This window comes from Streptomyces echinoruber (genome assembly GCF_014651135.1).
GTDB lineage: Bacteria > Actinomycetota > Actinomycetes > Streptomycetales > Streptomycetaceae > Streptomyces > Streptomyces echinoruber.
On sequence record NZ_BMWH01000003.1, the window covers coordinates 370,723 to 428,393 of the forward strand.

At 73.1% G+C, this 57,671-nt stretch carries 49 protein-coding genes, 1 pseudogene and 2 riboswitches (1 of these 52 running past the window's edge); of the genes and pseudogenes, 38 read left to right on the top strand and 12 right to left on the bottom strand.

The window, feature by feature from the left end; all coding sequences use genetic code 11:
- Positions 1-47 precede the first annotated feature (47 nt).
- The 3 genes from glyA to gcvT form a co-directional block, all read right to left on the bottom strand.
- Positions 48-1,310, bottom strand: coding sequence for a serine hydroxymethyltransferase (gene glyA / locus IE225_RS06685; protein WP_190056396.1), 1,263 nt, complete (start codon positions 1,308-1,310; stop codon positions 48-50).
- A 14-nt stretch (positions 1,311-1,324) separates the two neighbouring features.
- Positions 1,325-1,705, bottom strand: a complete 381-nt coding sequence (gene gcvH, locus IE225_RS06690) for a glycine cleavage system protein GcvH (RefSeq protein WP_190056397.1) — start codon at positions 1,703-1,705, stop codon at positions 1,325-1,327.
- A 181-nt stretch (positions 1,706-1,886) separates the two neighbouring features.
- Entirely contained in the window at positions 1,887-3,098 is a 1,212-nt protein-coding gene (gene gcvT, locus IE225_RS06695; RefSeq protein ID WP_190056398.1) for a glycine cleavage system aminomethyltransferase GcvT, read from the bottom strand.
- 44 nt (positions 3,099-3,142) lie between these two features.
- A riboswitch (glycine riboswitch) is annotated at positions 3,143-3,261 on the bottom strand.
- Positions 3,262-3,373, bottom strand: a riboswitch (glycine riboswitch).
- Positions 3,374-3,546: 173 nt separating this feature from the next.
- On the opposite strand from gcvT, the gene IE225_RS06700 reads away from it, so the two are divergent.
- The 10 genes from IE225_RS06700 to IE225_RS06745 all read left to right on the top strand — a co-directional run bounded on the left by IE225_RS06700 (position 3,547) and on the right by IE225_RS06745 (position 15,436).
- The gene (locus IE225_RS06700) at positions 3,547-4,245 is read left to right on the top strand and encodes an AAA family ATPase (protein WP_190056399.1); all 699 of its coding nucleotides are present in this window, start codon (positions 3,547-3,549) and stop codon (positions 4,243-4,245) included.
- 198 nt (positions 4,246-4,443) lie between these two features.
- The gene (locus tag IE225_RS06705; RefSeq protein ID WP_190056400.1) at positions 4,444-5,292 is read left to right on the top strand and encodes an enhanced serine sensitivity protein SseB; all 849 of its coding nucleotides are present in this window, start codon (positions 4,444-4,446) and stop codon (positions 5,290-5,292) included.
- A gap of 137 nt (positions 5,293-5,429) precedes the next feature.
- On the top strand, positions 5,430-6,227 hold the full coding sequence (locus IE225_RS06710; RefSeq protein ID WP_190056401.1) for an enhanced serine sensitivity protein SseB C-terminal domain-containing protein: 798 nt from the start codon (positions 5,430-5,432) through the stop codon (positions 6,225-6,227).
- A gap of 357 nt (positions 6,228-6,584) precedes the next feature.
- Positions 6,585-7,592: an ABC transporter permease gene (locus IE225_RS06715; RefSeq protein ID WP_190056402.1), complete on the top strand. Its 1,008-nt coding sequence runs from the start codon at positions 6,585-6,587 to the stop codon at positions 7,590-7,592.
- Positions 7,593-7,663: 71 nt separating this feature from the next.
- Positions 7,664-9,454, top strand: a complete 1,791-nt coding sequence (locus IE225_RS06720) for an ABC transporter substrate-binding protein (protein ID WP_190056403.1) — start codon at positions 7,664-7,666, stop codon at positions 9,452-9,454.
- A gap of 110 nt (positions 9,455-9,564) precedes the next feature.
- Positions 9,565-10,563 carry an ABC transporter permease gene (locus IE225_RS06725; RefSeq protein ID WP_190056404.1) on the top strand — a complete coding sequence of 333 codons (999 nt, stop codon included), beginning with the start codon at positions 9,565-9,567 and terminating at the stop codon, positions 10,561-10,563.
- Complete coding sequence (locus IE225_RS06730) at positions 10,560-11,657, top strand: ABC transporter ATP-binding protein (protein ID WP_190056405.1); 1,098 nt, start codon at positions 10,560-10,562, stop codon at positions 11,655-11,657. The genes IE225_RS06725 and IE225_RS06730 overlap by 4 nt, the downstream gene beginning before the upstream one ends.
- A 23-nt stretch (positions 11,658-11,680) precedes the next feature.
- A complete protein-coding gene (locus tag IE225_RS06735; RefSeq protein ID WP_229879288.1) occupies positions 11,681-13,231 on the top strand; it encodes an ABC transporter ATP-binding protein in 1,551 nt (516 codons plus the stop codon).
- Positions 13,232-13,328: 97 nt separating this feature from the next.
- Positions 13,329-14,723 (top strand): M1 family metallopeptidase, encoded by a 1,395-nt coding sequence (locus tag IE225_RS06740; RefSeq protein WP_190056407.1) that lies wholly within the window; start codon positions 13,329-13,331, stop codon positions 14,721-14,723.
- A 56-nt stretch (positions 14,724-14,779) separates the two neighbouring features.
- A complete protein-coding gene (locus IE225_RS06745; RefSeq protein WP_190056481.1) occupies positions 14,780-15,436 on the top strand; it encodes a trimeric intracellular cation channel family protein in 657 nt (218 codons plus the stop codon).
- Here the strand turns inward: IE225_RS06745 and IE225_RS06750 are convergent.
- Entirely contained in the window at positions 15,345-16,583 is a 1,239-nt protein-coding gene (locus IE225_RS06750; RefSeq protein WP_190056408.1) for an alpha/beta hydrolase, read from the bottom strand. The genes IE225_RS06745 and IE225_RS06750 overlap by 92 nt on opposite strands.
- 131 nt (positions 16,584-16,714) lie before the next feature.
- Between IE225_RS06750 and IE225_RS06755 the strand changes: the two genes are divergently transcribed.
- Positions 16,715-17,575: a thioesterase family protein gene (locus IE225_RS06755; protein ID WP_190056409.1), complete on the top strand. Its 861-nt coding sequence runs from the start codon at positions 16,715-16,717 to the stop codon at positions 17,573-17,575.
- Between the two features lie 143 nt (positions 17,576-17,718).
- On the opposite strand, the gene IE225_RS06760 is transcribed toward IE225_RS06755, so the two are convergent.
- Entirely contained in the window at positions 17,719-18,357 is a 639-nt protein-coding gene (locus IE225_RS06760) for a TIGR03086 family metal-binding protein (RefSeq protein ID WP_268249990.1), read from the bottom strand.
- 156 nt (positions 18,358-18,513) lie between these two features.
- Between IE225_RS06760 and IE225_RS06765 the strand changes: the two genes are divergently transcribed.
- Positions 18,514-19,509 (top strand): helix-turn-helix transcriptional regulator, encoded by a 996-nt coding sequence (locus tag IE225_RS06765; RefSeq protein WP_190056411.1) that lies wholly within the window; start codon positions 18,514-18,516, stop codon positions 19,507-19,509.
- Between the two features lie 114 nt (positions 19,510-19,623).
- Here IE225_RS06765 and IE225_RS06770 read toward each other — a convergent pair whose 3' ends face one another.
- Positions 19,624-20,250 (bottom strand): TetR family transcriptional regulator, encoded by a 627-nt coding sequence (locus tag IE225_RS06770; RefSeq protein ID WP_190056412.1) that lies wholly within the window; start codon positions 20,248-20,250, stop codon positions 19,624-19,626.
- Between the two features lie 156 nt (positions 20,251-20,406).
- On the opposite strand from IE225_RS06770, the gene IE225_RS06775 reads away from it, so the two are divergent.
- From IE225_RS06775 to IE225_RS06785, 3 genes are all read left to right on the top strand, one after another.
- Positions 20,407-20,574, top strand: a complete 168-nt coding sequence (locus IE225_RS06775) for a hypothetical protein (protein WP_190056413.1) — start codon at positions 20,407-20,409, stop codon at positions 20,572-20,574.
- 53 nt (positions 20,575-20,627) lie between these two features.
- Positions 20,628-20,894 (top strand): DUF4190 domain-containing protein, encoded by a 267-nt coding sequence (locus IE225_RS06780; protein ID WP_190056414.1) that lies wholly within the window; start codon positions 20,628-20,630, stop codon positions 20,892-20,894.
- Positions 20,895-21,139: 245 nt separating this feature from the next.
- A complete protein-coding gene (locus tag IE225_RS06785) occupies positions 21,140-22,309 on the top strand; it encodes a cysteine desulfurase family protein (RefSeq protein ID WP_190056415.1) in 1,170 nt (389 codons plus the stop codon).
- Positions 22,310-22,413: 104 nt separating this feature from the next.
- On the opposite strand, the gene IE225_RS06790 is transcribed toward IE225_RS06785, so the two are convergent.
- Entirely contained in the window at positions 22,414-23,178 is a 765-nt protein-coding gene (locus IE225_RS06790) for an N-acetylmuramoyl-L-alanine amidase (RefSeq protein WP_190056416.1), read from the bottom strand.
- Between the two features lie 59 nt (positions 23,179-23,237).
- Here IE225_RS06790 and mnmA point away from each other — a divergent pair, with 59 nt between their 5' ends.
- Entirely contained in the window at positions 23,238-24,365 is a 1,128-nt protein-coding gene (gene mnmA / locus IE225_RS06795) for a tRNA 2-thiouridine(34) synthase MnmA (protein ID WP_190056417.1), read from the top strand.
- 22 nt (positions 24,366-24,387) lie between these two features.
- Here mnmA and IE225_RS06800 read toward each other — a convergent pair whose 3' ends face one another.
- Together IE225_RS06800 and IE225_RS06805 are read right to left on the bottom strand one after the other, a co-directional pair.
- Positions 24,388-25,167: an alpha/beta fold hydrolase gene (locus tag IE225_RS06800; RefSeq protein WP_190056418.1), complete on the bottom strand. Its 780-nt coding sequence runs from the start codon at positions 25,165-25,167 to the stop codon at positions 24,388-24,390.
- Positions 25,168-25,204: 37 nt separating this feature from the next.
- Complete coding sequence (locus tag IE225_RS06805) at positions 25,205-25,528, bottom strand: DUF427 domain-containing protein (RefSeq protein ID WP_190056419.1); 324 nt, start codon at positions 25,526-25,528, stop codon at positions 25,205-25,207.
- 121 nt (positions 25,529-25,649) lie between these two features.
- Here IE225_RS06805 and IE225_RS06810 point away from each other — a divergent pair.
- The 16 genes and pseudogenes from IE225_RS06810 to IE225_RS06885 all read left to right on the top strand — a co-directional run bounded on the left by IE225_RS06810 (position 25,650) and on the right by IE225_RS06885 (position 45,163).
- Positions 25,650-26,274, top strand: a pseudogene (locus tag IE225_RS06810) (LOG family protein).
- A 61-nt stretch (positions 26,275-26,335) separates the two neighbouring features.
- Positions 26,336-27,034, top strand: a complete 699-nt coding sequence (locus IE225_RS06815) for an SDR family oxidoreductase (RefSeq protein WP_190056420.1) — start codon at positions 26,336-26,338, stop codon at positions 27,032-27,034.
- A 227-nt stretch (positions 27,035-27,261) separates the two neighbouring features.
- Positions 27,262-28,269, top strand: coding sequence for a methionine synthase (locus IE225_RS06820; protein WP_190056421.1), 1,008 nt, complete (start codon positions 27,262-27,264; stop codon positions 28,267-28,269).
- Between the two features lie 15 nt (positions 28,270-28,284).
- Positions 28,285-30,477, top strand: coding sequence for an NAD-dependent DNA ligase LigA (gene ligA / locus IE225_RS06825; protein ID WP_190056422.1), 2,193 nt, complete (start codon positions 28,285-28,287; stop codon positions 30,475-30,477).
- Positions 30,478-30,736: 259 nt separating this feature from the next.
- Positions 30,737-33,046: a putative bifunctional diguanylate cyclase/phosphodiesterase gene (locus tag IE225_RS06830; protein ID WP_190056423.1), complete on the top strand. Its 2,310-nt coding sequence runs from the start codon at positions 30,737-30,739 to the stop codon at positions 33,044-33,046.
- Positions 33,047-33,269: 223 nt separating this feature from the next.
- Complete coding sequence (gene gatC, locus IE225_RS06835) at positions 33,270-33,566, top strand: Asp-tRNA(Asn)/Glu-tRNA(Gln) amidotransferase subunit GatC (protein WP_006130840.1); 297 nt, start codon at positions 33,270-33,272, stop codon at positions 33,564-33,566.
- A 6-nt stretch (positions 33,567-33,572) separates the two neighbouring features.
- Positions 33,573-35,075: an Asp-tRNA(Asn)/Glu-tRNA(Gln) amidotransferase subunit GatA gene (gene gatA, locus IE225_RS06840; RefSeq protein WP_190056424.1), complete on the top strand. Its 1,503-nt coding sequence runs from the start codon at positions 33,573-33,575 to the stop codon at positions 35,073-35,075.
- Entirely contained in the window at positions 35,072-35,311 is a 240-nt protein-coding gene (locus tag IE225_RS06845) for a hypothetical protein (protein WP_190056425.1), read from the top strand. Before gatA ends, IE225_RS06845 begins: the two co-directional genes overlap by 4 nt.
- A 15-nt stretch (positions 35,312-35,326) precedes the next feature.
- The gene (gene gatB, locus IE225_RS06850; RefSeq protein WP_190056426.1) at positions 35,327-36,841 is read left to right on the top strand and encodes an Asp-tRNA(Asn)/Glu-tRNA(Gln) amidotransferase subunit GatB; all 1,515 of its coding nucleotides are present in this window, start codon (positions 35,327-35,329) and stop codon (positions 36,839-36,841) included.
- 96 nt (positions 36,842-36,937) lie between these two features.
- The gene (locus tag IE225_RS06855) at positions 36,938-37,366 is read left to right on the top strand and encodes a hypothetical protein (RefSeq protein WP_190056427.1); all 429 of its coding nucleotides are present in this window, start codon (positions 36,938-36,940) and stop codon (positions 37,364-37,366) included.
- A gap of 307 nt (positions 37,367-37,673) precedes the next feature.
- A complete protein-coding gene (locus IE225_RS06860) occupies positions 37,674-39,926 on the top strand; it encodes an MMPL family transporter (protein WP_190056428.1) in 2,253 nt (750 codons plus the stop codon).
- A complete protein-coding gene (locus tag IE225_RS06865; RefSeq protein WP_190056429.1) occupies positions 39,904-40,479 on the top strand; it encodes a GNAT family N-acetyltransferase in 576 nt (191 codons plus the stop codon). Before IE225_RS06860 ends, IE225_RS06865 begins: the two co-directional genes overlap by 23 nt.
- Before the next feature lie 35 nt (positions 40,480-40,514).
- Complete coding sequence (locus tag IE225_RS06870; RefSeq protein WP_190056430.1) at positions 40,515-41,102, top strand: hypothetical protein; 588 nt, start codon at positions 40,515-40,517, stop codon at positions 41,100-41,102.
- 309 nt (positions 41,103-41,411) lie between these two features.
- Positions 41,412-41,585, top strand: coding sequence for a hypothetical protein (locus IE225_RS06875; protein ID WP_190056431.1), 174 nt, complete (start codon positions 41,412-41,414; stop codon positions 41,583-41,585).
- Between the two features lie 251 nt (positions 41,586-41,836).
- The gene (locus IE225_RS06880) at positions 41,837-44,911 is read left to right on the top strand and encodes a helix-turn-helix transcriptional regulator (protein ID WP_190056432.1); all 3,075 of its coding nucleotides are present in this window, start codon (positions 41,837-41,839) and stop codon (positions 44,909-44,911) included.
- 72 nt (positions 44,912-44,983) lie between these two features.
- Complete coding sequence (locus tag IE225_RS06885) at positions 44,984-45,163, top strand: DUF6191 domain-containing protein (RefSeq protein WP_190056433.1); 180 nt, start codon at positions 44,984-44,986, stop codon at positions 45,161-45,163.
- A gap of 12 nt (positions 45,164-45,175) precedes the next feature.
- Here IE225_RS06885 and IE225_RS06890 read toward each other — a convergent pair whose 3' ends face one another.
- The gene (locus IE225_RS06890) at positions 45,176-46,375 is read right to left on the bottom strand and encodes a PQQ-dependent sugar dehydrogenase (protein WP_190056434.1); all 1,200 of its coding nucleotides are present in this window, start codon (positions 46,373-46,375) and stop codon (positions 45,176-45,178) included.
- A gap of 237 nt (positions 46,376-46,612) precedes the next feature.
- Positions 46,613-47,611 (bottom strand): aldo/keto reductase, encoded by a 999-nt coding sequence (locus tag IE225_RS06895; protein WP_190056482.1) that lies wholly within the window; start codon positions 47,609-47,611, stop codon positions 46,613-46,615.
- Positions 47,612-47,686: 75 nt separating this feature from the next.
- On the opposite strand from IE225_RS06895, the gene IE225_RS06900 reads away from it, so the two are divergent.
- Positions 47,687-48,640 carry a 2-hydroxyacid dehydrogenase gene (locus IE225_RS06900; protein ID WP_190056435.1) on the top strand — a complete coding sequence of 318 codons (954 nt, stop codon included), beginning with the start codon at positions 47,687-47,689 and terminating at the stop codon, positions 48,638-48,640.
- A 702-nt stretch (positions 48,641-49,342) separates the two neighbouring features.
- Here IE225_RS06900 and IE225_RS34215 read toward each other — a convergent pair.
- Positions 49,343-49,615: a hypothetical protein gene (locus tag IE225_RS34215; RefSeq protein WP_444545063.1), complete on the bottom strand. Its 273-nt coding sequence runs from the start codon at positions 49,613-49,615 to the stop codon at positions 49,343-49,345.
- A 110-nt stretch (positions 49,616-49,725) separates the two neighbouring features.
- On the opposite strand from IE225_RS34215, the gene IE225_RS06905 reads away from it, so the two are divergent.
- The 5 genes from IE225_RS06905 to serA form a co-directional block, all read left to right on the top strand.
- On the top strand, positions 49,726-52,233 hold the full coding sequence (locus IE225_RS06905; protein ID WP_444545064.1) for a putative bifunctional diguanylate cyclase/phosphodiesterase: 2,508 nt from the start codon (positions 49,726-49,728) through the stop codon (positions 52,231-52,233).
- A gap of 276 nt (positions 52,234-52,509) precedes the next feature.
- The gene (locus tag IE225_RS06910) at positions 52,510-54,363 is read left to right on the top strand and encodes an acetolactate synthase large subunit (protein ID WP_190056436.1); all 1,854 of its coding nucleotides are present in this window, start codon (positions 52,510-52,512) and stop codon (positions 54,361-54,363) included.
- 23 nt (positions 54,364-54,386) lie between these two features.
- Positions 54,387-54,911: an acetolactate synthase small subunit gene (ilvN, locus tag IE225_RS06915; RefSeq protein WP_190056437.1), complete on the top strand. Its 525-nt coding sequence runs from the start codon at positions 54,387-54,389 to the stop codon at positions 54,909-54,911.
- 155 nt (positions 54,912-55,066) lie between these two features.
- A complete protein-coding gene (gene ilvC, locus IE225_RS06920; RefSeq protein WP_190056438.1) occupies positions 55,067-56,065 on the top strand; it encodes a ketol-acid reductoisomerase in 999 nt (332 codons plus the stop codon).
- Between the two features lie 274 nt (positions 56,066-56,339).
- On the top strand, positions 56,340-57,671 hold the 5' portion of the coding sequence (serA, locus tag IE225_RS06925) for a phosphoglycerate dehydrogenase (RefSeq protein ID WP_190056439.1). It continues 258 nt past the right edge of the window; only the first 1,332 of its 1,590 coding nucleotides appear in the window; the start codon lies at positions 56,340-56,342; its stop codon lies off the right edge, out of view.

The window sequence follows — 57,671 nt, forward strand, 5'->3', positions numbered from 1 at the left end:
CGGGCGCCGCGGGCTTCGTGGGCCCGCGGCGCCCCGGGGACGGCCCGTTACTTCTTCAGGCCGGGGTACAGCGGGTGCCGGTCGGCGAGCGCCGTCACCCTGGCCCTGAGCGCCGCCGCGTCGTACGACGGCTTCAGCGCCTCGGCGATCACGTCCGCGACCTCGGCGAAGTCCTCGGCCCCGAAGCCGCGGGTGGCCAGTGCCGGGGTGCCGATGCGCAGGCCCGAGGTGACCATCGGCGGGCGGGGATCGTTGGGGACCGCGTTGCGGTTGACCGTGATGCCGATCTCGTGCAGCCGGTCCTCGGCCTGCTGCCCGTCGAGCTCGGAGCGGCGCAGGTCGACCAGGACCAGGTGGACGTCGGTGCCGCCGGAGAGCACGTCCACGCCCACGGCCCTGACGTCGTCCCGCACCAGGCGCTCGGCCAGGATCCGCGCCCCCTCCACGGTACGGCGCTGCCGGTCGCGGAACTCCTCGCTCGCCGCGACCTTGAAGGCCACCGCCTTGGCGGCGATCACGTGCTCCAGCGGACCGCCCTGCTGCCCGGGGAAGACCGCGGAGTTGATCTTCTTGGCGAGGTCGGCGGTGGACAGGATGACGCCGCCGCGCGGGCCGCCCAGCGTCTTGTGGGTGGTGGTGGTGACCACGTGGGCGTGCGGCACCGGGTTGGGGTGCAGCCCGGCCGCGACCAGGCCCGCGAAGTGCGCCATGTCGACCATCAGGTACGCGCCGACCTCGTCCGCGATGCGGCGGAACGCGGCGAAGTCCAGCTGCCGCGGGTAGGCGGACCAGCCGGCCACGATCAGCTTCGGCCGGGTCTCCTTCGCCAGCCGCTCCACCTCGGCCATGTCGACCAGGCCGTCGTCGCCCACGTGGTAGGGGACGACGTCGTAGAGCTTCCCGGAGAAGTTGATCTTCATGCCGTGGGTCAGGTGCCCGCCGTGGGCGAGGCTGAGACCCATGATCGTGTCGCCGGGCTGCAGCAGCGCGAACATCGCGGCCGCGTTGGCCTGCGCGCCCGAGTGCGGCTGCACGTTGGCGTGCTCGGCGCCGAAGAGCTCCTTGACGCGCTCGATCGCGATGCGCTCGACGACGTCGACGTGCTCGCAGCCGCCGTAGTAGCGGCGGCCGGGATAGCCCTCGGCGTACTTGTTGGTGAGGACCGAGCCCTGCGCCTCCATGACCGCGACCGGCGCGAAGTTCTCCGAGGCGATCATCTCCAGCGTGGACTGCTGACGGTGCAGCTCGGCGTCGAGGGCGGCGGCCACGTCCGGGTCGAGCTCGTGCAGGGGCGTGTTCACAAGGGACATGCGGATACGACTCCTCAGCCGGCCGCGTGCTCGGCGTACTCGGCGGCGCTCAGCAGGTCGGACGGCTCCTCGGTGACGCGCACCTTGAACAGCCAGCCGCCCTCGAAGGGCGCGGAGTTGACCAGCGACGGGTCGTTCACCACGTCCTCGTTGATCTCGACGACCTCGCCGGTGACCGGGGAGTACAGGTCGCTGACCGACTTGGTGGACTCCAGCTCGCCGCAGGTCTCGCCGGCGGTGACCGTGGAGCCGACCTCGGGGAGCTGGGCGTAGACGACGTCACCGAGCGCGTTGGCCGCGAACTCGGTGATGCCGACCGTGGCGACGCCGTCCTCGACGGGCGACAGCCACTCGTGCTCCTTGCTGTAGCGCAGGTTCTCGGGGGTCTGGGACATGGCCTGAATTCTCCTGTAGGCAGGGGAGTGTGATGAAGAGGGATCTGCCGGCGGTGCCGCGGGCACCTGCCGCCGGGCGGGCGCCGGTGAGCAGGGGAAAGGGGGAAGAGGCGCGGGGCGCGCGGGGCGCCCGCGTCCGGTGTTCTGCTTCTGTTCTGCTTCCGCCGCTTGTACCAGTGTTCTACTTCTGCCGCTTGTAGAAGGGCAGCGCCACGACCTCGTACGGCTCCTGGCTGCCGCGGATGTCCACGCGCACGCCCGGTGTCCCGGGCGCCGCGTGCGCGGCGTCGACGTAGGCCATCGCGATCGGCCGGCCCAGCGTGGGGGAGGGGGCGCCGGAGGTGACCTCGCCGATCACCGTGCCGCCGGCGGTGACCGCGTACCCGGCGCGCGGGACGCGGCGGCCCTCGGCGACCAGGCCGACGAGGACGCGGGGCGGGTTCTCGCGGGCGCGGTCGGCGGCCTCGCGCAGGGCCTCGCGGCCGACGAAGTCGCCCTCCTTGTCGAACTTCACCACCCGGCCCAGCCCGGCGTCGAACGGCGTCAGCTCCGTCGACAGCTCGTGCCCGTACAGCGGCATGCCCGCCTCCAGGCGGAGCGTGTCCCGGCAGGCCAGCCCGCACGGCACCAGGCCGGCGTCCTCGCCCGCCGCGGTCAGCGCCTGCCACAGCTCCACGGCGTGCTCCGGCTGCACGAACAGCTCGAAGCCGTCCTCGCCGGTGTACCCGGTGCGCGCGATCAGCGCCGGGACGCCGGCGACGGTGCCGGGCAGCCCGGCGTAGTACTTCAGGCCGTCCAGGTCGGCGATGGGGGCACCTCCCTGGTCGAGCGAAGCCGAGACCTTGGGGGAGAGAGACTTCAGGATGCCGGGCGATTCGGGGCCCTGGACGGCGAGCAGGGCGTAGGCGTCGCGGTCGTCGCGCACCGCGGCGTCGAAGCCGGCCGACCGCTCGGTGAGCGCGTCCAGGACCACCTGGGCGTTGGCGGCGTTGGCGACGACCAGGTACTCCTGCTCGGCGAGCCGGTAGACGATCAGGTCGTCGAGGATGCCGCCGTCGGCGCGGCAGATCATGGTGTAGCGGGCGCGGCCGGGGCGCAGCGCGGCGAGGTCGCCCACGAGGGCGTAATTGAGCAGGGCGCCGGCCTGCGGGCCGGTGACGGTGATCTCCCCCATGTGGGAGAGGTCGAACAGGCCGGCCCGGGTGCGCACGGCGGTGTGCTCGTCGCGCTCGGAACCGTAGCGCAGGGGCATCTCCCAGCCGGCGAAGTCGGTCATCGTCGCACCCAGCGAGCGGTGCAGCGCGTCCAGCGCCGTGCGGCGCGGCGCGGGGGCCGCGGAGGGTGCGGGGGATTCGGGGGATTCGGGGGATGTGGGGAATTCGGCAGTGCTCATCAGCAGGGGTCTCCCAGGACATGACGGGCGAGGACGGTCGTCGGTCCTCCCCATCTGTCATCGGAACCTGAGAGGTTCACCCTGACCGCCCGGCGCGCGGACGGCCACGGCTTGCACCTTGGGTGGAGCCGCCGTGCCCCGGCGGCCCGCTTTCCAGATGTGCCTCGCCCGCGCGGTAACGGGGCCTGAGAGATTCAAGGGAGGGACTTGCTCCTTCGGCGCCCGGGCACTCGTACGGAAGGCGTACGCACCCGGGACTCTCCCGCGCGGATTCAAACGGCCGGTATGCAGTTGGCGGCCACATCATCGCACGACCCGCCGCCGGGTGGCAGCCCCGTCCGTGACCGGCCTGTGACGGGACGCGGACGGAACCGCGAGAGACCGGCATTACCTTCTCTTTACACTCGGTGGGGAGGGGCCCCGGGACCCGTTCAGGAGGAGGACCACGGTGGACAGGACCACGGCGCACGCGACGACCCCGGCTCTCGCGCTGCCCGAGCCGGCCCCCGCCCTGATCGGGCGGCCGTCCGCCCCGGCGCGCGCGGGGCGGGGCCGTCCCGCTCCGGTCGTCCGCGACCTGCGCGAGCGCGACGGGCGCGGCCCGCGCGCCCTCGTCTTCGGCCCGTGCGACGTCGTCGTGGTCAGCGGCCTGCCCGGCAGCGGCAAGTCCACCCTGATGCGCCGCACGGTGCACGGGCGGCGCGTCGACTCGCAGGACACCCGCGACCGCTGGGAGGCCCGCCTGCCCCGCGTCCTGCCGTACGCCGTCTACCGTCCCCTGGTCCGCCTAGCCCACTACGCCGGGCTGCGCCGCGCCCTGCGCCGGGCCGGGGGCGTCGTCGTGCACGACTGCGGCACCCAGGCCTGGGTGCGCGCCTGGCTGGGCCGCGCGGCCCGCCGCCGCGGCGGCGCGCTGCACCTCGTCGTCCTCGACGCCACCCCCGAGGAGGCCCTCGCCGGCCAGCGCCACCGCGGCCGCGGCGTCTCCCGCTACGCCTTCCTGCGCCACCGCCGCGCCACCGCCCGCCTCCTGCGCGCGGTCGAGCGGGGCACCCTCCCGGCGGGCTGCGCCTCCGCCGTCCTGCTGGACCGCCGCGCGGCGGACACGCTGCGGCGGATCGCGTTCGGGGAGTCGTTCGGGGAGTGAGGACGGGGCGGTGAGGGGCGGCGGCACCGGGCGGGGGAGAGTCGGGCACCCGCCGGACCCGCTGGGCGACAGGGCGTCGGCCGCCCGGCGCCAGGGGGCGGCCGTCCGGATCCGGTCCCGCACCGGCCGCATCGTCGTATCTCCGTACCGGTTAGCCTTTCCAGCCACAGAGAGTGGTTCCCGGCAGGCGGTAGGCAGATGGACTTTGCGGCGGACTATCCCGCGGACTTCCCGGCGCAGGCGCACCCCCACCCGCACGGCGGGTGGCCCGGCAACGAGCTGGAGGAGGTGCTGTCGGCGTCGCTCGGCGTGCCTGCCTCGCCGTCGGTGACCGGCCGCATCATCGAGGTGCTGGGCCGCAGCTTCGTATGGGTGCCGCTGCCCAACGGCGGCGGCCCGCACAGCGGCCCCCTCGACCTGCCCGCCCTGGAGCTCGACGGCCAGGCGTACGTGCCGGTGTTCAGCTCCGAGGAGCAGTTCCGCCGGGTCGCCGGCGCGCACATGCCGTACGCCATCGCGCCCGCCGTGGAGTTCGCCCGCGGCCTGCCCCCGCAGGCCGGCATCGCGATCAACCCGGAGGGAGTGGTCGGCATCCCGCTGCCGCCGCCCGCGGTGGCCGAGCTGTGCCGCGCCGGGCGCACCCCGCTGGACGGCTCGGTGAGCGGCGCCCGGGTCCGGCTGTTCGAACCGGACTGGCAGGACGACCCGGTCGACTTCCTCTCCGCCGCCTCCGCCGAGTTCGCGGCCACCGGCGTCGTGCTCAGCGCCCGCCGCTGCCTGGCCGCCATCGAGACCGCCGACCCGGTCATGTTCGTCGGTGTCGAACTCTCCCAGCGGGAGGGCGTCGAACTCTCCCAGCGGGAGGGCGTCGAACTCTCCCCGTGGGAGGGCGACCTGCGCGCCCGCCCCCTCGACGCCCTGGGCCGCGCCCTGGGCCGCGTCCCGGTCCGGTGGCCGGTCAACCTGGTCCTGCTCGACGTGGCCCAGGACCCGGTGGGCGACTGGATGCGGCAGAAGGTGCGCCCCTTCTACCAACTCGGTTACTGAGGAGCCTCGTTCGCACCCCTGGCACCCGGCCGCCCGAGGAGCCCGGCCCCGCCCCCCGAACCGGGGTAAGTGCCCGGCCGCCGGGCGGCCTTAAGCTAGGGACAGGCTCGGTCGAGGGGCACGAAGGGCGGTACAAGGTGAGCGCTGGCGGCACGGCCGCGGCCGGGCAGGTCGAGCACATGCTGCGCCAGGTGACGCCGGGGCGCTACGACGCCTACGAGGCGCTCCTGCGCGCGCTCGCGACCCCGGCCGCCGGCCAGGTCTGGATGCTGCTGTGGCACGGCCAGGCCGGCTCTCCGGACGCCCGGTACGGCCGCATGGAGGTCGACGGCCACAGCTACGCGCCCTGCGTCACCTCCGCCCAGGAGCTGTCGGCCAGCGGCTGGAGCCGCTCCTGCGAGGTCGTCGACACCGTCGAGATCGCCCGCGCGCTCTATCCCGACCACTACGGCCTCTGGCTCAACCCGCACGCCCCCGGCGGCGGCGTCGGCGTGCCCTGGCCGGACCTGCGGCGCATCGCCCTCGGCCTGGACCGGCACCCGGCGGGCCCGCTGCGCCTGTCGGAGCCCGCCGTCGAGGTGCCGCAGTTCTACGCCCTGCTCACCCAGGCCGCCCACCGCACCCCGGTCGTCCGCTCCCTGCGCCGCGCCTGGGTGCAGCCCGCGCTCGGCGCGCCCTACCTCGCCGTCGGCCTGGACGTGTACGACGCTTCCCCGCAGTCGGTGGAGGCGGTGCGCGCCATGATGCGGCAGGCGGTCGCCGCCCTCCCCGACGGCCTGCCGGTCTCCACGGTGGTGATGTCCGACGTCCACGACCCGGTCGTGCTGTGGCTGCGGGCCCACGCCCGGCCCTTCTACGACCGCGAGGCCCACGCGGCCCCGGCGCAGGCCCCGGCGGGCGGGTACGGCTACCCGTCGGCGCCCGGCCGCTACTGAGCCCGGCGTGTGCCGGGTGCGCCGGCCCGTGTTCCCGGCCCTGTGGTGGGCGGCTTCCGGCCGTCCCGTACCGGACGCCCTTCTTCGCGCGTAGATAAGGGGAGGTTGCCACCCTGCGTGGCAGTATGTCCGGGTGTGTCCGTGTCCGCCCCACGTAAATCGCTGTCCGGATAACGGAAAACCCCAGACAGCATCACGGTTGCGCATCCATTCGCCGCCAACTCTGGCAACAGATCGCCGAACCGTTGAAGACTCCCGCACCAAGGGGCTGCGCGCCCCTGTGTACAACCGACTGAACATGCCGCCACCGCGGCAAGTCCTGGCCGGCCACCGCCGGTTGAGAGGGGTCCCTGCCAGATGACGGCACCATTGCACGAGCCGGCCGCGGAAGCAGCCCCGAACGCGGTCGAGGAAGCGGCGGTCGCAGGCACCGCCGCCAAGGCCGTACAGGGGCGTTCGCTGGGCCGGATCGCCTGGGAGCGCCTGAAGCGGGACAAGCTCGCCCTGACGGGCGGCGTCGTGGTACTCGTCCTCATCGTCGTCGCCGCCCTGGCTCCCGTGCTCGCGCACCTGTACGGCCAGGACCCGGACGCGCACCACGAGAACCTCATCGACCCGCTGTTCGGCACCCCCACGGGTTCCCTCGGCGGCATCAGCGGCGAGCACTGGCTCGGCGTCGAGCCGGTCAGCGGCCGCGACATCTTCGCCCGCATCCTCTACGGAGCCCAGATCTCGCTCCTGGTCGGCTTCCTGTCCGCGCTGGTCGCCGTGGTGCTCGGCACCGTGTTCGGCATCCTGGCGGGCTTCTTCGGCGGCTGGGTGGACTCCCTCATCAGCCGTGTCATGGACGGCCTGCTCGCCTTTCCCCAGCTGCTGTTCATCATCGCGCTGGTCTCGGTGATGCCGACCTCCATGCTCGGGCTGACCGGCACGGGCGTGCGCGTGTTCGTGATGATCATGGTCATCGGCTTCTTCGGCTGGCCCTACATCGGCCGCGTGGTGCGCGGCCAGACGCTCAGCCTGCGGGAGCGCGAGTACGTCGAGGCGGCCCGCTCGCTCGGCGCGGGGCGGCTGTACATCCTCTTCAAGGAGCTGCTGCCCAACCTCGTCGCCCCGATCATCGTGTACACGACGATGATGATTCCGACCAACATCCTCACCGAGGCGGCGCTGAGCTTCCTCGGCGTGGGCGTCAAGCCGCCCACCGCGTCCTGGGGCCAGATGCTGTCGAACGCGATCGACTACTACGACTCGGACCCCATGTACATGGTGGTTCCGGGTGTGGCGATCTTCGTCACCGTGCTGGCCTTCAACCTCTTCGGTGACGGCGTGCGCGACGCGCTGGACCCGAAGGGCTCCCGCTGACCTGCCGTACCCCCAAGCGACCCGTGGCACCTGGCACGGGGTCTCTCATCTAATCCGGAGGATCCGAGATCGTGACTACCCAACGCACCTCAGGGCGGCACAAGCAGGCCATGGCCGCTGCCGCCGTGGTCGCCGCGCTGCTGACCACGGCGGCGTGCGGCGGAGGCGGCAACGACGGCGGTTCGGGCAGCGGCGCGGCCGGCTTCAACGCCGCGAACAACAAGGTCGCCCAGGCCTCGGCGGCCAAGAAGGGCGGCGAGCTGAAGTTCGCCGCCGCCCAGGACGCCGACTCCTGGGACACCACGCGCGGTTACTACGGCTTCATGTGGAACTTCGCGCGCTACTACAGCCGCCAGCTGGTCTCCTACAAGACGCAGCCGGGCGCCGAGGGCGCGCAGCTCACGCCCGACCTCGCGACCGACATGGGCAAGGTCTCGGACGGCGGCAAGACCTACACCTTCACCCTGCGCGACGGCATCACCTGGGAGGACGGCAAGCCGATCACCTCCAAGGACGTCAAGTACGGCATCGAGCGCATCTGGGCGCAGGACGTCCTCTCCGGCGGCCCGGTCTACCTCAAGGACGTGCTCGACCCCAAGGGCGAGTACAAGGGCCCGTACAAGGACAAGGCCGCGGACAAGCTGGGCCTGAAGGCGATCGAGACGCCGGACGACAAGACGATCGTCTTCCACCTGCCGAAGCCCAACTCGGACTTCCTGCAGATGATCGCCCTGCCCTCGGCCTCCCCGGTCCGCCAGGACAAGGACACCAAGTCCAAGTACGGCCTGCACCCCTTCTCCTCCGGCCCGTACAAGTTCCAGTCGTACGCGCCGGGCAAGTCCCTGGTGCTGGTGCGCAACCCCAACTGGAAGGCGTCCTCGGACCCGATCCGCAAGGCGTACCCGGACAAGGTCAGCATCAAGTTCTTCACCAACGCCAACGACCTCGACGCCCGTCTGGTCGCCGGCGACTACGACCTCGACCTGAACCAGACCGGCATGTCGCCGCAGGGCCGCACCACCGCCCTGAAGCAGCACAAGGCCAACCTCGACAACCCGGTCTCCGGCTACATCCGCTACGCGGTCTTCCCGCAGAGCGTGAAGCCGTTCGACAACATCCACTGCCGCAAGGCCGTCATCTACGGCGCCGACCACGTCTCGCTGCAGACCGCGCGCGGCGGCCCCGTCGCCGGCGGTGACATCGGCACCAACATGCTCCCGCCGTCCGTGGCCGGCGCCGAGGGCCAGAAGTACGACCCGTACCAGATGGCCGGCAAGAACAAGAACGGCAACGCCGCCCTGGCCAAGCAGGAGCTGAAGGCCTGCGGCAAGCCGAACGGCTTCAGCACCACCATCGCGGTGCGCAACAACAAGCCGGCCGAGGTGGCCACCGCCGAGTCCCTCCAGGCGTCGCTGAAGAAGGTCGGCATCAACGCCCAGATCGACCAGTACGACGGCTCGCAGACCACCGGCATCATCGGCAGCCCCTCGAACGTGAAGAAGAAGGGCTACGGCATCATCATCATGGGCTGGGGTCCGGACTTCCCGACCGTCCAGGGCTTCGGCATGCCGCTGTGGGACAGCAAGTACATCCTGCAGAGCGGCAACAACAACTACGCCCTGATCAAGGACAAGAAGATCGACGGGCTGTTCGACCAGTACATCGCCACGATGGACGAGGGGCAGAAGGCCAAGATCGCCACGGAGATCAACCACAAGGTGATGGAGGGCGCGTACTACCTGCCCTTCGTCTTCGAGAAGTTCATCAACTGGCGTTCCTCGCGCCTGGCCGACGTCTACACGTCGAACGCGTACAACGGCATGTACGACTTCGTCAACCTCGGCCTGAAGTCCACGAAGTAACCCCGGCACACCCGCCGTACGGCACGAAAGGCAGGTGAAGGCCGGCGCGGCGTGACCGCGGGCCGCCGGAAGACCTCCGGCGGCCCGCGGTCCGCGGCGGGCCGTAAGCTGTGCTCGCTTACCTCATCAGGCGGCTGTTCGCCGCCGCAGTGATGCTCGTGGTCGTCGTCCTGGCGGTCTTCTGCATCTTCTTCGTCGTCCCCAAGTGGGCCGGCGTCGACATCGCCACGAGCTTTGTCGGCAAGCAGGCCGACCCCGCGGCCGTCCAGGCGGTGCGGGAGAAGCTGGGTCTGGACGACCCGATCTACAGCCAGGTGTGGGAGTTCTTCAAGGGCATCTTCGCGGGGCGCACCTACGCGGCCGGCGGCGATGTCACGCATTGCGCCGCGCCGTGCTTCGGCTACTCCTTCCGCAGCGAGCAGGCCGTGTGGCCGGTGCTGACCGACCGGTTCCCGGTCACCCTGCAGCTGGCCCTCGGCGCCGCCGTGCTGTGGCTGGTCTTCGGCGTCGCGGCGGGCGTCCTCTCCGCCCTGAAGCGGGGCAGCCTGTGGGACCGCAGCGCGATGGTCGTCGCCCTCGCCGGCGTCTCGCTGCCCATCTACTTCACGGGCCTGCTCAGCCTGGCGATCTTCGTCTACGGGCTGAAGTGGTTCAACGGCGAATACGTGCCCATCGACGAGAGCTTCACCGGCTGGCTCGGCGGCATGATCCTGCCCTGGGTCACGCTCGCCTTCCTGTACGCGGCGATGTACGCCCGCATCACCCGGGCCACCATGCTGGAGGTGCTCGGCGAGGACTACATCCGCACCGCCCGCGCCAAGGGCCTGCGCGAGCAGGTCGTCATCCGCAAGCACGCCATGCGCTCGACGATGACGCCCATCCTGACCATGCTCGGCATGGACCTCGGCGCCCTGATCGGCGGCGCGGTGCTGACCGAGACCACGTTCAGCCTGCCCGGCCTGGGACAGAAGGTCCTCGACGCCATCAAGAACCAGGACCTGCCCTTCATCCTGGGCGTCACCCTGATCACCTCCCTCGCGGTGCTCATCGCCAACCTCGTGGTGGACGTCCTGTACGCCGTGATCGACCCCCGAGTGAGGCTCGCATGACCGAAGTCAGCAAGAGCGGAGCGGTGGTGGGCGAGCCCACCGTCACCTCGTCCGCCCCGACCGCCTTCCTGGAAGTGCGCGACCTGAAGGTGCACTTCCCCACCGACGACGGCCTGGTGAAGTCCGTCGACGGGCTCAGCTTCCAGCTCGAGAAGGGCAAGACGCTCGGCATCGTGGGCGAGTCCGGCTCCGGCAAGTCGGTGACCTCGCTCGGCATCATGGGCCTGCACACCGCGGGCCAGTACGGCAAGCGCAAGGCGCGCATCTCCGGCGAGATCTGGCTGAACGGCACCGAGCTGCTGTCCGCCGACCCGGACGAGGTGCGCCGGCTGCGCGGCCGCGAGATGGCGATGATCTTCCAGGACCCGCTGTCCGCGCTGCATCCGTACTACACCATCGGGCAGCAGATCATCGAGGCCTACCGCATCCACCACGACGTCGACAAGAAGACCGCCCGCCGCCGGGCGATCGAGATGCTCGACCGGGTGGGCATCCCGCAGCCGGACAAGCGGGTGGACAACTACCCGCACGAGTTCTCCGGCGGCATGCGCCAGCGCGCGATGATCGCGATGGCGCTGGTGAACAACCCCGAGCTGCTCATCGCGGACGAGCCGACCACCGCCCTGGACGTCACCGTGCAGGCGCAGATCCTCGACCTCATCCGCGACCTGCAGAAGGAGTTCGGCTCCGCGGTCATCATCATCACCCACGACCTGGGCGTCGTCGCCGAACTCGCCGACGACCTGCTGGTGATGTACGCGGGCCGCTGCGTCGAGCGCGGCCCGGCGGAGAAGGTGTTCTACGAGCCCCGCCACCCCTACACCTGGGGGCTGCTCGGCTCGATGCCGCGCCTGGACCGCGAGCAGCAGGAGCGCCTGGTCCCGGTCAAGGGCTCCCCGCCCTCCCTCATCAACGTCCCCTCGGGCTGCGCCTTCAACCCGCGCTGCCCGTACGCGGACCTCCCGAAGGACAACGTCACCCGCACGGTGCGCCCCGAGCTGACCGAGGTCGACAGCAAGCACTGGGCCGCCTGCCACCTGACGAAGGAGCAGCGGGAGCGTATCTGGACCGAAGAGATTGCGCCGAGGCTGTGAGCGAGAACCCCAAGGACACGGCTGTGACCACGCCCGCCAAGAGCGACGGCACCAAGGCGACGGCCGCCGGCGGCGCCACCCTCACCAAGGACGCCGCCGACGGTGACGTCCTGCTGAAGGTGACCGGCCTGCAGAAGCACTTCCCCATCAAGAAGGGCCTGCTGCAGCGCCAGGTCGGCGCCGTGCACGCGGTCGACGGCATCGACTTCGAGGTGCGCCGCGGGGAGACCCTCGGCGTGGTGGGCGAGTCGGGCTGCGGCAAGTCGACGATGGGCCGGCTGATCACCCGGCTGCTGGAACCGACCGGCGGCAGGATCGAGTTCGAGGGCCGGGACATCACACACCTCGGCGTGGGCGGCATGCGCCCGCTGCGCCGCGACGTGCAGATGATCTTCCAGGACCCGTACTCCTCCCTGAACCCCCGTCACACCATCGGCACCATCGTCGGCGCACCCTTCCGGCTGCAGGGCGTCGAGCCCGAGGGCGGCATCAAGAAGGAAGTGCAGCGGCTGCTGTCGGTCGTGGGGCTCAACCCCGAGCACTACAACCGCTACCCGCACGAGTTCTCCGGCGGCCAGCGCCAGCGCATCGGCATCGCCCGCGCCCTCGCGCTCAACCCCAAGCTGGTCGTGGCCGACGAGCCGGTCTCCGCGCTGGACGTGTCGATCCAGGCCCAGGTCGTCAACCTCCTCGACGACCTGCAGCAGGAGCTCGGCCTGACGTACGTGATCATCGCGCACGACCTGTCGGTCGTCCGGCACGTCTCGGACCGGATCGCGGTGATGTACCTCGGCAAGATCGTCGAGCTGGCCGACCGCGACCAGCTCTACAAGTCGCCGATGCACCCGTACACCAAGGCCCTGCTGTCGGCGGTGCCGATCCCGGACCCGTCGCGCAAGTCGGCCAGGAGCGAGCGCATCCTGCTCAAGGGCGACGTGCCCTCGCCGATCTCGCCGCCCAGCGGCTGCCGGTTCCACACCCGGTGCTGGAAGGCCACGGAGATCTGCCGCACCACCGAGCCGCCGCTCGCCGAGCTGCGCCCGGGGCAGCGGGTCGCCTGCCACCACCCGGAGAACTTCGCGGACCAGCAGCCGCAGGACACCGTGCTGCTGTCCGCCGCCAAGGAGGCGGCGGAGCTGGTGTCCGACGAGGTGCTGGCCCAGTCGGCGGAGACGTCGGCGGCGGTGGCGGCGGAACTGGAGGGGCCGGCGGAGCCGGCGTCCGGCGAGTCCGTCTCGAAGTCCGCCGGGTCCGCCGAGTCCTCTTCGGAGTCCGGCGAGTCCGTCTCGAAGACTGCCAGGTCCGCCTCGGAGGCCACCGAGCCTGCCTCGAAGTCGACCGAGCCGGTTTCGAAGTCCGTCTCGAAGCCGACCGAGCCCGTTTCGAAGTCCGTCTCGAAGTCGACCGAGCCCGCTTCGGAGTCCGCCGAGCCCGCTTCGGAGTCCGCCGAGTCCGCCTCGGCGGAGCCGGCCTCCGTCGACGTGTCGAAGACCGACCGCCGGGAGGCGGCGGGGGAGACCGGCCGTCAGGAGTCCGCGGAGGAGAGCGACGGTCAGGAGTCAACTGACAAGTAGGGCATGACGAGTTGGCAAAGTCATGCCCATGACCGAACGGGAGAGGCCACAGTCGAGGGTGTCCGTCCGACCGGCACACGCCTGAAAGGGACACCCCGTGGCACTCTCCCGTTCGGCACGTTTAGCGGCCGTGGTCGCCACCGCGACCGCCGCGTTCTGCACCGTCGCCGCCGCCCCCGCCCCCACCCCGGGCGCCCCGGGCGTCGGCGACTCCTACTTCCCGCTGCTCGGCAACGGCGGCTTCGACGCCCGCCACTACGACCTCGACGTCGCCTACGACCCCGCCACCGGGCGTCTGGACGGCCGCACGACGCTGGCCGCCCGCGCCACGCGGACCCTGTCCTCCTTCGACCTCGACCTGCAGCAGCTCCAGGTCACCCGGGTCGAGGTGAACGGCAGACGCGCCGGCTTCACCCGCGACGGCGACGAACTGCGCGTCACCCCGCGCGGCGTCCTCGCCGCGGGCCGCACCTTCACGGTCACCGTCACCTACGGCGGCGTCCCGCAGCCGCTCGGCGGCCCGATCATCTTCGGCTCCCCCTACGGCTGGATGAAGACCGCCGACGGCGTCTTCGTCGCCTGCGAGCCCAACGCCGCCTCCACCTGGTTCCCGTCCAGCGACCACCCCTCCGACAAGGCCACCTACGACATCCGGATCAAGGCGCCGAAGGGGCTGACCGCGGTCTCCAACGGCCGGCTGGTCTCGACGTACGACAAGGGCGGCTCGACGTACACCCACTGGCGCGAGGCGCGGCCCATGGCGACCTATCTCGCCACCGCGACGATCGGCCGGTTCGACGTGCGCACCGGCCGCACCCCGGGCGGCGTCCCGATCTACGTGGCGACCGACCCGGCGCTGGCGGACGCGAGCACCGTCGACGTCTACGGCGTCACGGCCGCGGCCACCGACTACTGGTCGCGGATCTTCGGGCCCTACCCCTTCGAGGAGACCGGCGCGATCGTCGACGACATGCCGCAGGCCGGGTTCTCGCTGGAGGTGCAGTCCAAGCCGGCCTACTCGGCGGTGCGCAACGAGACGACGATCGTGCACGAGCTGGCCCACCAGTGGTTCGGCGACTCGGTGTCGGTGGCCCGCTGGAAGGACATCTGGCTCAACGAGGGCTTCGCCACCTACGCGCAGTGGCTGTGGGAGGAGCACAAGGGCACCCGCACCGCGCACGACGCCTTCCGCGCCGCCTACGACGCCCGGCCCGCCGACAGCGCCTTCTGGCGGATCACCGTGGGCGACCCGCAGCGCGACACCATGTTCTCCTCCGCCGTCTACCAGCGCGGCGCGATGACGTTGCAGATGCTGCGCGAGCGCATCGGCGACCGGGCCTTTTTCCGGCTGCTGCCCGCCTGGACCGCCCGGCACCGCTACGGCAACGCGAGCACGGCCGACTTCGTCCGCCTCGCGGAGGAGATCTCCGGCCGGCGGCTCGGTGATCTGTTCCACACCTGGCTGTTCACCACCGGAAAACCAGCCCTGTAGGGCACCCTGACCTGGGTTTGTAAGGCGCACGACCCAGGATGGGTAAGAATGTAAGGGTGCTCCAGCAACTGTTCAGCCCCTCCGTCCAGCACACCCTCGACCTGGTGGGCATCTTCGTCTTCGCCATCTCCGGCGCGCTGCTGGCCGTCCGCAAGAACTTCGACGTCTTCGGCATCGCCGTGCTCGCCGAGGTCACCGCGCTGGGCGGAGGGCTGTTTCGCGACCTGGTCATCGGCGCCGTACCCCCGGCCGCCTTCACCGACCTGGGGTACTTCCTCACCCCGCTGCTCGCCGCGCTCCTCGTCTTCTTCCTGCACCCCCAGGTGGAGCGCATCCAGGCCGCGGTCAACGTCTTCGACGCGGCCGGCCTCGGCCTGTTCTGCGTGGCCGGCACCATCAAGGCCTACGAGCACGGGCTCGGCCTCACCTCCTCGGTGACCCTGGGCCTGGCCACCGCGGTGGGCGGCGGGGTGCTGCGCGACGTGCTCGCCAACGAGGTGCCGTCCCTGCTGCGCTGGGACCGCGACCTGTACGCGGTGCCCGCCATCGTCGGCGCGACGATCGTCGCCCTGTGCCTGCGCTGCCACGCGCTCACTCCGGTGACCACCACGCTGGCGGTGGTCACCGCCTTCGTGCTGCGCCTGCTCGCGATGCGCTGTCACTGGCGAGCGCCTCGTGCGTGGAACCGCCGGTCGACCGTGACGGAGGAGTAGCGCCGGCCCGGACCCGGCCGGCCCGGGCCTGGCCCATTTCCTCGGTCAGCCAGCGGAAGGCCGGCACGATCTGCGGCCGCCACAGCGCCATGGTGTGCCCGCCGGCGCTCCTGGGGAGGAAGACCACGTGCACGGTCGTCGGCGCCTCGGCGATCCGCCGCAGCGCCAGGGCCGCCTCGTAGCCGTCGTGCGGCTGCCCGGACTCGTACAGCGCCACGGCCGGCGGGGCGAGCGCCCCGCGCAGCAGCAGGTAGGGGTTGTTGGCGGCGCGCAGGGCCGGGGTCTGGGCGGCGAGGGAGCCGGGCTCGCCGCTCGGGTCGTTGTAGCCGGACATGCTGATCGCGGCCCGGTAGCGGTCCGGGTGGGCGACGGCCAGCTTGGTCGCGCAGTGCCCGCCGGCCGAGTACCCGGCCACCGCCCAGCCCGCGGGTGCCGGCGCGGCGCGGAAGGTGTCCGTCACCATCCGCGGCACGTCGACGCTCAGCCAGGAGTCGGCGTTGACGGTGCCCGGGATGTTCGCGCAGCCGGTGTCCGCCCCGGCCAGCAGGTTGGTGCGCGGCGCCACCAGGATGAACGGCGCCACCCTGCCGCTGCGCATCAGCGGCAGCAGCTGCTCGTGCACCCTCAGCGACCCGAACCACGCCTTGGCCGACCCCGGGTAGCCGGGCAGCAGCTCCACCACCGGGAACCTGTGGTGGCGGTAGGCGGGCCGGTCGTACTGCGGCGGCAGCCACACGTACACCTCGGCGTTCACGCCCGACACCCGGCCCCTGAGCTGGGTGACGCGCACCCCGCCGGCGGCCCGCATGCCCGGCCCGGTCGCGGCGGTGAACACCGCCCGCTGCCGGGGCAGGTGCTCCAGGGGGATCCCGCCGGTGCCGTCGGGGCCGAGGTCGGCGGCCTGCTGCACGTGGTCGCCGGTGCCGAACAGGTCGGCCCAGTTGTCGTAGAGGTCGTTCGCGTTGTTCACCAGTACGAAGACCAGAGTGACGGCCGTGCCCTGGGCGAACAGCAGCATCAGCACCCGGGCGGCGGCGCGCAGCACCCGGGGCCCGCGCAGCCGCGACCACAGCATGAGCGGCAGCACCAGGGCGACGGCGGTCAGCGCGACGACGGTGTAGAGGAACGGAGTCCCGGTCAGGCTCATGCCCTAACAGAGGCCTTCCGGCGGCCGAAGGTTGACGGACGACACGGACACTTACCAGGAAATTGCCCAGATCTCACTTCCGCGGCAGTCGAAAGCTACCGCTTAGTAATTTCTTCTTGTACTGTTCAGCCATGCCCGAAGCAGCCACCGCACGCGCCGCGCACGCGACCGTCGGCGACAGCGAGTTCGACCGCGACACCGCGGTCACACCGCGCGAACCCGGCGTCTACGACACCGACCTCTCCGCCGGCTGGACCGTCTTCGACGCCGTCAACGGCGGCTACCTGCTGGCCCTGCTGGGCCGCGCCCTCGGCCACGCCCTGCCGCACCCGCACCCCTTCACCGTCACCGCGCACTACCTGACCGCCTCCCGGCCGGGCCCCGCGGTGATCCGCACCCAGCAGGTCCGCACCGGCCGCACCCTCTCCACCGGCCAGGCCTCGCTGCTCCAGTACGACGACGAGGGGCGCGAGGTGGAACGCATCCGCGTCCTCGCCTCCTACGGCGACCTGGCGGCCCTGCCCGACGACGTCCGCACGACGGCCGAACCGCCCGCGATCCCGCCGCTCGAACGCTGCCTCGGCCCCGAGGACGGCCCGGTCCCGCTCTCCGGCAGCTCGCCCATCACCGACCGGCTGCGGGTCAGGCTGGACCCGGCCACCGTGGGCTGGGCGGTCGGCGCCCCCTCCGGGCGCGGCGAGATGCGCGCCTGGTTCGGCCTCGCCGACGGCCGCGACCCCGACCCCCTCGCGCTTCTCCTCGCCGTGGACGCCCTGCCGCCCACCGCCTTCGAACTCGGCCTGACCGGCTGGGTCCCCACGGTGGAACTCACGGTCCACGTCCGCGCCCTCCCGGCACCCGGCCCGCTGCGGGTGTCCATCACGACGCGGAACCTCGCCGGGGGCTTCCTGGAGGAGGACGCGGAGGTGTGGGACACGCGGGACCGCCTGGTGGCGCAGTCCCGGCAACTGGCGCGGGTACGGCTGGGGTGACCCGGCCGGGGTGAGCCGGCTGGGGTGATCCGGCGGGGGCGCGCCGGCGCCCCGCGGGGTGACCCGGCGTGTCCCCGCCGCCCGGCCGCCGCGATGGTCCCTTCGGGGCTCGGCCGGTCGGCGGGGAGGCCCCTCCCCGGGGCTCAGCGGCCGGCGAGCGGCGTCCTGCCCAGCCACGCGGCCAGCTCGCCGTACACGCCGCCGCCGGCCGGGGGCTCGACCGCCGCGGCGAACGGCCGGCTCGCGTCCCGCTCCGCCTCCGGCAGCACCCGCCGCGCCACACCCAGCGCGAACCCGGCGAGTTCGTCGTCGAGTTCCAGCGGGTGCCCCAGCGCCTCGGACAGGTCCCAGGTGTGCGTCACGGTCTCCATGACATACCCCGACAGCGCCTGCCACCCCGGCACCTCGCCCCACGGCACCCGTACCGGCGACCGCATCCGCCCGTCCGCCGACCAGGCCCGGATCGCCCGCGTCCGGGCCTCGTCGTACGCGGCGGCCCACGCGTCGTCGGCCACGTCCCCGGCGACCGGCTCCAGGGCGAGCCCGTCACCGCCCTCCCCGACGACCGCGAACCGCCGGGTGACGCCGACGACGTGGCTCAGCAGCGCCCGGACGTCGAACTCGCTGCACGGCGTCGGCGCGGTCAGCTGCTCCTGCCGGACGGTCTTGATCAGCGCCACGGCCTGCTCGGTGGCGCGGGCGTAGACGGGACGGGGGTCGGGAAACCCGGAAGACCCGGAAGACCCGGAAGACTCGGAAGACCCGGAAGACTCGGAAGACACGGAAAACCCGGAAGACCCGGAAGACTCGGAAAACGCGGTGCTCATGACGGTCCTTTCGGAAGGGCTCTCGTCGGTGACGCTCCCGAGCCTCGCCCCATAACCTGACAGTTCCCGTCAGCATTTGCCGGGCCGTCCGCGCCCGGTGATCCTGGTGCCGTGAAGTCCGACCGGCTGCTGTCGATCCTGCTGCTCCTGCAGACCCGCGGGCGTGTGCCCGCGGGTGAGCTCGCCGAGCGGCTGGAGGTGTCGGTGCGGACGATCTACCGCGACGTGGAGGCGCTGTCGGCGTCCGGCGTCCCCGTCTACGCCGAGCGCGGCCGGCACGGCGGCATCGCCCTGCTGCCGGGCTTCCGCACGGACGTGACGGGGCTGACCGAGGACGAGTCGCGGGCCCTGTTCCTGGTGGCCGCGCGAGGCGCGCACACGGCCCTCGGCCTGGACGCGGCGCTCGGTTCGGCGCTGCGCAAGGTGCTGGCGGCCCTGCCCGCGCCGCACCGGCCCGCCGCCGAGCTGACCAGCCGCCGCATCCTGGTGGACGCCACCCGCTGGTGGGGCGGCCCGCAGCGGGCCGTCGACCTGGACGTGCTGCGGGACGCGGTGTTCGCCGACCGGCGCCTGCGGCTGCGCTACCGGCACAGCGGGCAGCGCGCGCCCCGCACGTACACCGTCGATCCCTACGGCCTGGTCGCCAAGGCGGGTGTGTGGTACCTGGTCGCCGACCGGCGGGGCGCGCCGCGGCTGTTCCGCGCCGACCGGGTGCAGTCGGCGCGCCTGCTCGACGAGCCCGTGCGGCGGCGGCCCGGAGTCGAACTGGCCGATGTGTGGGAGGTGTTGCGCCGTCAGGTCGAGGAGCGGTCCGGCGGCATCGACGTCACCGTGCGGGTGCGCCGCGATTTCCTCGACATGTTCACGCGCGTGACGGCCGCGTACCTGGCCGAGCCGCCCGACGAAGACGGCGGGGACGACGAGGACGGCGAGGGGGAGTGGGTGACGGTGCGGCTGTCGTACGGCTTCGTCCGCGAGACCCGCCAACTGCTCGCGTTCTCCGACCGGGTGGAGGTGCTCCAGCCGCCGCAGGTGCGCGCGGAACTGGCGGCCGCCGCCGCGTCGGTCATGGAGCTGTACCGGCGCCCGGCCCGGCCGGAGGGCTGAACCACCGGGCGGGACGGGGTGTTCGGGACGTGCTCGGCCGGCGCCTTTGGCGGGCAGGCCCGGCTGCCGAGCGGACGGGTGACCGGGTACGGACCGGGGCGCGGTCCCCGCCGGTCACTCCAGCCAGTGTCGGCGGCCGATGCTGATGAGCCGCAACTGGCGGGCGGCGAGCCGGGTGACGCGGTCCCGTTCCTCGGCGGGCGCGTCCAGGGCCTCCAGGAACAGCGAGGCCGTGATGAGCATCTGGTCGACGTAGAGGGTGGCGAGCATCAGCAAGTCGTCCGCGCTCCAGCCCTCGGACACGGGGTCCTTGGCCAGCTCGTCCCTCACCTCCTCGGCGAACCGCTCCAGTTGGGCCCGTATGGCCTGCCGCACCGGCTGCACCCCGCCGTGCCGCTCCCGGGCGACGAAGCGGACGTGCGCGGGGTGCGTCTCCACGTGCCGGGCGATCAACTCCACGGTGCGGTCGATGCGTTCGGCGCTGTCGCTCGCCGTGGACACCGTCGTCCGGATCATCGGGTGCAGGCTGCCCAGCGCCTCCTCCACCAGCGCCACGCCGAGGTCCGCCGTGGAGCGGAAGTGCCGGTAGAAGGCGGTCGGGGCGACCCCGACGGCGCGGGTGACCTCCCGCAGGCCCAGGCTGCTCAGGCTCTGCTCCTCCAGCAGGACCAGCGCCGCGTCCAGCAGCGCCTGACGGGTCTTCTGCTTCTGCGCCTGCCGGATGCCGAGGGTGTGACTCATGCCATGCAGTTAACAACTGTTCTCTGGAATGGGAAAGCCGTACGGCGCGCTAGACTGGAAAGTCAGTGAACAACTGTAACTACAACCGTTCACCGAGATGTCGCGAGAGCGGTCTTCCGTTCTCTCGGAGGGGCTCGAAGGGGGGTCTTCCGCATCATGCTGTTCCTCGTCGCCGCCCTGCTGCTGCTCGGCATGCTGCTGGGCACCGTCGCCCACGCGCCGCTGGGCTTCGACGTCGTCGCCGGCGCCGTCATCGCCGTCTGGCTCGCCGTCTTCGCGCTCCGCGAGCGCCTCGGCCGCCGCCGCGGCCCGTCCACCCGCTGACCACCGTCCCTGACACCGTCCCTGGCACGTCCGACCGTCGGGAGCTGACCACCATGCACCTCACCGCACCGGCCACCCGCCGGACCGGCATCCGCGACACCGACGGCATGGCCGTCGCGTCCTTCGTCCTGGGCCTGCTCGGCCTCCTCGTCCTCAACGTCTTCCTCGGCCCCGTCGCCATCGTCCTGGCCGCCGTCGCGCTCTGCCGTGGCACCGGGCGCCCCGGCCGCGCCCTGCTCGGCCTCACCCTCGGCGTCGCCGACCTGGTCGTCCTGGTCGCCTTCATGCAGGCGGACCAGTCGATCTCCTGGAGCTTCTGACTCCTGGAGCTTCTGACTCCCGGGGCTTCCGAAGCCTCCGGGCGGGGGAAAGCCGCGTGAGAAGCGCCGGTGGAGCGGGCGTGACCGCCGGGCGAGGCGGTCCAAGGGGTGCGGGGGCGGTGGGGACGCCCCGGCCCGGCGCGGGCAAGGCGCGCACGCGGCCGCGGTAAGGCGCGCACGTGGCCGCGGTAAGGCGCATACGCGGCCGACGTCGGCTACAGCAGGCCCGTAGAATCGGCCTCACCATGGCATACCTCGACCACGCCGCGACCACCCCGATGCTCCCGGAGGCGGCAGAGGCGCTGACCGCCCAGCTGGGGGTCACCGGCAACGCCTCCTCCCTGCACGCATCGGGCCGCCGGGCCCGCCGCACGGTCGAGGAAGCCCGTGAATCCCTCGCGGAGGCGCTCGGCGCCCGCCCCAGCGAGGTCGTCTTCACCTCCGGCGGCACCGAGGCCGACAACCTCGCCGTCAAGGGCCTGTACTGGGCCCGCCGCGACGCCGACCCGGCCCGCACCCGCATCCTGACCAGCCCCGTGGAGCACCACGCCGTCCTGGACGCCGTCCACTGGCTGGGCGAGCACGAGGGCGCCACCGTCGAATACCTCCCCGTCGACACCTACGGCCGCGTCCACCCCGAGGCGCTGCGCGAGGCGATCGCCCGCCGGCCCGACGACGTCGCCCTGGCCACCGTGATGTGGGCCAACAACGAGATCGGCACCATCCTGCCGATCCGTGAACTCGCCGACGTGGCGGCCGAGTTCGGCGTCCCGCTGCACTCCGACGCGGTGCAGGCGTTCGGCCAGGTCCCGGTCGACTTCGCCGCCTCCGGCCTCGCCGCCATGACGATCTCCGGTCACAAGATCGGCGGCCCCTACGGCATCGGCGCCCTGGTCCTGGGCCGCGAGCACACCCCCGTGCCGGTGCTGCACGGCGGCGGCCAGGAGCGGCACGTGCGCTCCGGCACCCTCGACGTCCCCGCCGTCGCCTCCTTCGCCGTCGCGGGCCGCCTGGCCGCCGAGCGGCGGGAGTGGTTCGCCCGCGAGATCGGCGCCCTGCGCGACGAGCTGATCGCCGCGGTGCGGGCGGCGGTGCCGGAGGCGATCCTGGGCGGCGACCCGTCCCCCCAGGGCCGTCTTCCGGCCAACGCGCACTTCACCTTCCCCGGCTGTGAGGGCGACTCCCTGCTGCTCCTGCTCGACGCGCAGGGCATCGAGTGCTCCACGGGCTCCGCCTGCACCGCCGGCGTGGCCCAGCCCAGCCATGTCCTCCTGGCCACCGGCACCGACCCCGACCTGGCCCGCGGCACCCTGCGCTTCTCCCTCGGCCACACCTCCACCCGGGCCGACGTCGAGGCCCTGGCCAAGGCCATCGGCCCGGCGGTGGAACGGGCGCGCGCGGCCGGACTGACGTAGGAACCGGCCGGTCGGGCGCGCGTCGTCGTGGCCGTCGCCGCCTGTGCCGGCCGGGCGCACGTCGCCGCCGGTGCAGGTCAGGTGCGCGCCGCCGCCCGTGCCGGTCAGGTGCGCGTCGCCGTCGCCGCCCGTGCCCGCCGCACCAGGCGCAGGTACCGCTCCCAGTCCCAGTGGGGCCCCGGGTCGGTGTGGTCGGTGCCCGGCACCTCCACGTGGCCGATGATGTGCCGCCGGTCCACGGGGATGCCGTAGCGCGCGCATATCGCGGCCGTGAGCCGCGCCGACGCCTCGTACATCGCGTCGGTGAAGGAGGAGGCGCGCTCCACGAACCCGACGTGCTCGATGCCGATGCTGCGTTCGTTGTACGCGCGGTTGCCCGCGTGGAAGGCGACGTCCAGCTCGCGGATCATCTGCGTGATCCCGCCGTCGGCCCGCACGATGTAGTGGGCGGCGGCCCGGTGCCCGGGGTCCTGGAAGACCTTGACGGCACTGGCGTAGCCGCCCTGGGTGACGTGGACGACGACCATGTCCACCGGATAGTCGGCCGGGCGGTCCGCACGCCGGTAGTTGGCGGGGGAGGCCGCCACCCAGCGCGCGCCCCGGAAGTCGACCGCGCCCGGCGTCCGCGGCTTGTCCACGCCCGGCGTCCGCCACCACAGCCGCGTCAGCTCGTCCCGGGCCAGCACGCCCGCCCCGGCCACGGCCACCGTCCCGCCCACGAGCAGCGCCCGCCGCCCCGGCAGCCGCCGGGACGCACCCCGCGTACCGCCGGCACCGTCCGTGCCGCGCCTCTCGCCGGCACCGTCCGTGCCGCCGTCCCCGTCACCCGTGCCACCCGTGATCGCTCCCACGTGCCGTGTCGCCCCCATGCCCGGCCAACGGACATCCGGCCGCCCGGGTTCCCGCCGCCCCGTACCCTGGAAGGGTTATGACTGACACCCCGCAGCGCTCCCGCCCCCTCCGCGTCCTCGCCGCCATGTCGGGCGGGGTCGACTCCGCCGTCGCCGCCGCGCGCGCCGCGGAGGCCGGCCACGACGTCACCGGCGTCCACCTCGCGCTCTCCGCGAACCCGCAGTCGTTCCGCACCGGCGCGCGGGGGTGCTGCACCATCGAGGACTCCCGCGACGCCCGCCGCGCCGCGGACGTCATCGGCATCCCCTTCTACGTGTGGGACCTCGCCGACCGCTTCCGCGAGGACGTCGTCGAAGACTTCATCGCCGAGTACCGGGCCGGCCGCACCCCCAACCCGTGCCTGCGCTGCAACGAGAAGATCAAGTTCGCGGCGCTGCTGGACAAGGCGCTCGCGCTGGGCTTCGACGCCGTGTGCACCGGCCACTACGCGCGCATCGTGACGCGCCCCGACGGCACCCGCGAGCTGCACCGCGCCGCCGACCTGGCCAAGGACCAGTCGTACGTCCTCGGTGTGCTGGACGACAGGCAGCTCGCGCACGCGATGTTCCCGCTCGGCGACACCCCCACCACCAAGGAGGAGATCCGCGCGGAGGCGGAGCGCCGCGGTCTCGCCGTCGCCAAGAAGCCCGACTCGCACGACATCTGCTTCATCGCCGACGGCGACACCCGGGGCTTCCTGGCGAAGCGGCTCGGCCGGGCCGAGGGCGACATCGTCGACGAGGCCGGCAACCGGCTCGGCACGCACGAGGGCGCGTACGGCTTCACCATCGGCCAGCGCAAGGGCCTGCGCATCGGCACCCCCGCCCCCGACGGCAAGCCCCGCTACGTCCTGGACATCTCCCCGGTCACCAACACGGTGACCGTCGGCCCCGCCTCCGCGCTGGACGTCGTCGCCCTCACCGGCATCCGCCCCCGCTGGTGCGGCCCTGCCCCCACCGGCCCGGGCACCTACACCGCCCAGCTGCGCGCCCACGGCGACGAGACGGAGGTGACCGCGGAGCTCGTCGACGGCGAGCTGCGCGTGACCTTCGCCGAGCCGGTCCGCGGCGTCGCCCCCGGCCAGGCAGTCGTGCTGTACGACGGCACGCGCGTGGTGGGCTCGGCGACGATCGCGTCCACCACGCGCGCGACGGCGGCGGTGTAGCCCGCGGCACTTACTGAGCCACTTACTGCGCGAAGAACTCCGCCAGCACCGGAGCCAGCACGTCCGGTTCCACCATGTGGCTCTGGCCCGCCAGGACCCGGTACGTCCCCTCGGGCACCCCGTCGGCGACCGCGCGGGCGGCCGCGCGCAGCGGGCCGGGGCTCGCGCCGCCCGCGAGGGACAGCACCGGCACGCGGATCGCGGCCAGCACGTGCGCGGGCACCCTGCCGTCGCCCAGCACGGCGTCGTCGTACGCCAGGCTCGGCGCGACGGTCTCCAGGCCGGCCCACATGGGGGACTGGCGGGCGTTGCGGATCATCTCCGGTGCCAGGCCGGTCAGCCGCAGGAACAGCTCCACCGCGTCCCCGCGCCGGCCCCGACCGAGCGCCGCGGTGAGGTCGCGGGTGTACTGCTCGCGTTCCCGTACGGCGCGGTCGTCCATGGCGAACGGCGGCTCGTACACGGCCACCCGCCGCAGGGGCAGTCCGCCCGCCGCGGCCCGCAGCACCAGCGCGCCGCCCGACGAGATGCCGTACAGCGCGGCCTCGCCGCCCACCGCGCCGATCACCGCGGCCAGGTCCTCCACCTCGCGCTCGACCGCGTACGGCGGGATGTCGCCGCTCGCGCCGCGGCCCCGGCGGTCGTACAGGACCACGGTGAAGCGGTCCGCGAGCCGCGCGGCCAGGGGGGCGAGCGTGGCGCCCGTGGACAGCGCACCGCTCACCAGGACCACCACGGGCCCCTGGCCGGTCACCCGGTAGGCGAGGGAGGTGCCGTCGTGGGAAGTCGTCTCCTTGTCCATGCCGAAGCAGACTGCCCTACGGCGCGGACCTCGTCGGTCACGACACGTCGGCCTCGTAGAAGCAGAGGTGGTCCTTGATCTCCGCGACGCCCGGTTTCGGGTCCGGGTAGGCCCACACCAGGTCGGGCGCGTCCGGCAGCGACCAGTACGTCGCCGTGCCCTTGAAGGGGCAGTGGGTGCGGGTCTCGGAGGGGGTGAGCAGGTCCAGGCGGACGTCCTCGGCGGGGATGTAGTACCGCACCGGGCAGCCCGTCTCGCGCAGCACCAGGGGACGGTCGGTCTCCGCGAGCACCTGGCCGCCGTGCACCACACGCACGTGCTGATCGCCCTTTTCGACGGTGATCCTGTGTCCTTCGGTCATACCGGGACAGCGCCGGGCGGCTTCCGGTTGTTCCCGTCGCGCGGACCCGGATGTTCCCGCCGCACGGCCCCGGGCGTCCTCGTTGCACGGTTCCGGACATCCCCGCCGTACGGTGGTCCCCATGCGTATCTGCGTCTTCCTCTCCGCCGCCGGCCTCGACGACCTCCCACCCGTCACCCGGCCACCACCCCTCAACGACGGCGCAAGCGCCGGCCCCTCCTACGCGCCCCGCCCGGGAGTTCGCCGAACCGCTCGGCAGGGGCGGCCACACCCTGGTGTGGGGCGGGCTCCGACGCGGGGCTGATGAAGGTCGTCGCCGACGGGGTCGAGGAGGCGGGCGGGCAGTTGTGCGGGGTGTCGGTGGAGTTCCTGGCGCACAAGGTCCGCCCGGGGGTGGACGAGATGGTGATCGCCAAGGATCTCGCCATGGGGGTGCCCCCACGCCGTTCAGGCAGTGGGGGAGGAAGAAGCCGCTGCTGGAGAAGGCCGACGCCGTGGTGATCATGGTCGGCGGGACGGGCACGCTGGACGAGGCCACCGAGATCCTGGAGCTGAAGAAGCACGGCCACACCGGCAAACCCGTCGTGCTGCTCAGCAGCGCCGGCTTCTACGACGGTCTCAAGGAGCAGTTCCGGCGCATGGAGGACGAGGACTTCCTGCCCCGGCCGCCGGCCGACCTGATGTTCTTCGCGGAGGAACCGGCGGACGCGCCGGCCTACCTGGAGGAGAACCAGGGCGTGGGGTGAGCGCCGGGCGGCACCGGGCGGGCGCAGGGTGAGGATCTGGCGGCCGCCGGGTGGTGCGACCATGGCGGGCATGGCTACACATGTGATCACCGGTGCGGGTTCCGGCATCGGCGCGGCCGTGGCCCGCCGCCTCCACGAGCGCGGGGACGACCTGGTGCTGCACGCGCGCGACGCGGCGCGCGCGAAGGAGCTGGCGGCCGCCTTCCCCGGGGCGCGCACCCTGGTCGGCGACCTGGCGGACCCGGACCGGCTCTCCTGGGCGTTCTCCCACCAGGCGCTCCCCGAACGCGTGGACGGCCTGCTCCACATCGCCGGGGTCGTCGACCTCGGCCCGGTGGGCGAGTTGAGCACCAAAACCTGGCACCACCAGCTCAACGTCAACCTCGTCGCCCCCGCCGAGCTGACCCGTCTCTTCCTGCCCCAGCTGCGTGCCGCACGCGGCCACGTCCTCTTCGTCAACTCCGGCGCCGGCCTCAGCGCCCACGCCCAGTGGGCGGCGTACGCCGCCTCCAAGCACGGCCTCAAGGCCCTCGCCGACGCGCTGCGCCAGGAGGAGCACCCCCATGGCGTCCGCGTCACCTCGATCTACCCCGGCCGCACCGCCAGCCCCATGCAGGCCAAGGTCCACCAGCAGGAGGGCAAGCCCTACGATCCCGCCCGGTGGATCGACCCCGAGTCCGTCGCCACCACCGTCCTCATGGCCCTCGACCTGCCCCGGGACGCGGAGGTCCACGACCTGACGGTCCGGCCGGGGTGCTGACCGGGCGGGACTCCGACCAGCCGGGGTGCTGACCGGGTGGGGCGTTGACCGGGCGGGACTCTGACCAGCCGGGGTGCTGACCGGGTGGGGCGTTGACCGGGCGGGACTCTGACCAGCCGGGGTGCTGACCGGGCGGGGCCGCAGCCGGCTCCACCGGCCGCCGCCCCGACTCCGCCGACCCCGCCGGTCCCGCAACCGGCGCGCCGGCGCAGGCTTAGGCTTCCGGGGTGAGCGAAAACAGCGAGTTCAGCTTCGGTGCCGCCACCGGCGTCGGCTCCCTGCCCGGCGACGACGTCCGGGAGGCCGTCAAGACCGTCACCGGCACCTTCGAGGACTTCCCGTTCCTGCCCGAGCTGCCCGCGCGGGGACCCGGCGCCGACATGATCGGCCGGACCGCGGGGATGCTCGTCGAGCTGTACGCGCGCGTGGAGCCCAGCGGCTGGCGCGTCGGTGACCGGCCCGGTCGGGACAGCCGGCGGGCCCGGTCCTGGCTGGGCGAGGACCTGGACGCGCTGGAGGAGTTCACGCAGGAGTACGAGGGGCCCCTGAAGGTGCAGGCGGTCGGGCCGTGGACGCTCGCCGCCCACCTGGAGCTGAAGAACGGCGAGGCGTTCCTCTCCGACGCCGGCGCCTGCCGGGACCTGGCCGCCTCCCTCGCCGAGGGGCTGCGCCTGCACCTGGCGGAGGTGCGACGGCGCGTCCCCGGCGCCCGGCTGGTGCTCCAGCTCGACGAGCCGTCGCTGACCGCGGTGCTGGAGGGGCGCGTGAAGACCGCCAGCGGCTACCGCACCCACCGCGCCGTGGACCGGCAGGTCGTCGAGGCGACGCTGCGCGACGTCGTGGGCGCGCACGGCGCCGGGCCGGTCGTGGTGCACTCCTGCGCCCCCGGCGTCCCGTTCGCGCTGCTGCGCCGGGCCGGTGCCGCCGCCGTCTCCTTCGACGCTTCGCTGCTCACCGAGCGTGACGACGAGGCGATCGGGGAAGCCGTGGAAGGGGGCACCCGGCTGTTCACCGGTGTCGTGCCGGGCACGGACACCGCGTTGTCAGACCCTGCCGGTAGCGTCATGGGTGTCAGAACGCTGTGGCGCAGGCTGGGGCTGCGACCCGGGCTTCTTCCGGACGCGGTCACCGTCACCCCGGCGTGCGGGCTCGCGGGGGCCACCCCGCAGTACGCGCGCCGGGCGCTGGCCCACTGCGTCCGGGCGGCGAGGTCCCTCGCGGACAACCCAGAGTAACGGGAGGACAACACGGTGGCCGGCGACAAGCAGGCGGAGACGACGGCGGTGCCCGCCGAGGCGCGCGAGCGGCACGCGCGGCTCGCCGAGGAGATCGAGGAGCACCGCTTCCGGTACTACGTGAAGGACGCTCCCGTCATCAGCGACGCCGAGTTCGACCAGCTGCTGCGCTCCCTGCAGGACTTGGAGGAGCAGTACCCGCAGCTGCGCACCCCCGACTCGCCCACCCAGAAGGTCGCGGGGTCCTACGAGACGGAGTTCACGGCCGTCCGGCACAGACAGCGCATGCTGTCCCTGGACAACACCTTCAACGACGACGAACTCGCCGCCTGGGCCGATCGCGTCGCCAGGGAACTCGGCGACCAGGAGTACCACTTCCTGTGCGAGCTGAAGGTGGACGGCCTCGCCGTCAACCTCACCTACGAGCGCGGCCGCCTGGTGCGCGCCGCCACCCGCGGCGACGGCCGCACCGGCGAGGACATCACGCCCAACGTGCGCACCATCGCGGAGATCCCCGAGCGCCTGCACGGCGACCGGGTCCCGGACCTCGTCGAGATCCGCGGCGAGGTCTACTTCCCGATGGAGAAGTTCGAGGAGCTCAACGCCCGCCTGGTCGCGGCCGGCGAGAAGCCCTTCGCCAACCCGCGCAACGCGGCGGCCGGTTCGCTGCGCCAGAAGGATCCCCGCGTCACCGCCTCCCGCCCGTTGCACATGGTGGTCCACGGCATCGGCGCCCTGGAGGGCTTCGACGGCCTCACCCGCCTGTCCCAGGCCTACGACCTGCTGAGGACGTGGGGCCTGCCCACCTCCCCGCACAACCGCGTGGTCGACGACCTCGACGGCGTACGGAAGTTCATCGCCCACTACGGCGAGCACCGCCACTCCGTGGAGCACGAGATCGACGGCGTGGTCGTCAAGCTCGACGAGATCCCCCTGCAGGGACGGCTGGGCTCCACCTCGCGCGCGCCGCGCTGGGCGATCGCGTACAAGTACGCGCCGGAGGAGGTCAACACCAAGCTCGTCGACATCCGCGTCGGTGTCGGCCGCACCGGCCGGGTCACGCCGTACGCCCAGGTGGAACCGGTCACCGTGGCCGGCTCGGAGGTCGAGTTCGCCACGCTGCACAACCAGGACGTCGTCAAGGCCAAGGGCATCCTCATCGGCGACACGGTGGTGCTGCGCAAGGCCGGTGACGTCATCCCGGAGATCCTCGGCCCGGTCGTCGACCTGCGCGACGGCAGCGAGCGGGAGTTCGTGATGCCGTCGGAGTGCCCCGAGTGCGGCACGCCGCTCAGGCCGATGAAGGAGGGCGACGTCGACCTGCGCTGCCCCAACGCGCGCGGCTGCCCCGCCCAGTTGCGCGAGCGCCTGTTCTACCTCGCGGGCCGCAAGGCGCTGGACATCGAGCACTTCGGGTACGTCGCCGCGACCGCCCTCACCCGGCCGCTGGAGCCCGAGCAGCCGCCGCTGAAGGACGAGGGCGACCTGTTCGACCTCACCGTCGAGCAGTTGCTGCCCATCAAGGCGTACGTGCTGGACCAGGACAGCGGCCTGCCCAAGCGGGACCCGAAGACGGGCGAGGAGAAGGTCGTCACGGTCTTCGCCAACCAGGAGGGCAAGCCCAAGAAGAACGCGCTGGCGATGCTGGAGAACATCCAGGCCGCCAAGCAGCGCCCGCTCGCCCGCATCCTCACCGCCCTGTCGATCCGTCACGTCGGCCCGGTCGCGGCCGAGGCGCTGGCCCGTGCCTTCCGGTCCATCGACCGCATCGAACAGGCATCCGAGGAGGAGCTGAAGAACACCGAAGGCGTCGGTCCGATCGTGGCCGCGGCGGTCAAGGAGTGGTTCGCCGAGGAGTGGCACCAGGAGATCCTGCGCAAGTGGCGGGCGGCCGGCGTCCGGATGGAGGACGAGGGCCCCGCGGACGAGGGGCCGCTCCCGCTGGAGGGGCTCACGGTCGTCGTCACCGGCACCCTGGAGCGCTTCACGCGCGACGGCGCCAAGGAGGCGCTGCAGAGCCGGGGCGCCAAGGTGACCGGTTCGGTGTCGAAGAAGACCTCGTTCGTCGTTGTGGGTGACAACCCCGGGTCGAAATACGACAAGGCGGTCCAGCTCAAGGTTCCGGTCCTGGACGAGGACGGGTTCGGCGTCCTGCTGGAACAAGGGCCGCAGGCCGCCGCCGAAGTCGCCGTTCCGACCGGGGAGTAGCGGTTGAAGGCCACCCGATCGGCGCATATCAGATGCATACGGGTGGCTCGGGCGCATTCGGGCAACCGCTTGCGACCGCTGCCCGTGCGAGCCGTCCGCGGCCTACTGTTGAGGGGTGCGCCTGCCGTGCCCAGCTGCGGTTGGGGCATCCCCGTGCCGCCGAGGAGCACGGGGACGGGTTCTTCGACGCGGAGCCGCTGATGGTTGTCGGGCAACGGGCCGCGTGGCGTGGGCACCGCCGGCCGTGAGAGGGACGGGAATGGAACCGACCGAGAGCGCCGCCCCGGACGCCCGGCTGCGCCCGCGCCGCCGCACGGGCGCGGGACGGGGCAGCCGGTGGACGGTGCGCCCCGCGCAGCGCCCGGACGCCCGGGGACGCACCGCCGCGCAGCACCCCGTGACGGAGCGCCACGCCCCCGCGCGGGTCACCGCCGGACACACCGCGCCCCCGCCCGCCGCGGTGCCCGCGCCGCCCACCGCGGCGGCCGGACTGCCGGACGCGGAGCACGGGCGGCACCCGTCCCGGCCGGCGCTGCCCGCGGCCGTCGTCGCCGCGGCCGGCCTCGCGCTGGGCGCGGGCTTCTACCGGGCCGTCACCGGCGACCACGCCCTCTTCCCGTCCGGCGCCACCGGCTGGTCGCTGGCCGTGCTGACCGGCGTGATCGTCGGCCACCTCGTCATGCTCGGCCGCTCCCGCTGGTGGGGCGGCACCGGCTCGGGCGCCGCCCTCACCCTGGCCGTGCTGCTGCTGTACGGCTGGCTGCCCGCCGGCCTGGTCAGCCTCACCGTCGTCGTCCTGGTCGGCATCGCCCGCCGCCACCGCTGGCGCCAGGGCGTGCTGCACGGCGCGGTGGACGTCCTCGGCATCGGTGCCGGCGCGCTGGTGCTGGCCGCCGTGGAGCGCGTACCGACCGTCGAGCGGCCCTGGGACCCGCACACCTGGAGCCCGTACACCGCGCCCGAGGTGGCCCTCGTCGCCGTCGCCTACCTGGCGGTGACCCGTGCCCTGCAGTGGTACCTGCACACCCCGCGCCCCGGCGGCCTGCCCACCGTGGCCCGCACTGCCCTGGTCAGGCACGGCCTGGTCGCCATCGCGCTGCTCGGCATCGCGCCGCTGGTGTGCGTGGTGGCGGTGGCCGAGCCGGTCCTGCTGCCGCTGTTCGCCATCCCGCTGATCGCCCTCGACTCCACCCTGTGGATCGCCCGCGCCCGGGCCGAGGAGCAGTTGCGCGACCCGCTCACCGGCCTGCCCAACCGGCAGTGGCTGCTGGAGCGCATCTGGACCGCCCTGGACGACGCCGAGCGCATCGGCGCCCGTGCCGCGCTCGTGCTGATCGACCTCGACCGCTTCCGGTCCGTCAACGACACCCTCGGGCACCTGGCCGGCGACCGGCTGCTGCTGCAGGTCGCCGACCGGCTGCGGGCGGCGCTGCCGCGCGGCGCGGAGACCGCGCGGCTGGGCGGCGACGAGTTCGCGGTGTTACTGCCGGTCGCCGATTCCACCACGTCCGCCACCCGCATCGCCCGCTCCCTGGTGTCCGCGCTGGGCTCCCCCCTGAACCTCGACGGCCTCACCCTCGTCCTGGAGGCCAGCGCCGGCGTCGCCGTCTTCCCCGACCACGCCCTGGACGCCGAGGGGCTGCTGCGCCGCGCGGACGTGGCGATGTACCAGGCCAAGCGGGACCGCACCGGCGTGGAGGTGTACGAGTCCAAGCGGGACTCCAACACCCCCGACCGGCTCGGCCTGCTGGGCGACCTGCGCCGGGCGCTGGACGCGCACGAGGTGCAGCTGCACTACCAGCCCAAGGTCCGCTTCGACGGCCAGGTCGCCGGCCTGGAGGCGCTGGTGCGCTGGGTGCACCCGGAGCGCGGGAAGGTGCCGCCGGACGAGTTCATAGCGATCGCCGAGTCCTCCGGGCTGATGCCGCACCTGACCGAGTACGTCCTGGAGACGGCGCTCGCCCAGGTCGCCGCGTGGCGCGCGCAGGGGCTGCAGGTCCCTGTCGCCGTCAACGTCTCCCCGCGCGACGTGCACACCCCCGGCTTCGCCGGCTCCGTCGCCGCCCGCCTGGCCCGGCACGGCGTCCCGGCCGGCGCGCTCCAGCTCGAGATCACCGAGCACGTCCTGCTGGAGGACCCGCAGCGCGCCGCCGACACCCTGCACGCCCTCACCGGCCACGGCGTGAAGATGTCCCTCGACGACTTCGGCACCGGCTACTCCTCGCTGGTGCACCTGCGCCGGCTCCCGGTGAGCGAGCTGAAGATCGACCGCTCCTTCGTGGCCCGCCTTGCCGTCGACACCGAGGACGCCGAGATCGTGCGCTGCACGGTCGACCTCGCCCACTCCCTCGGCCTGCTCGTGGTCGCCGAGGGCGTCGAGGACGACGAGACCTGGGAGCGCCTGCGCGACCTGGGCTGCGACGCCGTCCAGGGCTGGCTCGTGGCCGCCGCCATGCCCGCCGACGAGACCACCGCCTGGCTGCGCGCCCGCGGCTCGCGCGGCTGGCAGCGCCCGGCGGCGGCCCTGCCGGCGGCCACGACGTCGGACGACCCGGGCCGGGTCGGATAGCGCACGGGCGTCCGTCCGCCCCGCCGTCCGCCCGCCGCCGTCGAAACTGCTCGCCGACCGCGGCGCCCGCGCAGGAGCGTTTGCACAGTGGCGCCTACGCAGGGGCGCCGTCCACGGTGCGGGCGGCCGGGGCCCGGGAGCGGGCAAACCGTTTCACGGCCACCGGGCCCCGCCCCCTAGGATTGGGCCCAAACCACACACACTCACCCCAGAGGATCGCTGCATGCCTGGCATCACGCGCGAGGAGGTCGCCCACCTCGCCCGGCTGGCGCGTCTGGAGCTGAAGCCCGAAGAGCTCGACCACTTCGCAGGCCAGCTGGACGACATCATCGGCGCGGTGGCCCGCGTCAGTGAGGTCGCCGACCAAGACGTCCCGCCGACCTCCCACCCGCTGCCGCTGACGAACGTCATGCGCGCGGACGAGGTCCGTCCGTCGCTCACCCCCGAGCAGGCGCTCTCCGGCGCCCCGGCCCAGGAGCAGCAGCGTTTCAAGGTGCCGCAGATCCTGGGGGAGGAGTAGCCCGCCATGACGGACAAGAACAGCATCATCCGGCTCACGGCCGCCGAGATCGCCGGGAAGATCGCCGCCGGCGAGCTCACCGCCGTCGAGGTGACCGAGGCCCACCTGGCCCGCATCGAGGCCGTCGACGAGAAGGTGCACGCCTTCCTGCACGTCGACCGCGAGGGCGCCCTCGCGCAGGCCCGCGCCGTCGACGAGAAGCGGGCGCGCGGCGAGAAGCTCGGCCCGCTGGCCGGCGTGCCGCTGGCGCTGAAGGACATCTTCACCACCACCGGCGTCCCCACCACGGTCGGCTCGAAGATCCTGGAGGGCTGGATCCCGCCGTACGACGCCACGGTGACGAAGAAGCTCAAGGACGCCGGCGTCGTCATCCTCGGCAAGACCAACATGGACGAGTTCGCCATGGGGTCCAGCACCGAGAACAGCGCCTACGGCCCGACCGGCAACCCGTGGGACCTCACCCGCGTCCCCGGCGGCTCCGGCGGCGGGTCGAGCGCCGCCCTGGCCGCGTTCGAGGCGCCGCTGGCCATCGGCACCGACACCGGCGGCTCCATCCGCCAGCCGGCCGCCGTCACCGGCACGGTCGGCGTGAAGCCGACCTACGGCGGCGTCTCCCGCTACGGCATGGTGGCGTTCTCCTCCTCCCTGGACCAGGGCGGGCCGTGCGCCCGTACGGTCCTGGACGCGGCGCTGCTGCACGAGGTGATCGCCGGACACGACCCGCTGGACTCCACCTCCATCGACGCCCCCGTCCCGCCGGTGGTCGAGGCCGCCCGCAACGGCACCGTGCGCGGCACGCGCGTCGGCGTGGTGAAGCAGTTCCGCGGCGAGGGCTACCAGGCCGGTGTGCTGCAGCGGTTCGACGAGGCCGTGGAGCTGCTGAAGGAGCTGGGCGCCGAGATCGTCGAGCTGGACTGCCCGTCCTTCGACCTCGCGCTGTCGGCGTACTACCTGATCGCGCCCTCCGAGTGCTCCTCCAACCTCGCCCGCTTCGACGGCCTGCGCTACGGCCTGCGCGTCGGCGACGACGGCACGCGCTCCGCCGAGGAGGTCACCTCGCTGACCCGCGAGGCCGGCTTCGGCCCGGAGGTCAAGCGCCGCATCATGCTGGGCACGTACGCCCTGTCCAGCGGCTACTACGACGCCTACTACGGCAGCGCGCAGAAGGTCCGCACCCTCATCAAGCGGGACTTCGACACGGCGTTCGAGCAGGTGGACGTCATCGTGTCGCCCACGACCCCCACCACCGCCTTCCCGATCGGCGAGCGCGCCGACGACCCGATGGCGATGTACCTGGCCGACCTGTGCACCATCCCGGCCAACCTGGCGGGCAACGCGGCCATGTCCCTGCCCTGCGGCCTGGCCCCGGAGGACAACCTGCCGGTGGGCCTGCAGATCGTCGCCCCCGCGATGCAGGACGACCGCCTCTACCGGGCCGGCGCCGCCATCGAGGCCGCCTTCGTGGAAAAGTGGGGCCACCCGCTGCTCGAGGAGGCTCCGTCGCTGTGAGTGCACTGTCCAAGGCCAAGGGCTTCAAGAAGTCCAAGTCCGGTACGTACCTGTCCATGGCCGCCACCGCGTTCGGCGCGTTCGGTGCCGTCAAGCAGATCAAGAAGGCGCGCGCCGAGCAGGACACGCTGCGGCTGATCGACGCCGTGGTGACCGCCGCCGGCATCGTCACCGGCCTCGCCGTCCTGTACCGCGAGCTGAAGCGGCTGGACGACGACGACGTCCTGCTGGGCTGAGAGGGAAGTTTCACCGTGACCACCACGACCGACCTGGTGCCGTACGAGGACGCGCTGGCGTCGTACGACCCCGTCATGGGCCTCGAGGTCCATGTCGAACTCGGCACCAAGACCAAGATGTTCTGCGGCTGTTCGACGGCGCTGGGCGCCGAGCCGAACACCCAGACCTGCCCCGTCTGCCTCGGCCTGCCCGGCGCGCTCCCGGTCGTCAACGCCACCGGCGTCGAGTCCGCCGTCAAGATCGGCCTCGCGCTCAACTGCGAGATCGCCGAGTGGTGCCGCTTCGCCCGGAAGAACTACTTCTATCCGGACATGCCGAAGAACTTCCAGACCTCCCAGTACGACGAGCCGATCGCCTTCAACGGCTACCTCGACGTGCAGCTGGAGGACGGCGAGGTCTTCCGCGTGGAGATCGAGCGCGCCCACATGGAGGAGGACACCGGCAAGTCCACGCACGTCGGCGGCGCCACCGGCCGCATCCACGGCGCCTCCCACTCCCTGCTGGACTACAACCGCGCCGGCATCCCGCTCATCGAGATCGTCACCAAGCCGATCGTCGGCGCCGGCGAGCGCGCCCCCGAGGTGGCCAAGGCGTACGTCCGCGAGCTGCGCGAGGTCATCCGGGCGCTCGGCGTGTCCGAGGCCCGCATGGAGATGGGCCAGATGCGCTGCGACGTGAACCTGTCGCTGATGCCCAAGGGCTCCGGCACGTTCGGCACGCGCTCGGAGACGAAGAACGTCAACTCGCTGCGCTCCGTGGAACGCGCGGTGCGCTACGAGATCCAGCGCCACGCCGCGGTGCTCGACGGCGGCGGCACGGTGGTGCAGGAGACCCGGCACTTCCACGAGGACACGGGCACGACCACCTCGGGCCGTACCAAGGAGGAGGCCGAGGACTACCGGTACTTCCCCGAGCCGGACCTGGTGCCGGTGGCGCCCTCCCGCGAGTGGGTCGAGAAGCTGCGCGCCGCCCTGCCCGAGCTGCCGCTGGTGCGCCGCAACCGGCTGCGCGAGGAGTGGGGGATCTCCGCCACCGACATGCAGGCGATCCTCAACGCCGGCGCGCTGGAGCCGATCGTCGCCACGATCGACGCCGGCGCCGACCCGGCCGCCGCCCGCAAGTGGTGGATGGGCGAGCTGGCGCGGCACGCCAACGAGTCCGGCAAGGCCCTCGACGAGCTGGCGATCACCCCGCGGCAGGTCGCGCGGGTGACGGAGCTGGTGGCCGCCGGCGATCTGAACGACAAGCTGGCCCGCCAGGTCATCGAGGGGGTGCTCGCGGGCGAGGGCGACCCCGACCAGGTCGTCGAGAAGCGCGGCCTGAAGGTCGTCTCCGACGAGGGCGCGCTGTCGGCGGCCGTCGACGAGGCCATCGCCGGCAACCCGGCCGTCGCCGACAAGATCCGCGGCGGCAAGGTGGCCGCGGTCGGCGCCCTGGTCGGCGCGGTCATGAAGGCCACCCGGGGCCAGGCCGACGCGGCCCGCGTCAAGGAGCTCATCCTGGAGAAGCTGGGCGTCGGCGAGGGCTGAGCGGGGCCGCGCGGGACAGCGGCACCGGATGCGGGGCGGGCCGGAGGTCCGCCCCGCATCCGGTTTCCCCGGCGGGACGCGCTACGCTCCCGCGGCATGAACGGACGCGCTGATTCCGACACCCGCCCCGGCAAGACCGAGTCGGCGCAGGACGTGGCGGCGGCCGGCCCGACGGAGGCCGGCCAGGACCCCGCACCCGAGAAAGCCGAGGAGGCCGGCACACCCGGCGGGTTCGACGCGCCCGACGAGCCCGACAAGCCCGACGAGGGGGAGGTCCACGAGGCCGCCCGGCGGGCCCGGTGGACGGCGGCCGGGTCCGGGGGCCTGCTCACCCTCGCGGGGCTCTGCGCGGCCCTGCTGCGCCTCACCGGCGCCGCGCCCGCCGTCGCCCCGGCCGCCTACGCCACCGGGGCCGCCGTCTGCGCGCTCGCCACCGTCCTCGGCTTCCGGGGCCGCACCCGGCGGGCGCTGTGGCTGCTGATCGCCGGGGTGATGGTGATGGCCGTCGGCGACCAGTTCGACTGAGACGGCACGGCGGTACGGCGGTATGGCGGTATGGCGACACGGTGGAGCCGGTACGGCGGGAGGCGGCGAGAAGTTCCCGGGGCGCGGCCGCACTGCTGTGAAAGGTGCCACCGGAGGCGACAGAGTTCACGGAATTGTCCTGTGAGCCGCCTCCCACTCCTGTGAAGAAGGCCACGAACCCGACAAACGATCACCACCTCCTGCAAGAGTGTCTCCGCATTGCTCATGCACTCTTTGCGGGCCGTTCATTTCATGAACGACTGTTCCCGGCCAAAGATCCACACATCGTCACTCTGGGAGCACGTTCGTGGCACCCCTCGCGCGTTGGTGCGTCCGGCACCGCCTGCTCGCCGTCCTGCTCTGGCTCCTCGCCCTCGGCGGGGTGACCGCGGCGGCGTCGGTGGCCGGACCGGCGTACTCGAACGACTACGCGGTCCCCGGCACCGAGGCGAACCGCGCCGGTCAGCTGCTGGAGAAAGGTTTCCCCGGGCATGGCGGCGACAGCGACACCGTCGTCTGGCACACCCCGTCCGGCACCGTCCGGGCCGCCGACGTGGAACAGGCCATGACCCGCACCCTGGACCGGATCGCGGACCTGCCCGGGGTGGCCGCCGTCGCCAGCCCCTACCAGGGCCAGGGCGGCGGCCGGATCAGCGGTGACGGGCGCACCGCCTACGCCACCGTCACCTTCGACCGCCCCGCCAAGGACATCCCCGAGGACCAGGCGCGGGCCGTGGTCGCCGCGGCGAAGGCCGCCGAGACTGACGGGCTGCAGGTCGAGCTGGGCGGCAACGCCGTCGCGCTCACCCAGTCCTCCGGCGGGCACACCGCCGAGGCCGTCGGCGTGGTCGTCGCCGCCGTGGTGCTCTTCCTCGCCTTCGGCTCGCTCGCCGCCTCCCTGCTGCCCATCGCCACCGCCCTGGTCGGCGTCGGCACCGCCTGTGCCGGCATCGGACTGCTCGGCCACGTCATGGCCGTCGCCGACTTCGCGCCCATGCTCGGCCTGCTCGTCGGGCTCGGTGTGGGCATCGACTACGCGCTGTTCATCGTCACCCGCCACCGGCGCGGCCTGAAGCGCGGCCTGAGCGTCACCGAGGCTGCCACGAACGCCGTCGCCACCACGGGACGCGCGGTCGTCTTCGCGGGTGCGACCGTTTGCATCGCGCTGCTCGGGATGCTGGTCCTCCGCCTCGACTTCCTCAACGGCGTCGCCGTCGCCGCCGCGCTGACCGTCGTTCTGACCGTCGCGGCCTCGGTGACCCTGCTGCCCGCGCTGCTGTCGTTCATCGGCCCGCGCGCCCTCAGCCGCCGGGAGCGGCGCCGGCTCGCCGAGCACGGGCCGCGGCCGGAGCTGCCCACGGGGCTCGCGGCGCGCTGGTCGGCGTTGGTGGAACGCCACCCCAAGGTGCTCGGCGCCCTCGCCGTGGCCGTCGTCACCGTCCTCGCCCTGCCCACGCTCTCCCTCCACCTGGGCACCTCCGACCAGGGCAACGACCCCGCCGCCTCGACCACCCGCAAGGCCTACGACCTGCTCGCCGACGGCTTCGGACCCGGCGTCAACGGCCCCCTCACCCTGGTCACCAAGGTCCGCGGCGCCAAGGACCGGCTCGCGCTGGACAACCTCGACGCCACCCTGCGCGCCACCGACGGCGTCGCCGCGGTCACCCCGGTGACGTACAACACCCGCGGCGACACCGCCCACCTCACCGTCGTGCCCGCCTTCGCGCCCCAGTCGCAGCGGACCAGCGCACTCGTCGACCGGCTGCGCGAGCGGGTGCTGCCCCGCGCCGAGGCCGGCACCTCCCTCGACGTGCTCGTCGGCGGCGTCACCGCCGGCTACGACGACTTCGCCTCCGTGATCGTCGGCAAGCTGCCGCTGTTCGTCGGCGCCGTCATCGGGCTGGGCTGCGTACTGCTGCTGCTCGCCTTCCGATCGGTCGGCATCCCGCTGAAGGCCGCCGCCATGAACATCGCCGCGGTCGCCGCCGCGTTCGGCATCGTCGTGGCGATCTTCCAGTGGGGCTGGGGCAGCGAACTCCTCGGCCTGGGCCGCGCCGGGCCCATCGAACCCTTCCTGCCCGTGATCATGGTGTCGGTCCTCTTCGGCCTCTCCATGGACTACCAGGTCTTCCTGGTCAGCCGGATGTACGAGGAGTGGCTGGAGACCGGCGACAACCGCCGTGCCGTCCGCGTCGGCCTCGCCGAGACCAGCCGCGTGATCAACTCCGCGGCGGTCATCATGATCTCCGTCTTCCTCGCCTTCGTGCTCAGCGGCGACCGCACGATCGCGATGTTCGGCATCGCGCTCGCCTCCGCCGTCGCCCTCGACGCGTTCGTCCTGCGCACCCTCCTGGTGCCGGCCCTCATGCACCTGCTCGGCGGCGCCAACTGGTGGCTGCCCCGCCGGCTCGACCGGTGCCTGCCGCGCATCAGCATCGAACCGCCCGAGTGCCGCGCCGCCCATGAGAGGCCGGCCGCCGCGACGGACGCCGAGGCGGCGGACGTCCTGGCGGAGCGGACGGAGGAGCGGAAGCGGGATGTACGCGATATCCCTGGGTGACGACGGCGCCGAACTGCGGCCGCTGGAGCCCTGGCACGCCGAGGAGTTCCTCGCCCACCTGAACCGGGGCCGGGAGTTCATCAACCGGCACATCGCCTTCGGGGCGGACGCCACCGACGTGGACTCCGCTCGGGCGGTGCTGCAGTCGTACGCCGACAAACGCGCGGCCGACAGCGGCTTCCTGCACGGGCTGTGGCGGGAGGGGAAGCTGGTCGGCGGGCTGTTGTTCCGCGTCTTCGACGCCGCGCGCGGCATCTGTGAGCTGGGCTGCCGGCTGGAGCCGGCGGGCACCGGACGGGGACTGGTCACGCGCGGCGCGCGGGTGCTCGTCGACTGGGCGTTTGACGAGCGCGGCATGCACCGTGTGGAGTGGCATGTGTCGTCCGCCAACGAGGCCGGCATCAACGTGGCACGGCGGCTCGGCATGACCCGCGAGGGAGTGCTCCGCGAGAGCCACCCGTACCGGGGCGTGCGCCAGGACATCGAGATCTGGTCGGTGCTCGCCCCCGAATGGCGTGCGGCACGCGCGCACACCGGTCACCACGACCGTTAAGAAACCTCTCAGACTACGTCCGTACGGTGCGAGGCATGGGAACCAAGACTGGAGACGAGGCCGGGGCCACGGCGGAGACCGGGGCGACCGAGGCCGCCGGGGCCGCCGGGGAACGGCACGACGAGGAGGCGGCGGACCGCACCGGGACCGACGCCGGGGCGCAGGCGGCGGAGGCGGACGCCGCGGTGGCGGAGGACGACGCCGGCGCCCGGCAGGAGCCCGCGGGCCCCTCCGGCGTCGGGCAGGGCGCGGGCGCCGTCGTCTCCGCCGTGCTGGGCCTCGTCTCGCTCACCGGCGGCTGGATCGGCACCGTCGCCGGTGCGCGCGAGCAGCTCATCGGCCAGCTGCAGACGTCCACCTCCGCGACCGTCGCCCAGCAGATCAAGGAGGTCTACGGCGACGCGTGGCGGACCACCGCCCTGTGGGCCGGCCTGTTCGCCCTGGCCGCGCTGGTCACCGGCGTCGTCGTGCTGGCCAGGCCCGCCTTCGGCGCGCCCGGACGGCCGCAGGCCGCGTGGATCAAGTCGGTCGCCTGGGCGGGCGTCACCCTCGGCGTCGTCGGCCTGCTGCTGGCCGTTCTGAAGTACACCGGCGTGCTGCTCGGCCTGCCGTCGGCGAGCTGAGCCGCGCGGCGCACCGCCTCCGGGGCGCGACCGCTTCCGCGGCACGCACCGCTCCCCGCGAGGCGCGGGCCGGCGTGGCGTCTTAGTCCGGTGAGGGGTCTCAGGACACCGCCTTACGGCGGGTCTTGGGACCCCTCACGTGTGTCTAAGACCCCGCCGGCCACCGAAGATGCGGAACTCTCCCGATGTGGCCCACCCCCCTGGGACCGGAGGCTTGAGGCGTCGCGGAAAGCGGCACCGACACCGGCACCGGGACCGGCACCAGAACCGGCACCAGAACCGGCACCGGTCCTTCCACAGGGAGACACGATGTTCGCCTACGAACTCCACCAGGCCCGCTCCGCCGACCTCCTCCGCGAGGCCGCCCGGCACCGCCTCGCCCAGGAGGCCCTCCGCCACCGCCGCTCCGCCACGCGCCACCGGGCGCAGGACCGCTCCCCTACCGACCGGTCCCGGCGGCACTGGTTCACGCGGGCCGCGTGAGCGCGGGGGAGGCCCGGCCGGCGGCCGCCGCGGCCCCGGGCGTCCTCGCGACGCCGCCCCGGCGCCCCCGGGCGGTGCCCGCCGCGGCGGCGGACACCGCGTCCGCGGCGGCGGACACCGCACCCACCCCGGCAGCGGGCACCGCGCCCACCCCGGCAGCGGGCACCGCGCCCGCCGCGGACCGTGCCGCGCGGCCCGCCGCGGGCTCTGCCGTGCGCAAAACCAGTGCCGGGCTGTCGGACCCCCGTGCCATGCTCGGGGCCGTGGAGACAAGGTCCGTCAGTCCGGTGTTCGTCGGTCGCGACGACGAGTTGGAGATGCTCGACCAGGCGCTCGCCCGAGCCGGCACGGGGGAGCCGCAGACCCTGCTGATCGCCGGTGAGGCGGGCGTCGGCAAGACGCGCCTGGTGGAGGAGTTCGCCGGCGCGGCCGGCCGGCGGGGGGCCGTCGTGGCGCTCGGCGGCTGCGTGGAGATCGGCGCGGACGGGCTGCCGTTCGCCCCGTTCTCCGCCGCGCTGCGCGCCCTGCGCCGGGAGCTGCCCGGGGAACTGGCCGCCGCGGCCGCCGGGCAGGAGGAGGAACTCGCCCGGCTGCTGCCGGAGTTGGGCCAGGCCCGCGCGGGACGGCACGACGAGGAGGGCATGGCCCGCCTGTTCGAGCTCACCGCGCGCCTGCTGGAGCGCGTCGCCGCCGACCGGACCGTCGTCGTCGCCCTGGAGGACCTGCACTGGGCCGACGCCTCCACCCGCCACCTGCTCGCCTACCTGCTGCGTACCCTGCGCACCGGCCGCCTGGTGGTGCTGGCCACCTACCGCTCCGACGACATCCACCGCCGCCACCCGCTGCGCCCGCTGCTCGCCGAACTGGACCGGCTGCGCACCGTCCGCCGCCTGGAGCTGCGCCGTTTCACCCGCGACGAGGTGGCCCGCCAGATCGCCGGCATCCTCGCCGCCGAACCCGACCCCGACCAGGTCGACGACATCTTCCGCCGTTCCGACGGCAACGCCTTCTTCGTCGAGGAACTCGCCGTCGCCGCGGCCGAGGGCGGCTGCGCCGGACTCACCGACTCCCTGCGCGATCTGCTGCTGGTCCGCGTGGAGGGCCTGCCCGAACCGGCCCAGCGCGTGGTGCGCGTCGTCGCCGAGGGCGGCTCCCGCGTCGAGTACCGGCTGCTCGCCGCGGTGGCCCGGCTCGCCGAGGACGACCTCATCGAGGCGCTGCGGGCGGCCGTGAACGCCGGCATCCTCACCCCCACGCCCGACGGCGACGGCTACCGCTTCCGGCACGCCCTGGTCCGCGAGGCCGTCGCCGACGACCTGCTGCCCGGCGAGCGCTCCCGCCTCAACCGCCGTTACGCCGAAGCCCTGGAGGCCGACCCGACACTCGTCCCCGCCGACGAGCGCGCCACCCGCCTGGCCAGCTACTGGTACCACGCCCACGACCCCGCCAAGGCCCTGCCCGCCGTCCTGGACGCCTCCGTCGAGGCCCGCGCCCGCCACGCCTACAGCGAGCAACTCCGGCTCCTGGAGCGGGCGATGGAGCTGTGGGACGCCGCCCCGCAGGAGGTGCGGGCCACCCTGCGCCCCGTCGACCACGCCGAGGTGTATCCCCCCTGCGGCCGTGACCCGCAGGCCGCGCCCCTGCGCTACCTCGACCTCATGGCCGAGGCCGCCGTCGCCGGACGCTTCTGCGGCGAACGCGAACGCGCCCTGCAGATCACCAAGCGCGCCCTGCGCCTGCTCCAGGACGAGGGGGACTCCTCCCCCGGCTCTCAGCCGGGTCCGGGCAGCGGGGACTCCCACCGCGCCGCCTGGTTCTGGATCCAGCGCTCCCGTCTGGTGCAGTCCCTGGCCCGCGGCGACGGCTGGCGCGAACTGGCCACCGCCCAGGAGCTGATGCGCGGCCTGCCGCCCTCGGAGGTGCACGCCGAGGTGCTCGCCAACGTCGCCAACTGGTCGATGCTGCACGCCCCCGGCCCGGACGCGCTGTCCGCCGCCGAGCGGGCCGTGGAGTACGCGCGCATGGTCGGCGCCCGCGAGATCGAGCTCAACGCCCGCCTCACCCTGGGCGGTCTCACCGTCGACGCCGGCGATGTAGAGGCGGGTCTGGCCGAGATGCGCGAGGTCATCGAGCGGGCGCTGGCCGAGGGCGTGCCGCAGGTCGCGGCCCGCGCCTACGTCAACCTGCCCTCCGAGCTGGAGTCGGTGGGCCGCAGCCGGGAGGCCGTGCCGATCCTGGAGGAGGGCATCGCCTTCACCCGCCGGTTCGGCCAGGTGGACTCCGAGGCCTGGGTGTGGGGCAACCTGTCCGACTCGCTGTACTCGCTCGGCCGCTGGGACGAGGCCGCACGGGCCGCCGCGCAGGCGCTGTCGGTGGGGCACAGCGCCAAACCGCAGGGCACGGGCGCGTTCAAGCTCGCCCACATCTCCCTCAGCCGCGGCGACGTGGCCGCCGCCGCCCGGCACCTGGCCGCCGGCCGCGCCCACTTCGGCACCCACGACCCCATGCCCCAGCAGTGGATCCCCGAGGCCCGCGTCGCCCTCGGGGTCGCCGTCGGCGAGGGCCGCTTCCTCGACGCCCGGGAAGCCCTGGTGCGCGCCCTGGACGCCGGGTTCCCGCCGGGCACCCACCGCTACGCCTGGCCGCTGCTGCGGGCCGCCGCCACCGCCGAGGCCGACGCCCGTGCCCTGCCCGCCGCCGCGCCGGGCCGCGCCGGGATCCTGGAGCGGCTCACCGAGGCGGTCCGCACCACCACCACGGGCGCGCCCGTCTGGGACGCCCACCAGCAGTGGGCCCGCGCCGAGTTGCACCGCGTCACCGGCCGGGACACCCCCGACCTGTGGAACGAGGTGGTCACCGCCTTCGAACGTCTGGAGCGGCCCTACGACCTCGCCCGCGTCCGGTACCGCCTGGCCGCCGCCCTGCTCGCCGCCGGCGACACCGACCGGGAGCGGGCCACCGAGCTGCTGCGGCTGGCGCACGCCGTCGCCAGCCACCTGGGCGCGCGTCCGCTCGCCGAGGCCGTCGCCCTGCTCGCCCAGCGCGCCCGCCTGCCGCTCGCCCGCGACCCGCGGCCGGCGTCCGCCGACCCCGCCGACGCCCTCGGCCTGACCAGCCGGGAGCGGGACGTGCTGCGCCTGGTCGCCGCCGGCCGCACCAACCGGCAGATAGCCGAGGAGCTGTTCATCTCCCCGAAGACGGCCAGCGTCCACGTCTCCAACATCCTCGCCAAGCTGGGCGTCTCCGGCCGCGGCGAGGCGGCCGCGGTGGCGCACCGGGTCGGGCTGGTGGCGGAGGAGTCCGGTGACCGGCTGGTGGCGGGATGATGGACGGGGACCCGCGGACCGCCGGTCCGCACCGTGCTTCCCCGGCCGCCCCGCGGCCCGGAGAGGAGAACGATGTTCAACGTCTTCGAGGAACTGTTCGCACCGGGCCGCAAGCACACCCACGACGAGGAGAAACGGCTGGAGCTCAGCCGTGAGGAGGTGGGCGACAGCGACCCCGGACGCGGGCCGATAGACCTCGCGTCGGGCAAGGCCGTCATACGGCTGCCCCGGCGCGCGCGGAACGAGGGGTGACGGGGGCGCGCCTCACGTCACCCGCAGCTCCAGGATCCGGTCGTCGCCCCGGCGCGGCCGGCCCCGGCCGTCGGTGTTGCTGGTCACCAGCCACAGCCGGTCGCCGCCCGCCGGCACCACGGTGCGCAGCCGGCCAAAGTCGCCGGTGAGGAACGCCTGCGGCGCGGCCGAGGTGTGGGTGCCGGCGAGCGGAACGCGCCACAGCCGCTGCCCCCTCAGGGCGGCCATCCAGACCGAGCCCTTGGCGTAGGCGATGCCGCTGGGGGAGGCGTCGTCGGTGTGCCACTGGGCGACCGGGTCGTGGTACCGCGGGTCGCCGGACCGGCCCTCGGCGTCCGGCCAGCCGTAGTTGCCGCCCGGTGCGATCGCGTTGAGCTCGTCCCAGGTGTCCTGGCCGAACTCGGAGGCGAACAGGCGCTGCCTGCCGTCCCAGGCCAGGCCCTGCACATTGCGGTGGCCGTAGGTGTACACGACGGAGCCGGGGAACGGGTTGCCGGGCGCGGGCTCGCCCTCCGGCGTCATCCGCAGGATCTTGCCGCCCAGCGACTTCCGGTCCTGCGCCAGGTCGCGCTCGCCGCTCTCGCCGGTGCCCGCGTACAGCATCCCGTCGGGGCCGAAGGCGATCCGGCCGCCGTTGTGGATGGCGCCCTTCGGGATGCCCTTGAAGACGGTGTCGGGCGCGCCGAGCTGCTCACCGGCCGGCTTCTTCGCGTCGTACAGCATCCGTACGATGCGGTTGTCCGAGGCCGAGGTGAAGTACGCGTAGACCATGTGGTCGGAGGCGTAGTGCGGCGACAGGGCGATGCCGAGCAGGCCGCCCTCGCCGGCCGGCGACACCCCCGACACCTCGCCCAGTACCGTCTTGCGGCCGCTGCCGGTGTCGATCCGGGTGATCGTGCCGTCGTCCCGTGAGGAGACCAGCAGGTCCCCGTCGGGCAGCGGCGCCAGCCCCCACGGCGTCTTCAGGCCGTCCGCGACGGTCCGCAGCACCTTCACCGACCCCTTCGCCGGCGGTGTCTCCTCCGCCGCTCGCCCAGGGGCCGACGCCCCGGCGCCGGCGCGGCTCGGCGCCGTACCGCCGTGGGACGGGCCCGTGCCGTCCCCGGAGCAGCCGGCCGCCAGCAGGAGCGACGCCGCGGCCAGCGCGGTCGCCACAGCTCGACGTTGCACGATCGTGGTCCCTTCGGCAGGGGTGCTCTCCCTGTCAGACATCGCTCGCCCCTCAGGAGTTCCCGGCCCGGGGAATGTCGCACGAACCGGGGAACGGCGCGGCGCACCGGAGGCGCACCGGCGGACGGCCGGAAAGCCACCCCGGGGCACAACCGCGTCCGCCCCGCGAAGCCCCTCAGCCCCGGGCCCCCAGTCCCGGGCCCCTCAGTCCCGGGCCCCTCAGTCCCGGGCCCCTCAGTCCCAGGCCCCTCAGTCCCAGGCCCCCCAGTCCCAGGCCCCTCAGTCCCAGGACCCCTGCGCCGGCGGCAGCTCCGCCACCTCCGCCAGGTCCTCCCGGGTCAGCCGCAGGCGCGCCGCGCCCGCGTTCTCCGCCACCCAGCGCTCGTGCTTGGCGCCCGGGACGGGGACGACGTGGCGGCCCTGGGCGAGCACCCAGGCGAGGGCGACCTGGGCGGGGGTGACGTGCTCGCCGTGGCGGCGGGCGATGCGGCGCAGGCCGGCCACGATGGGCTGGTTGGCGGCCATCATCTCGGCGGTGAAGCGGGGGTGGCGGGCGCGCACGTCGTCGGGTTCGAAGCCCTCGCCGGGCGTCAGGGTGCCGGTGAGGAAGCCGTTGCCGAGGGGCATCGCGGCGAGGAAGCCGACGCCGCGCGCCTCGCACCAGGGCAGCAGCGTCTCCAGCGCCTCCGGGGACCACACCGACAGCTCGGCCTGCACCGCGGCGACCGGGAAGACCTGCTGCACCCGCTCCAACTGCCGGATCGTCGCGTCGTACAGGCCCGTCCCGGGCCGGCGCGCGGCCCGCGCGCCCACCGCGCACAGCCCGAGCGCCCGCACCTTCCCGGCCCGTACGAGTTCGGCCATCGCGCCCCACGTCTCCTCGACCGGCACCTCCGGGTCGGCGCGGTGCAGCTGGTAGAGGTCGATCACGTCGGTCTGCAGCCGGCGCAGCGAGGCGTCGCAGGCGCGTCGGACGTACCCGGGGCGGCCGTTGGCCACGATGTGCTGCTCACCCACCAGCAGGCCGACCTTGGTCGACACGAAGGCGTCCCGGCGCCGCTCCTTGAGCACCCGCCCCAGCAGCAGCTCGTTGGTGAACGGCCCGTACATGTCGGCCGTGTCCAGCAGCGTCGAGCCCAGGTCCAGCGCCCGGTGCACCGCCCTGAGCGACTCCTCGCCCCGCTGCCGCGAGGTGCTGTACGCCCAGCTCATCGGCATGCACCCGAGTCCCACGGCCCCCACCGAGAGCGCCGCCGCGCCGATCGTCCTGCGCTCCACCTGCTCGTTGCCCTCCCTCTCCAGCCACCCCAACCTAACCTCTGCGCCCCGGGCGCACTGACATAGCCTGCGACCATGAGTGCTGCTGACGTGTGGCTGCCCCTACCGCCCGAGGAGATCGAGGGGCTCCCCGAGGGGCCGCGGTACCTGTTCTGGGACGGCGCCGAGGAGTTCCCCGCCGACCCGGCCGACTGCGTCTTCTACGTCGTGCCCTACATGAAGCCGTCGCAGGTCTGCCGGCGGCCGCTGCCGCGGATGCGGTCGGTGCGGGTCGTGCAGACCCTGTCGGCCGGCGTCGACCACGTCGAGCCGGGCCTGGCCGACCTGCCCCCCGGGGTGCTGCTGTGCAACGCGCGCGGCGTGCACGAGGCGAGCACCGCCGAGCTGACCCTCGCCCTGATCCTCGCCTCGCTGCGGGGCGTGCCGGACTTCGTGCGGGCCCAGGACCGCGGGGAGTGGCTCGGCGGTTTCCGGCCGGCGCTCGCCGACCGGACCGTGCTCATCGTGGGGTACGGCTCGATCGGCGCCGCCATCGAGGACCGGCTCGCGCCGTTCGAACTCGCGCGGGTCCTGCGCGTCGCGCGCTCCGCGCGCACCACGAAGCGCGGTCCGGTGCATCCGCTCACCGATCTGCCCGCGCTGCTCCCGCAGGCCGACGTCGTCGTCCTGTCCACCCCCTTGACGGAGCAGACGCGCGGACTCGCGGGCGCCGACTTCCTGGCCCGCATGAAGGACGGCGCCCTCCTGGTCAACGTCGCCCGCGGCCCCGTCGTCGACACCAAGGCCCTGCTGGCCGAGCTGGACAGCGGCCGCCTCACCGCCGCCCTCGACGTCACCGACCCCGAGCCCCTGCCCCCCGAGCACCCCCTGTGGCGCGCCCCGGGCGTGCTGATCACCCCGCACGCCGGCGGGCCGACGTCGGCGTTCCTGCCGCGCGCCCGGCGGCTCCTGACCGGCCAGTTGCGCCGGTTCGTGAACCGGGAGCCGCTGCGCAACGTGATCCTGACGACGGGTACGACCACCGCGTAATCCGGTTCGGGCACCCTGCGCAACCTTCCGGACGCGGTGGGTACCCGCATATCCGCTGGTCGTCACGGAGCGTAGAGAAGCTATGTCCCTGAGTGACGATACTGGTGTATCGTCCCGACAGGGGCTGCGCCGCGCACCGTTCGGCGCCAGGGGATGGACCTTTCGGACTGTGAGGGGGGCGACGGACGATGCACGGCCTGTGGACCAACGATCCGACGCGGAAGAGCCGCCGCCGGCGGCCCTGGCACGCGCCCGCACGCAGACGCGGCCACCACGGCAGCCATCACCACGGCAGCCATCATCACGGCGGTCACCAGCACGGCGGTCACCACCACCGCGGGAACAGCGGCCGCCGCAGGCACACCCCCCCAGCACACCGGGACCCCCGGGACTCGGGAATGCGGACCGGGAGGGACCGGTGAACACCTTCCCCACCACAGTCGCCTCGTCCGCCACGCGGGCGCCCGCGCGGACGGCCACACTCGACGAAGCCCGGCGCGCGCAGACCGCGCCGGGGACCCCACGACCCGAACCCCCCGCCCCCGGCGGCACCGGTGTGCGCCGCCGGCTCCTGCTGGCCCTGGTGTGCGCGGGGTACGCCGTCGGCGCCGCGTCCGGCTGGGGCTCGCCCGAACTGGCCCTGTTCATGGGCGACTTCGGGCTGGCCGCCGCGGCCGGCACCGCCGCGGTGTCCTGCTTCCGCTACGCGCGCAGCCGCCGGGCCCGTTTTCGAGCCGCCTGGCTGCTGTTCGCCCTCTCCTCGGCGATGGCGGCGCTCGGCAACGCGGTCTGGGGCTGGTACGAGGTCGTGCTCGGCCGGCCCGTGCCCGCCCACAGCTGCGCCGACCTGTTCTTCCTGTGCTTCGCGCCGCCCGCGATCGTGGGCCTGCTGGTGCTCGCCAAACGGCCCGCGAACAAGGCCGGCTGGGTGTGCCTGGTGCTGGACGCCTGGCTGATCGCCGGTTCCCTGCTCACGCTGGCGTGGAGCCTGGCGCTCGCCCGGGAGGCCCGCTCCGGCGGGGAGAACGTCGCCCACACCGCGCTCTCCCTGGCCTACCCGCTCCCTCGACATCGCCCTGGTGAGCATGGTGCTGGTGCTGCACTTCCGCCGCTCGGCGGTCAACCGCACCGCCGTCAACACCGCGGTCGGCGCCCTCGCCCTGACGGTGATGTGCGACGCGCTGTTCACCTCGCCGCTGCTGCACAGCACCTACCACTCGGGCCAGTTGCTCGACGCGGGCTGGTTCGCCGGCTCGCTGCTGCTGGCGTACGCCCCGTGGGCGGCACCCCGGCGCGCCGCCGAGACCGCCAGCCGCGACGGCACCGACGGGCAGGAGCACACCGCGCACGACCACCCGTTCGGGCCGCGGCGCACCGCGCCCGGCGGCCACGCCCACCCGCCGCTGCCCGACGGCGACCCCGGCCGGCACCCTGCCGCCCGGCCCCTGGCCGGCTCCCTGTCCGCGCTCACGCCGTACCTGGCCGCCGCCGTCTGCACCCTGGGCATCCTGTACAACGTCCTCAACGGCCGCAGCCTGGAACGCGTCTCGCTGATCACCGCCGGGACGGTGATGCTGACCCTGGTGGTGCGGCAGGGCATCATGCTGCTGGAGAACATCAAGCTCACCCAGGAACTGGCCGAGAAGGAGAACCACTTCCGCTCCCTGGTGCAGGACTCCAGCGACGTCATCATGATCGCCGCGCCCAACGGCGTCCTGCGCTACGTCTCCCCGGCCGCCGCCGGCGTCTACGGGCGGCCCGCGGAGGAGCTCGTCGGGACCGAACTGGCCCACCTCATCCACCCCGAGGACCTCGGCTGCGTCCTGCACGAGGTGCGCCGCTTCCTCGCCGCCGACCCCGTCGAGGAGCCCACCACCCGCATCGAATGCCGCTTCCGCTCCGGCGCCGGCGGCTGGCTCAACGTCGAGTCCACCGTCAACCGCCACCACGGCGGCCTCATCCTCAACAGCCGGGACGTGACCGAACGCGTGCGCCTGCAGGCCCAGTTGCAGCACAACGCCGAGCACGACCCGCTCACCGACCTGCCCAACCGCACCCTGTTCACCCGGTGCGTGCAGCAGGCCCTCTCCGGCCGCCGTGCCTCCGACCGGGGCGTCGCGCTGCGCGGCACCGCCGTGCTCTTCATCGACCTCGACGGCTTCAAGGCCGTCAACGACACCATCGGCCACCAGGCCGGGGACGAACTGCTCGTCCAGGCCGCCCGCAGGCTCCAGGACGCGGTCCGGCAGGGCGACACCGCCGCCCGGCTCGGCGGCGACGAGTTCGCCGCCCTCATCGTCGGTGACGGCACCCGCGACCACGCCGCCCGGGAACGGCACATCCTGGAGCTCGCCGACCGCCTCAGGGTCACGCTGTCCCAGCCCTACCTCATCGACGGCAACGATGTCCGGGTCAACGCCTCCATCGGCGTCGCCTTCGCCGAACCCGGCCTGTCCGCCGGTGAGTTGCTGCGCAACGCCGACCTGGCCATGTACCGCGCCAAGGCGGCCGGCAAGGGCCGCGTGCAGTTGTACGCGCCGCAGATGCAGCAGGACGTCGTACGCCGGGCGGAGCTGGCCACCCGGCTGCGCTCGGCCCTGCACCAGGGGCAGTTCACGCTGCTGCACCAGCCCGTGGTGCGCCTCGCCGACGGCCGGATCACCTCGGTCGCGGCGCAGGCCCGCTGGCGCTCCTCGCAGGGCGTGCTGTTCACGCCCGCCGAGTTCCTGCGGGTGGCCGAGGACGGCGACCGGACCGCGGAGCTCGGCCGGTGGCTGCTCAAGGAGGCCGTCGAGCAGGCCGCCGAGCGCACCGCGACCGGCCTGGCCGTGCCCGTGGTGGTGCGTCTGAGCGCCCGGCGCCTGCTGGACCGCGCGACGCCGCCGGACTCCGTCGAGGCCCTGCTGGCCCGGCACGGGCTGCCGTCCGGGGCGCTGGTGATCGAGCTGTCCGACATCGGCCCGAAGGTGTCCCTGGACGAGCTGGAGCGCCGCCTGTGCGCCCTGCGCCGCCTGGGCGTGCGCATCGCGCTGGACGGCTTCGGCGGCGACTGCGCCGCCGTCACCGCGCTGCGCCGGCTGCCGCTGGACGTCCTCAAGCTCGACCGCGGCCTGGTCGAGGGCGTGGTGGAGTCCGCGCGCCTGTACAAGATCACCAGCGGGCTGCTGCGCATCGCCGGCGACCTGGGCCTGCAGTCCGTGGCCGAGGGCGTGGACCTGCCCGAGCAGGTCGTCGCGCTGCGCGAGATGGGCTGCACCCACGGCACGGGCATGGCGTTCTCCGGTCCCCTGGACGAGTACCGGCTGCGCCGGGCGCTGGCCGCCGGCCACTACCCGGTGCCGCGCGAGCCGGCCGAGCCGGCCTTCGCGGGCGGCGGAGCGCCGGCCTTCGGCGGCGGCCTGCCCGCCGTGCTCGGCGGCGGCGCCGGCGCGGCCCTGGGCGGCGGCACGCCCGTCCTCGGGGGCGGCACCCCCGTGCTCGGGGGCGGCGCGCCCGTCCTGGGCGGCAGCACGCCCCTGGCGGGGGGCGCGTCCGTCCTGGGAGGCGGCACGGCCTTTCGCCCACATGATGAGACTCCCGTCCCACCCACTTGACAGTGGGTGCGTGCCGGGGGGAGGGTCTGTGCCATGCGCACCCGAATTCTCGTACTTGGACAGCGCGTCGGCTGAGCTGGGACCCACCGGAGGATGATCCGGACCACCCAGCGACCTCGTCGGCGCGCTCCCCTCGCTTGCCCTGTGGCACGAGGGGTTTTTTGTTGCACGGGCACCTGTCGAACCGCAGTCCACCCCGCGGGACCATCCCGCGGGCCCATCCCACGACACTCGCTACAACCTCAGCATCGAGACAACCTCAGCATCGAGAAGAGAATGCCGATGACCGAGCAGGCCACGGGGGCCCCGCATCCGCAGCCGCGGCCCCGAACCGGAGGACACCAGTCCGCGCCCGAGCACGTCACGGGTGCGCAGTCCCTCATCCGCTCTCTCGAGGAGGTCGGCGCCGACACGGTATTCGGCATTCCCGGCGGTGCGATCCTTCCCGCCTACGACCCGCTGATGGACTCCGGCCGGGTGCGCCACGTGCTGGTGCGGCACGAGCAGGGCGCCGGCCACGCGGCCACCGGCTACGCCCAGGCCACCGGCAAGGTCGGCGTGTGCATGGCGACCTCGGGCCCGGGCGCGACGAACCTGGTCACCCCGATCGCCGACGCGCACATGGACTCGGTGCCGCTGGTGGCGATCACCGGGCAGGTGGCGTCCTCCTCGATCGGCACGGACGCCTTCCAGGAGGCGGACATCGTCGGCATCACCATGCCGATCACCAAGCACAACTTCCTCGTCACCAAGGCGGAGGACATCCCGCGGGTGATCGCGCAGGCGTTCCACATCGCCTCCACCGGCCGCCCCGGCCCGGTCCTGGTCGACATCGCCAAGGACGCGCTGCAGGCGCGCACCACCTTCTCCTGGCCGCCGGTGATGGACCTGCCCGGCTACCGTCCGGTGACCAAGCCGCACGCCAAGCAGATCCGCGAGGCCGCCAAGCTGATCACCTCCGCCCGGCGGCCGGTCCTCTACGTCGGCGGCGGCGTGCTGAAGGCCCGCGCCACCGCCGAGCTGAAGGTGCTGGCCGAGCTGACCGGCGCGCCGGTGACCACCACCCTGATGGCGCTGGGCGCCTTCCCCGACGACCACCCGCTGCACGTGGGCATGCCCGGCATGCACGGCAGCGTCACCGCCGTCACCGCGCTGCAGAAGGCCGACCTGATCGTCGCCCTCGGCGCCCGCTTCGACGACCGCGTCACGGGGAAGCTCGACAGCTTCGCGCCGTACGCCAAGATCGTCCACGCCGACATCGACCCGGCCGAGATCGGCAAGAACCGCGCCGCGGACGTGCCGATCGTGGGCGACGCCCGGGAGGTCATCGCCGACCTGATCCAGGCGGTGCAGAAAGAGCACAGCGAGGGCCACCAGGGCGACTACTCCGCCTGGTGGGCCGACCTGAACCGCTGGCGCGAGACCTACCCGCTCGGCTACGACCTGCCTGAGGACGGTTCCCTGTCCCCGCAGCAGGTCATCGAGCGCATCGGGCAGCTCGCGCCCGAGGGCACGATCTTCGCCGCGGGCGTGGGCCAGCACCAGATGTGGGCCGCGCACTTCATCCGGTACGACCGGCCGGGCACCTGGCTGAACTCCGGCGGCGCCGGAACCATGGGCTACGCCGTCCCGGCCGCCATGGGCGCCAAGGCCGGCGCGCCCGACCGCACCGTGTGGGCGATCGACGGCGACGGCTGCTTCCAGATGACCAACCAGGAGCTGACCACCTGCGCCCTGAACAACATCCCGATCAAGGTCGCCATCATCAACAACGGCGCCCTGGGGATGGTCCGCCAGTGGCAGACCCTGTTCTACAACCAGCGCTACTCCAACACCGTGCTGCACTCCGGCCCGCACGACGTCAACCCGCAGGCCCGCGGCACCCGCGTCCCGGACTTCGTGAAGCTGGCGGAGGCGATGGGCTGCTACGCCGTCCGCTGCGAGGACCCCGCCGACCTCGACAAGGTCATCGAGGAGGCGAACTCCGTCAACGACCGGCCCGTCGTGGTGGACTTCATCGTCCACGAGGACGCGATGGTGTGGCCGATGGTCGCCGCCGGCACCTCCAACGACGAGATCATGGCCGCCCGGGACGTCCGCCCCGACTTCGGCGACAACGAAGACGACTGAGCGAGGAAGAGAGCCCACGAGACATGTCCAAGCACACGCTCTCCGTCCTGGTGGAGAACACGCCGGGCATCCTCGCCCGCATCGCCGCCCTGTTCTCCCGGCGCGGCTTCAACATCGACTCGCTCGCGGTCGGTGTCACCGAGCACCCGGACATCTCCCGCATCACCATCGTGGTGAACGTCGAGGACCTGCCGCTGGAGCAGGTCACCAAGCAGCTCAACAAGCTCGTCAACGTGCTGAAGATCGTCGAGCTGGAGCCGTCGCAGTCCGTCCAGCGCGAACTCGTCCTGGTGAAGGTGCGCGCCGACAACGAGACGCGCTCGCAGATCGTCGAGATCGTCCAGCTCTTCCGCGCCAAGACCGTCGACGTCTCCCCGGAGGCCGTCACCATCGAGGCCACCGGAAGCAGCGACAAGCTGTCGGCCATGCTCAGGATGCTGGAGCCGTACGGCATCAAGGAGCTGGTCCAGTCCGGCACCATCGCGATCGGCCGCGGCGCCCGCTCCATCACGGACCGCTCGCTGCGCGCGCTCGACCGCTCGGCGTAATCCGGCGCGTCATCCCGCGCCCCGGGCGGCCGGTGACCCGCCGGCCGCCCGCATACGGGTGCCGTGTGCGCCCGTATACCGAGACCCTGAGACCTCCCGCCCGCCCACCGTCATACGGTGGGAGCACCATCTGCACACCAAGGAGAGAACACAAAGTGGCCGAGCTGTTCTACGACGACGACGCCGACCTGTCCATCATCCAGGGCCGCAAGGTCGCGGTCATCGGCTACGGCAGCCAGGGCCACGCCCACGCCCTGTCGCTGCGCGACTCGGGCGTCGACGTGCGCGTCGGCCTGCACGAGGGCTCCCAGTCCAAGGCCAAGGCCGAGGAGCAGGGCCTGCGCGTGGTGACCCCGGCCGAGGCCGCCGCCGAGGCCGACGTCATCATGATCCTGGTGCCGGACCCGATCCAGGCCCAGGTCTACGAGGAGTCCGTCGCGCCGCACCTGAAGGACGGCGACGCGCTGTTCTTCGGCCACGGCTTCAACATCCGCTTCGGCTTCATCAAGCCCCCGGCGGGCGTGGACGTGTGCATGGTCGCCCCGAAGGGCCCGGGCCACCTGGTGCGCCGCCAGTACGAGGAGGGCCGCGGCGTGCCCTGCATCGTCGCCGTCGAGCAGGACGCCTCCGGCAGCGCCTTCGCCCTCGCCCTGTCCTACGCCAAGGGCATCGGCGGCACCCGCGCCGGCGTCATCAAGACCACCTTCACCGAGGAGACCGAGACCGACCTGTTCGGCGAGCAGGCGGTGCTGTGCGGCGGCACCGCGGCGCTGGTGAAGGCGGGCTTCGAGACCCTGGTCGAGGCCGGCTACCAGCCGGAGATCGCCTACTTCGAGTGCCTGCACGAGCTGAAGCTGATCGTCGACCTCATGTACGAGGGCGGCCTGGAGAAGATGCGCTGGTCGATCTCCGAGACCGCCGAGTGGGGCGACTACGTCACCGGCCCGCGCATCATCACCGACGCCACCAAGGCCGAGATGAAGAAGGTCCTCGCCGAGATCCAGGACGGCTCCTTCGCCCGTAACTGGATGGACGAGTACCACGGCGGCCTGAAGAAGTACAACGAGTACAAGCAGCAGGACTCCGAGCACCTGCTGGAGACCACCGGCAAGGAGCTGCGCAAGCTCATGAGCTGGGTCGACGAGGAGGCGTAAGCCTCATCCCGAGGGGCCGGAGCAGCGCTGCTCCGGCCCCTGCCGCGCACCGTGGGCGATGCCCCGGCCAGGTGTTGTCCAACCCGTAGTGTCACGGACGGGTGATCCTTCCGGAGCGGAGCGGTACGACGACCGATACGCCACTACACTGCTGCACCAATACGCGTTCAGGCCCACAGCGTCGTGCGTCTTCCACGCGGCTTGTCTCCCCACCTCCTCCCGCCTGCGGCCGTCGGGACGGCCGTCCGCATGCATAGGACCTGCGAGGACTCACGTGAGCTCGAAACCTGTCGTACTCATCGCTGAAGAGCTGTCGCCCGCGACCGTCGACGCACTGGGCCCGGACTTCGAGATCCGGCACTGCAACGGCGCCGACCGAGCCGAACTCCTGCCCGCCATCGCCGACGTGGACGCCATCCTGATCCGCTCGGCCACCAAGGTGGACGCCGAGGCGATCGCCGCGGCCCGCAGGCTGAAGGTCGTCGCACGGGCCGGCGTCGGCCTGGACAACGTCGACGTCTCCGCCGCCACCAAGGCCGGCGTGATGGTCGTCAACGCCCCCACCTCCAACATCGTCACCGCCGCCGAGCTGGCCTGCGGCCTGATCCTGGCCACCGCGCGCAACATCCCGCAGGCCAACGCCGCGCTGAAAAAAGGCGAGTGGAAGCGCAGCAAGTACACCGGCGTCGAGCTCGCCGAGAAGACCCTCGGCGTCGTCGGCCTCGGCCGCATCGGCGCGCTGGTCGCGCAGCGCATGTCCGCGTTCGGCATGAAGATCGTCGCCTACGACCCCTACGTGCAGCCGCCGCGGGCCGCGCAGATGGGCGTGAAGATGCTGACGCTGGACGAGCTGCTGGAGGTCTCCGACTTCATCACCGTCCACCTGCCCAAGACGCCCGAGACGCTGGGCCTGATCGGCCACGAGGCGCTGCGCAAGGTCAAGCCGAACGTGCGGATCATCAACGCCGCGCGCGGCGGCATCGTCGACGAGGAGGCGCTGTACTCGGCGCTGAAGGAGGGCCGCGTCGCCGGCGCCGGCCTCGACGTGTTCGCCAAGGAGCCGTGCACCGACTCCCCGCTGTTCGAGTTCGACCAGGTCGTGTGCACCCCGCACCTGGGCGCGTCCACCGACGAGGCGCAGGAGAAGGCGGGCATCGCCGTCGCCCGCTCCGTCCGCCTCGCCCTCGCCGGCGAGCTGGTCCCGGACGCGGTCAACGTCCAGGGCGGGGTCATCGCCGAGGACGTCAAGCCCGGGCTGCCGCTCGCCGAGAAGCTCGGCCGCATCTTCACCGCCCTGGCGGGCGAGGTCGCGGTGCGGCTGGATGTCGAGGTGTACGGCGAGATCACCCAGCACGACGTCAAGGTGCTCGAACTCTCCGCCGTCAAGGGCGTGTTCGAGGACGTCGTCGACGAGACGGTGTCGTACGTCAACGCCCCGCTGTTCGCCCAGGAGCGCGGTGTCGAGGTGCGGCTGACGACCAGCTCGGAGGCGACCGAGCACCGCAACGTCGTCACCGTGCGCGGCACCCTCGCGGGCGGCGAGGAGGTGTCGGTCGCCGGCACGCTCACCGGACCCAAGCACGTGCAGAAGATCGTCGCGATCGAC

Bases quoted from the DNA above. Each gene is read 5' to 3' on its own strand.
- gcvH (WP_190056397.1), bottom strand. From the start codon at position 1,705: ATGTCCCAGACCCCCGAGAACCTGCGCTACAGCAAGGAGCACGAGTGG.
- IE225_RS06870 (WP_190056430.1), top strand. From the start codon at position 40,515: ATGGGAACCAAGACTGGAGACGAGGCCGGGGCCACGGCGGAGACCGGG.
- IE225_RS06900 (WP_190056435.1), top strand. From the start codon at position 47,687: ATGAGTGCTGCTGACGTGTGGCTGCCCCTACCGCCCGAGGAGATCGAG.
- glyA (WP_190056396.1), bottom strand. From the start codon at position 1,310: ATGTCCCTTGTGAACACGCCCCTGCACGAGCTCGACCCGGACGTGGCC.
- mnmA (WP_190056417.1), top strand. From the start codon at position 23,238: ATGACTGACACCCCGCAGCGCTCCCGCCCCCTCCGCGTCCTCGCCGCC.
- IE225_RS06730 (WP_190056405.1), top strand. From the start codon at position 10,560: ATGACCGAAGTCAGCAAGAGCGGAGCGGTGGTGGGCGAGCCCACCGTC.
- gcvT (WP_190056398.1), bottom strand. From the start codon at position 3,098: ATGAGCACTGCCGAATTCCCCACATCCCCCGAATCCCCCGAATCCCCC.
- IE225_RS06910 (WP_190056436.1), top strand. From the start codon at position 52,510: ATGCCGATGACCGAGCAGGCCACGGGGGCCCCGCATCCGCAGCCGCGG.
- IE225_RS06800 (WP_190056418.1), bottom strand. From the start codon at position 25,167: ATGGACAAGGAGACGACTTCCCACGACGGCACCTCCCTCGCCTACCGG.
- IE225_RS06750 (WP_190056408.1), bottom strand. From the start codon at position 16,583: ATGAGCCTGACCGGGACTCCGTTCCTCTACACCGTCGTCGCGCTGACC.
- IE225_RS06705 (WP_190056400.1), top strand. From the start codon at position 4,444: ATGGACTTTGCGGCGGACTATCCCGCGGACTTCCCGGCGCAGGCGCAC.
- IE225_RS06830 (WP_190056423.1), top strand. From the start codon at position 30,737: ATGGAACCGACCGAGAGCGCCGCCCCGGACGCCCGGCTGCGCCCGCGC.
- IE225_RS06775 (WP_190056413.1), top strand. From the start codon at position 20,407: ATGCTGTTCCTCGTCGCCGCCCTGCTGCTGCTCGGCATGCTGCTGGGC.
- IE225_RS06755 (WP_190056409.1), top strand. From the start codon at position 16,715: ATGCCCGAAGCAGCCACCGCACGCGCCGCGCACGCGACCGTCGGCGAC.
- IE225_RS06815 (WP_190056420.1), top strand. From the start codon at position 26,336: ATGGCGGGCATGGCTACACATGTGATCACCGGTGCGGGTTCCGGCATC.
- IE225_RS06890 (WP_190056434.1), bottom strand. From the start codon at position 46,375: ATGTCTGACAGGGAGAGCACCCCTGCCGAAGGGACCACGATCGTGCAA.
- IE225_RS06875 (WP_190056431.1), top strand. From the start codon at position 41,412: ATGTTCGCCTACGAACTCCACCAGGCCCGCTCCGCCGACCTCCTCCGC.
- IE225_RS06770 (WP_190056412.1), bottom strand. From the start codon at position 20,250: ATGAGTCACACCCTCGGCATCCGGCAGGCGCAGAAGCAGAAGACCCGT.
- IE225_RS06790 (WP_190056416.1), bottom strand. From the start codon at position 23,178: ATGGGGGCGACACGGCACGTGGGAGCGATCACGGGTGGCACGGGTGAC.
- IE225_RS06865 (WP_190056429.1), top strand. From the start codon at position 39,904: ATGTACGCGATATCCCTGGGTGACGACGGCGCCGAACTGCGGCCGCTG.
- IE225_RS06905 (WP_444545064.1), top strand. From the start codon at position 49,726: ATGGTGCTGGTGCTGCACTTCCGCCGCTCGGCGGTCAACCGCACCGCC.
- IE225_RS06780 (WP_190056414.1), top strand. From the start codon at position 20,628: ATGCACCTCACCGCACCGGCCACCCGCCGGACCGGCATCCGCGACACC.
- IE225_RS06855 (WP_190056427.1), top strand. From the start codon at position 36,938: ATGAACGGACGCGCTGATTCCGACACCCGCCCCGGCAAGACCGAGTCG.
- gatC (WP_006130840.1), top strand. From the start codon at position 33,270: ATGCCTGGCATCACGCGCGAGGAGGTCGCCCACCTCGCCCGGCTGGCG.
- IE225_RS06785 (WP_190056415.1), top strand. From the start codon at position 21,140: ATGGCATACCTCGACCACGCCGCGACCACCCCGATGCTCCCGGAGGCG.
- IE225_RS06885 (WP_190056433.1), top strand. From the start codon at position 44,984: ATGTTCAACGTCTTCGAGGAACTGTTCGCACCGGGCCGCAAGCACACC.
- IE225_RS06715 (WP_190056402.1), top strand. From the start codon at position 6,585: ATGACGGCACCATTGCACGAGCCGGCCGCGGAAGCAGCCCCGAACGCG.
- IE225_RS06805 (WP_190056419.1), bottom strand. From the start codon at position 25,528: ATGACCGAAGGACACAGGATCACCGTCGAAAAGGGCGATCAGCACGTG.
- IE225_RS06880 (WP_190056432.1), top strand. From the start codon at position 41,837: ATGCTCGGGGCCGTGGAGACAAGGTCCGTCAGTCCGGTGTTCGTCGGT.
- ilvN (WP_190056437.1), top strand. From the start codon at position 54,387: ATGTCCAAGCACACGCTCTCCGTCCTGGTGGAGAACACGCCGGGCATC.
- gatA (WP_190056424.1), top strand. From the start codon at position 33,573: ATGACGGACAAGAACAGCATCATCCGGCTCACGGCCGCCGAGATCGCC.